Origin of the sequence: Pedobacter polaris (assembly GCF_005116505.1) — a bacterium.
Classification (GTDB): Bacteria; Bacteroidota; Bacteroidia; order Sphingobacteriales; family Sphingobacteriaceae; genus Pedobacter; species Pedobacter polaris.
Genome location: NZ_SWBR01000001.1, coordinates 865,070 through 922,740, shown reverse-complemented (window position 1 = coordinate 922,740; position 57,671 = coordinate 865,070). Strand labels below are relative to the sequence as shown.

Sequence of the window (57,671 nt, the reverse complement as noted above, 5' to 3'; positions counted from 1 at the left end):
TTTTGGCCAAGAAGGGGATAATCCGCCCAAAATTAGTGTAGATGGTTGAGCCTCCGCCATGAATTAAAACCAATGGACTACCTGTACCATGAATTTCATAATACATTTTTAAGCCATTTACGGTTGCATATTTTCCTGTGTCTTGTGCCTGAGCTAAATGATTTGCCATAACCATAAGTAAGATAACTAATTTAATCGCTTTCATAAGAGTAATGAATGTACCACACAAATTTGCTGAATAAGGAGTAATTAACCAACCGTTAAAGCGACATTATAAGGGGGTATTTGAGACAAGCTTAGGCGATTGCGAAGGGTGGGTATTTATCGCATGGTCTTCGACAGGCTCAGACTGACAAGGGGTGCTAAACATAAAATGCTTTAAGGGTCTTCGACAGGCTCAGGCTGACAAGGGTGGTGAAACATACAAAGCTGTAAGGGTCTTCGACAGGCTCAGACTGACAAAGGGTGTTGAAAGGTATGAGCTAGTGTTTAGTCTACATAAATGTTTTACATGGTCTTCGACAGGCATGGCAACTGAAGAACTAGCTCTAAACGCTCTTTGCCGCGAGGCAACCTGTTTTTCACGTTCTTATATTTTAGGGGTGTTCAAGAATGCGTTGCATTTTGAGGCGCAAAGAAGGCAAACCCTTCGGCTTCTCCTAGGCAACCTTGCGCTCTAGTCCTCTCACAAATCTGGCAAACACAGGCTACGGTTTTGCTGAAGGGCAAAACAGCTATGCCTTTTCCCTCCCTCAAGCCCTCATTTGCCAGTTTTTCTTCCGTTGCTGGATAAGCCCTGCCTGCTATCAACGTTGGAAAGAAGGTAGAGTTGCTGCAATAAACAGTAGCCTATATGTTTTCCCATAACTTGCCGAAGGAGCAAGGCATGGTTTCTAACCAAAAGCACCCATTCTTCCTATTTCCCACTGTCCCAAAGAGCGCAAGGATGAAAGAACGGCGGGCCATGCGATAGCCTTGCGGGCGGAAGCATCGTTCTTTCTTGATCTTTTGTTTCTTTTCTATCAAGAGAAAAGAAAGAGCCTCTCGGCGGCGGCGAGCCGAGGCAGGCCTATGCGTTGACGCTAACTAAAGATACTTCGACAGGCTCAGCTTGACACCTAAATAACTAACTCTAAACGCTCTTTGCCGCGAGGCAACCTGTTTTTCACGTGCGTATATTTTAGGGGTGTTCAAGAATGCCTTGCATTTTGAAGGGCAAAGAAGGCAAACCCTTTCGGCTTCTCCTAGGCAACCTTGCGCTCTAGCCCTTCACAAAACTGGCAAACACAGGCTACGGTTTTGCTGAAGGGCAAAACAGCTATGCCTTTTCCCTCCCTCAAGCCCTCATTTGCCAGTTTTTCTTCCGTTGCTGGATAAGCCCTGCCTGCTATCAATGTTGGAAAGAAGGGAGAGTTGCTGCAATAAACGGTAGCCTACATGTTTTCCCATAACTTGTCGAAGGAGCAAGGCATGGTTTCTAACCAAAAGTACCCATTCTTCCTATTCCCCACTGTCCCAAAGAGCGCAAGGATGAAAGAACGGCGGGCCATGCGTAAGCTTGTGGGCAGAAGCATCGTTCTTTCTTGATTGTTTGCTTCTTTATCATCAAGGAGATATTGCGCAGCAATCTTGAACACCCCTAAAATGATAACCGTGAAAAACGAAGGAGCCTCTCGGTGGCGATGAGCCGAGGCAAGGTTGTGCGCTTGCACTTAATAAAAGGTGCTTGGACAGGCTCATGACAGGGGCTATCGTTTCATCGTCATTTGGTGCTTTCTCCGTTATACCAAGCTATTACCAAAGTCGTACCTGCGTCGTATCTGGTTCGTCTTTTCTTCGGTGAAATGTCGAATCTGGGCCTACTGCCTACAACAAAAGCAAACGTTGGGCAGCAGCAAATACGAACTAGGTACGACTTTGTATGGGACTAGTATAGGAGCAGACACGAACACAAGTCGCGGTAAGGTCGCCGTAATGTCGCCTTAAGGTCGCGGTAAGCATCATGAAAAAATTTGGAAAGTCGACAGAAACGTCTTAAATTGTATAATCAAAATAAATATACGTTTTTTATGGCAAAGGCACGTTCAATTGTTAAATTAAGTGGTACCCTAGGCGATGTCACTTTTGTAGATAGCAAAGCTTATGGTTTTCATAGCAGAGGAAAAAGAACAGTTTGGGAAAAATCTGATGGCATGATTGCGAGTTCTTCCAATCAGACTGAAGCCAATTTAATGGCGAAAATTATATTTGATGCAGTAAATGAACTTGCACCTAATTTTAAAGATGGCAAATTCTGGAGCAGGTTGGTTTCTGTTTTCCGCCAGCAGAAAAAAGCTGGAATAGCCTACAATTACGAAGGTTTTAACCACTTTGACATGAGGATTGATTACCCCGCTTCGGCGCATGGTCGCTTTAGTGTTTCTACCACTAACACAGCAGACAAGCCTAGTCCTGACGTGATGCTGAATTACTATTTAAATAAAAACATGGATTATAAGTTGAGTATCCTGCGGATTGCCGCAGATGCTACTTTATTAAATGCTTACCCATCAGAGGTTATTGAAATTGCAATAGCGGGCGAAAAAACGGGAGAGGTTAGCTATGGTTTTTCGGCCTTACCAGCAGATACAAAAGCGCTGTATGTATTGAAATGCGAACAAAGTGTAAATGGCAAAGTTACTGGTTTATTGAAAGGACAAAGTGTTCAGTTTTTAAAAGATACCTCCATCATTAGCGCAACAGCTTAACGTTCTTTTCGTAATTTATCTCTGTGCATGGTACCCCAATTTGCTAAGGCTTGTAATACCTCACTCAAGGTATCGGCATAGGGTGTAATCTGATATTCTACCACTACCGGAGTTTGCGTATGGTGCACAATTCTTTTTACAAAGCCATTCAATTCTAACTCCTTCAATTCTGCAGAAAGTACCCGGGCAGAGATCCCATCAATGGTTCGTTGAATTTCGTTGAACCGTTTACAGCCTTCCTTTAAAGCTACAATTACCCTCAATTTCCATTTACCCCCTATTACATAAAGTGCATCACCAATTGGGCTAAGCACTGCATTACATTCTTCTGAAATTTTGGCGTCTTTTGTCATAACTAATTGATATATAGTAAACTAAACTAAAGGTTACCACTAACCTTTTGTATACTACTAATATTTTATAACCAAATGTAAATAGATTTGTCCACATAAATATTAAAGCAATGAAAAAGATATTACATATTATTTCGAGTCCAAGGGGCGATGCCTCATACAGCATCAAATTGGGCAATGGCATTATCGCAAAAATAAAAGAGGCTTATCCCGATAGTACGGTAAAAGAAAGCAATTTGGTACAAAAGCAGTTTCCGCATTTAGAAGAGGCCCATTTAACTGCTTTTTTTACACCTGCCGAAGCCAGAACACCTGAAAGTGTTTTAGCGGTACAACATTCTGATGAGGCTATTGCCGAAATGATGGAGGCAGATATTATTGTAATTGGTGCGCCATTGTATAATTTCGGCATCCACTCTACGCTTAAGGCCTGGATTGATCACATTTCGAGAAACAACCATACGTTTAAAGTTACAGAGAATGGCCCAGAGGGATTGATCAAAAACAAGAAGGTTTACATTGCCCTATCTTCTGGCTGGATCTACTCTGAAGGCGCCATGCAGGCAATGGATTTTGTAGCGCCTTATCTTAAAGCAATTTTAGGCTTTTTAGGGATGACCGATGTTACCGTAATTCGGGTAGAGGGAACGGCTATGCCGGAAGTACAAGAGCATGCTTTGGCAAAGGCTATGGACAGCATTACAATTGAATAAGGCAGTTCAGTTGTAAATAAGGGCACGGTTGGGTTTAGCTTAACCGTGTTCTTATTTTTCTAGTAACCAGGCGATGGCTTGTTTCCTAGTTTCATCCTGACCAGCAACTTCTTTTACCAATACTTCAGGATAAATTCGGTCTACGTATTTCTTGCCATTTTTATCTGCGCTATAACTAGAAGCTAGCAGTAATTTCGCACCATCTGATAAAGCATACATGCCATTTGCGGTTACATAACCTGCAGTTGCCTGACCAAATAGCTTTGTATTTTTATTCCCAATAAATGTAATCGCCGTCATTTCGCCACTACTTCCTGTTCTTGGGCCTACCAATACGGCTATTTTAGGTTCTGGCTTTTTTAGGGCATAAGGTTCCTTTACATTAACAGAAGATTTCCATTCATTTTTGTCTTTCCCTTTCACAAAATAACCTAAAGTTCCGTTTCCAATTAAGGGTTTAAGGCCGGCTATCATTGGGTACATGTTTCCTCCCCCATTTCTTCTTAAATCTACCACCCAACCCTTAATATCCTGTTGCGTATCTAACTGTTTAATTAGGGTTTGGATCTTTTGCGCAAAGGCTTCGCTTACTTCTTTATTTACAGAGCCGAATGCAGGTACCACAATGTAACCTATATTATTGTCTACTAGTTTAGCGCTTACGGTATCGGCAACAGTATTGCCGCTGGCATAGCTTTGTGCCCTTTCTTTGTTTTGGTAAAAGGAGTGGTTATCTCCTGCCTTTCTTAATTGCTGCAACACATAACCAGTTAATACTTGGGCATCTTCTACCGTTTTTAAGCCTTTACCTAATGCCGCTAAGTCAGCTTCAATGGCTGGCCAATTTAAGGAGTCTGTATAAATAGAATGCTTTTTAACAATTGCATTAAACTCTTTGCTGTATTTGAGTACTGCTGCAGTAGCAGGTGTTTCGTTTCCTTCAAATTCTTCAATGGCAAAGTTATCTGCCCAAGTAACTCCTGCCCCCATAGAATAAAGGCCAAAGAAAAGCTTTTTTATGCTTGGGTTAACGGTTAGGGTTAGGGTATATTTTTTCCAGTCGGTTGTGCCTTTAATTACTTGGCCCTGCATTCCTAAATTCTCGAAACCTACTTGTTTGTTCTCTGCATTCCACAATTGGCACCATAGGGCTACGCTGCCTGTTATAGCTGCTGTTTTAATATAAGCCGTTAATTTAATGCGCTTCAGTTCCTTCACCTCAATGGCTACAGTTTGTGAGATACTTAAAAATTGGCTTACATTTTCCTGCCCAGTAATTTGCATGGCCTGCGTCCCGCTATATTTAGTGTCGCTCACTAAAGTTGCGGAATAACCTTGCACTGGAACAACATTCCAATCTGCCGGCAATGTGCTTTCTGGGCTTTTTTTAAGCTCAAAATCTGGGTTTTTAATTTGTGCGGTAGTGATTTGTGCAGTTAGTGTGAGCACTACAAATAGAAAAGCATTTTTCATAACAATGGGCGATTGGAATACCCTCCAAGATAACTATTTTTTCGTTTTAAGGGGTATAGATTTAGGCGAAAAATTGGAAGATAAATATTTCTTTGCTTGGTTAAGGCTGATTAACTAAATGGAATAGCTACCTTTGCGATAGACCTTCGGTGCGGCTGTGCTGAACCTGAAGAAGAAAAAATCTATTGACCGCTATTGTGGTAAGGCGAGAAAGCAATTTCATAGGCCAGATTTAATCGAGCATTTTCATGCGTCTTTTTTTAACTGATAACTACACAAACAATTACATTATATGATGACCGCAATAAACTTATACTATCCGCTTTGGAAGAAATACCTTCCTGTATTTTCTATACAACTTAAAAAGGCCCTAACTGAAGAACAAGAAATTAACTTTACAAAGTCTGATTTGCACAGTTTAGGTAACCGAAATAAAGCTGATTATAGCTTTAGCTTAGAGATTGCGAATGGTAAAGTAAAAAACAACATTTCTGGCTCTGCTGTGGCTAGAGATTTATATGATGTTTTAATGAGCAGTCCGAAAGTGAAAGAGTTGTTGCAAGAAAACCATTTTAAGTTTAGCTTGGGCAAGGCTTATATTTTAAAGATTACTTCTTTAAAGGAAGCTAGCGTAGCTACTGAAGTGGAGGATAGCGTGGCTACTGAAGTGCTTATTTCTGAATAAATAAATTTTATATATTTGCAGCATTTGGTAAAGAGTTCCTAAAATCTTTATCCTAATGGTCCCGTAGTTCAACGGATAGAATAGAAGTTTCCTAAACTTTAGATATGAGTTCGATTCTCGTCGGGACCACTTAAAGCCTCAAATAATGTTTGGGGCTTTTAATTGAGCTAATTATTTTCATTACAAGCGGGACGCTTGCGCTAGATAGGGAAGACTTCTACAACAGGTTTGTATCTAAATCTTATAACTTAACAATCGACCAATTTAGGGAAGCGCTAAAGATCGATGACCAGATGTCATTTACTGGCGAATTGAAAAAGAGATATTCGATATCGAAAAAAGATGGAAACAGGTTGTTTTTATCGCTAAAGAAATATTTTGATCCATCATCTCTTTTTAGCTAGTTAGTCTTTCTACAGATAAACAGCAATTCCCCACTCGCGATTTCGGCCTGCGAAACGCCATTACTCTTTCCCAAGCATGTTCCCGTTTTCGCTCCTAAGAAGTGAGAATTTGATGATGATGAGGATTTAGTGAGATTTGGGATTGAGGGATGGGCCACCAATAAGCATTAATGGGATTGTTTTTAGCTTTTGGAGTAGCTTTACCCTACCGAATTACGATAAATTAGATATCCAAAACACGAGATATATTAATGAACTAATAATGAAAAACAATTCTTACTAAATTATTTTTATATGATATATTGATATTATTTGCACAAAATTTGCAAATTTAATTTTTATTTCATATTTTTGTATATTAATTAAATTATTATGTTAGTATCCTTTGCAGTAACAAACTTTAGGTCAATCCGTGAAAGGATTGAACTTAATATGATTAAGTCCGGCTTAAAAGGGTTAAACTCTAACTTTTTTAAGGCTCCTAACAAAAAACAGCTCCTGAAATCGGCAGTGATATTTGGTCCGAATGCCTCTGGTAAATCAGCTTTCTTAATGGGAATTAAAGCTTTAGAATATCTGGTACTTGAATCTTCTGGATGGAAACCGGACGAAACGATCGACCCTTATGAGCCTCATAGATTAGAAAGAAAATATGCCAGTAATCCAGTAAGGTTTGAAATTAGTTTCATAGCTAACAAGCTACAGTATGATTACCGTGTTTCGTTTACTTCACAAAGGATCGAAATGGAAGAGCTTTTCTACTATCCAAACAGTTCCAAAACCTTGCTTTATTCTAGATTGGCAGGAAAAGACATAAAGTTCGGTGATTATTACAAAGGAGCAAGGAAAACCCTTGAGAAATTGCTTTTGCCAAACCAGTTATTTCTTTCAAAGGCTGCCGAGAACAATGTCGATGTGTTGTTGGAGGCATACCGATTTTTTACCAAGGGTATTTCTGTATATCCAATAATGGGTGATTTCTATGAAAACAACTTGGCTAGGTTGTATGCGAGAAAGCTTGCAGAAGACAAGGGCTCAACATTTTCGAGAAGATTTAATGCGCTAATCTGCGCCTTGGATACAGGAATTACTTCTGTTTCTGTAGAAGAGGTGGATTGGAAGAACTATAATTTTCCAGGGAACATGCCAGAGGACATCAAAAAGAAGTTTCAGGAAGACTATAAATATGATATCAAGACCAGCCATCCAGTCTTTGATGGAGAAAATGCTGTTGATAATGCCTACTTCGACGTGCAAGACGAATCTGCAGGAACAAAAAGCCTTTTTGCAATAGGTGGTGTAATTATAGAGACGCTCGATACAGGAGGTGTGCTTGTTGTGGATGAATTTGAAAAGAGCCTACACCCAAGTATTACCAAGTTCTTAATCCAATTGTTCCATAACGACACCATAAATCAAAACAACGCTCAACTTCTCTTTGCGACCCATGATATTACTCAGCTGTCTAACGACAATTTTAGAAGAGATCAGGTATGGTTCGCTGAAAAAAGTGAGTTTGGCGCGACTAAGCTATTTCGTTGCTCGGACATTTTGGGTATCCGTCTAAATACACCTTTGGATAAATGGTATGAGTCGGGAAGATTCGGAGCGACACCAATAATCAATGATGTAGACTTTTTAATCGAGATGCAACAATAAAAAGATGAAAGTTAACCAGCGGATATTGATATTATGTGAGGGGCTGACCGAGTATTATTATGCTCGGGCACTTCATAGCGAACTGCCTCGTGCAGTACAGCGGTCGGTATCCGTTGAAGTTGATTATTCTCAAAAGAATGACCCAAAACATCTAGCTAATGAAGCAGTACGAAGAGCAAAAAAGGCAAAAAAGGATCGAAATGCCTATGATGCAATCTGGCTTTTCTTCGACCATGACAATAGCCCTCATCTTGAAGTTGCCTTCGATATTATCGAAAGTCACGGGATGAAATCTGCGTTTTGTGCAATCTGCATCGAACATTGGTTCATTCTTCATTATGAAGATTGTGGAAAGGCATTTGCCAATGGTGCTGAGGCAATAGAACACCTAAAAAGCTTATGGCCAGAATACCATAAAACCAAGTCCAAGCCATATGAGAAATTGAAGGCGAATCTAGAAAATGCAAAAAAAAGAGCAGGGATTTTAATGAAGAACCAAGAGAAGGGACTGCCGCTATCGAAGCGCAATCCCTATTTTTCTGTATGCGACCTAATAGAGTTTTTTGAAGATTTACGTAAGCAATAACATTTAATTTCAAATTTAAACATTATAAATGAATAGTACTTAGAAGATTAAAATGGAGATGGTAAATGAAGGGCCGGAATGTTAGCGCATCCCGGACCTAAAAATTTTACTCATCTGTGCCGAAAGAAAACAATAGGGTTAGATGAACATTGTCTAGTAACAAGTGCAAAAATATAAAAACTTCGCATAATCAAGAATCATTTTATATTTTTCTAACATAACCCCCTTCCTTCCGACCCATGGGCGGATCTGAACTATGCCTCACCAGTCAGATCATTTTACTGTAACCACTTGCATCAGTTAAACTTGATAGCAGGCAATTTTTTACCATTTATACAATAAAAAAATGACAAAGAGATTTAGTCAGAACTCGCTTTTTTTGAACGAGTCAAATAGTAAACACCGATTGAAGGTCAAAAGTTTGATGACTTTAGTTGAAAAGCATCCTTATAGGGAAAATATTGAAAAGACTTTCGGAACGGAAGAAATAGGAGATGAATTCATCCTAATTGACCACATCGATACAGTCTATAGCCGCCTTACAAAAATCCTTAAGGAAAACAGCCGCTTTAATATCCAGGCAGCCAGAAAGAATATTTCCCTAGTGGAGCAGATAATCGAAGTCGAGGGCATTGCTGGTACTCCTATAAAATTTGTTTTCGACGAGTGCTTAAATGAAAATGGAGAAATCATCAATGACCTAGAGGCTTTTGCCATTTATGATGCAAAGAATATGTTCCTGAACCAATATGAGATGGCCAAGTATGCTAATCATTTGTACAAGGGAAAACAGTTTGAACTCGTGAGGTACAACATCGAATATTTTAAGAGCCAGGCGGCTGAAGCAAGGGTCCCAGGCAAACCCAGAAGTTATCGTTTGATAGAGAATGATGGGGAACTTTTTGTGAGAGGAATCACTTCTGTTAATCAGTACAACGAATATGGAGTTGATTTTGCGTTTGTTGTCGCTATGCTAACATTCCATCAGATGATGAAGGATTTTCCAGGGGATAATTATGCCATTTCGAGCGCTGCTTTGAGCGCATCTAAGCTTGAGGTGATTGTAGAAAGTAAAATACTGAAAGAAGCTGAAGGCTTTGGAAAAGTAAGTTCGTCTACGGTAGTATCGACAAATGACCTTGGGAATGCCTCATTCAAGTTCCTTAACATAGTTAAGGTAGGAATCCAAGAATCGAGGGGATTCTACATTTTCCCAGATTCAAAATCGGATTACAAAAATGAACTGGTCATACCGCATAATACAAAAGCAGACAGGGTGCTTGCAATGGTGAAGGACTCCAAAGATGTCATCCATAGTACAGATGACTTCATTGATGAGCTAAAGAAGGTAAAGGGTATCACAACTCCTGACGAACTTAGGGTGCAGATTCTACTCAGGCTCGAAAACAGTAAAACTGAACTCAAGAGTATGAAAAATGTGAAAGACCTTTTCAATAAGAGCATCAGCAATACAATAGAGAACTTTGCCAAGTTATTGGAAATGTGCAGAAAGGCAGAAGAACTGGATATAGATTATGACTTGAAGGACAAACTGCGTTACATCATTTCTGAGATTATCCTAAATAAAAAATCAAAGTCATGATAAAGATTAAACTTGTGACTTTTCAGCAGGCATTAACAGAGTCCGGGAAATTTGCTTCCCGGCACCTGTTGCTGGGAAATGGTTTTAGCATCGCCTGTATACCAAGCATATTTACCTATACCTCCCTTTATGGCCGTGCTGATTTCTCCGAAATTCCAGAAGTAAAGCTTCTTTTTGAAAGATTAGGAACAATGGATTTTGAGTTGGTAATTAGGTCTCTGGAAAATGCAAGCGTTGCTTTGCCAATATATCTTGATGGGCATGAAGACGTCGCGCAAAAGATGCGTGAGGATGCAATTAAGTTGAAGGAGCTATTGATTCGAACGGTGGCGGAGAACCACCCTGCATTTCCTTCGGAAATAGAAGAAAACAAGTATTTGCACTGCATCAATTTTTTGAAGAACTTTATGGACCATAAAGGCAAGGTTTATACTTTTAACTACGATCTGTTGCTCTACTGGACGGTAATGTATGGGATGGAGAATAAGCTTATAGAGCAGAAGCCATTGGATGGTTTTGGCAGAGATACAGATTTCCAAAATGGAGAGTTCAACGTTTCTGAATACCTGACTTGGCAAGGTGAATCTACTGCCCACCACCAGAACATTCACTATCTTCATGGTGCGCTACACCTTTACGACAATGGTGCTTTTCTCGAGAAATTTACTTGGAACGATAAGAATGTTTCATTAATTGACCAGGCAAGAAAGGCGCTGTCCGAAGGCCGGTTTCCATTATTTGTTTCAGAAGGAGAATGTGAAAAAAAGCTAGAAAAGATTACCCATTGCGGGTATCTCTACCACTCTTATAAAAGTTTCAGTAAGACGATGGAAGTGGTTACAAAAGGAGGAGGCAATTGCCTATTTACCTTTGGAGTTTCATTTACAGATAATGATGATCATGTCCTTAAAAAAATCGCTTCTGGAAAGGTTAAATGTGTTTACGTAAGTATCTACGGCAACCCAGACACATCGGATAATCAGCGTATTATTGCAGTAGCTGAAGCATTAAAAGGAAGGAGAAGCACGAGTGATCTTGAAGTTTACTATTATGATGCCCTATCAGCGAAGGTATGGGGCTAAAACTTATTAAACGGTTAAAAACTTGTTATAATCACCGAAATTTGGCGCTTAACATTTGATTTCACATAATATATATTTTTATTACTACTTAAATTAATAATCTCAACATGGAAATATTGATAAATGAACTTTATGAACTCATAAAAGACCACAGAGAAGACGAAGGCTTTATGACTGTTGCAAGAGTCAAGGCCTGGATCACTCAATTCAATGAGGATGATCGAGAATTTGTTCTCATCGAGACTATCCACATTTTAAAGAAGCGTTATTTATCCAAGGAAGGTGGCAGAACTTATGTAAAATATATGATTGAATACTTAACGGAGATGCATAAATGTGGTTCGGTTAAAGAATTTATGGCCGACTCATATTTTATTAACAATCAACCCCAAGGGAAAAGCCAACCTATGTTATTGGAGTTTCTAAACGAGGTTTTAAAGAAAGAATACTCCACAAGTTTGGACGAGTGTAATGCCAAATCCCCTAAATACATAATTTATCTAGATGATGTATTGTGTACAGGTGAAACTATTGTAAAAGGCTTAACAGACCAAAAAACAGGCTGGTTCAACCAAACTAACGAAAATGGTAGAACAAATTATGAAGAATATATTAAAAATGATGCTCATCTCGTTTTTGCATACCTTGCGACGCATACAAGAAGCAGTAACAAGCTCGCTAACAGATTGTATTTTACAATGGGTAAAAAGGACATCAAAAACGTGCACTACGTTTGGAATACAAATTTTGTTGTTAACAATATCTATGATGAGCCAAATTCCAATTTAAATTTATTATTTCCAATTCAAAGTGATTCGGAATCCATAAAAAGTTGCAAAGAACAAATAGAGAAGAAAATTAATGATCGTGGATATAATTTGAACAAAATTACTTTTCGTTCTCTAGATAAGCCAGTAGACGAGGAGTTATTTAGTTCCGCAGAAAATAGAAATAGATATGAATTAATAGTTCTTGAAAAAAGCATCGAATGTTATAACTTTATCCCAAATGACAATGTTAGAGCTAGACCTCTCGGTTATGGTCTTTATGATGATGTAAGTTTTGGATTTGGAACAATGATATTTACTTGGAGAAACGTTCCATTTAATACTCCGCTTTTATTCTGGTATCCTCATAATGGTTGGCAACCTTTATTTAAACGCGAATTTACTTAACGTTTTTTGTTTTTAACATGAAATATATTATTAAGGATACGGATTTAAGAGTTTACAAATTATCTGAAAGTTGCATTTTCAAAAAAAATAATGAAAGGCATGGTCAGTTGTCAAATATGGCTTCTGGTTTTCCAATTAAAGTTAACAATGTCTCAATTAAAACTACTGAAGCACTCTATCAGGCGTGCCGTTTCCCACACAGACCAGACATTCAGGCTAAATTAATAAATGAAATCAGTCCAATGCATGTTAAAATGCTTAGTAATTCTCATAAAATAGATAGTAGGCCAGATTGGGAGGATGTTCGTATAAAGGTGATGAAATGGTGTGTCAACTTAAAACTTGCTCAAAATATACTATCATTTGGCGAGGTATTAAATAGTACAGGATCGAAGTATTTAGTTGAAAATTCAAGTAAGGATAATTTTTGGGGCGCCATACCGGACAGTAACAACGAACATTATACTGGTCAGAATGCCTTGGGTAGACTATTAATGGACTTGAGACAAAAATTTCAAGGATCACAATGGCTGGATTTACTTTACGTCGAACCACCAGAGATAAGTAATTTTCTATTATATAATGATGAGATTAAAATAATTGATGAACGATTAAATTACATTAAGTCGCTAGTAAAATATTGGAAGATTGAACATAAAATAATTCTAAAACATTTCGATGAGGCCGACAATAAATTCTATAACTTGGGTTTAAAAATAAACGGTCAAAAAGGGTTATTTTAGCGTGCCCCCTTTAGTTGCAAAGGAGCTACAATATCATATAATCTTTAAGAACACCTTGTTTATTTTTGCGCTTTTCGTATATTTACATAGAAGCAAAAACAGTCAGATTATACGTCAGGGCAATGGGGAATTCGTTGAGTCGCCAAAAAAACCGTCCGTAAAACGTTGATATATAATGGTATTATCGGGAGAGTTCGATTACCGTCGGGACCACCACACTGGACAAGTCAGATAATTCTGAACTTGTCAAGTTTTTTTTGGTTCTAAATTTTATTAATGAACAGAATGCCTTGGACAATATCACTCGGCCTTATGGTTCGATGTGAAACCCGTCAAACATCAGCTGGTATTCAAGGATAATGTAGCGATTATAAACCCCAAAATCGAGCGTAGACTATTATGGGTTGCGGCTCAGCTAAATAATCATAAGTTAACATAAAATTAACCTTTCATTATCAGCTTAAAACTATTTTTGCATTGATTAAAGCTGGTTAGATAATGGCATTTAAAGATTTACCGGATAGTGTGTTACTGCAAAGATGGAAAGATGGGGAAGAACAGGTATTTAATACATTGTTTGACCGTCATTTCAATAAGCTTTTGCAATATACCGCCAACCGTATAGCTGATACAGAACTTGCCGAAGAAATTGTAATGGATATTATGATGCGCTTATGGCAAAAACATACCATGCTACAAGTAGACAGTTCATTATCACCCTGGTTGTTCCGGGCCATAAAAAATTCCATTATTGATCATAAGCGAAAAAAAGCCCTGCAAACTATTGCAATTGAGGAAACTGATTTTGAGCATCCCAGCACCGCAAGCCTTGAAGATCAGTACAATACTTTAGAACTACAGCAGATTTATGATAAAAGCCTGAAACTGTTAAGCCCACAGCGCCGGAAAGTATTTGAACTTAGCCGCCAACAAGGGAAAACTATCAAAGAGATTTCGGAAGAAACAAATCTTTCGGTGAGTACCGTAAAGCAACATATTGGGGCATCTCTGCATACGCTTCGCTACACCATGCAACCCCATACCGACCTGGTTTATGGTTTCATAGCTGTTTTTTCTTTGTTTTTATAACAATTTATTTTCCCTCCTCCTGTTAAGAATTCGCTTGCAGTTATCGCATTCATTTTTCTACAACACCCTTCTTTTCAATTTATTTCAAAATAATTTCATTTTGCATTAGTACCTGATTGCGAATCTTACGTTTTCATAAGTAGAGGGGCTTGTTAATGGCCACCATCGCAAATGAAAGAACTGTTAGAAAAGTATATCCAGGATCGCTGTACCCCGGAAGAGTTGAAGAAAGTTTTGCCCTATATCGATACTCCGCTGGGTCGCAAGGAACTGGAAGAATTGCTGATGGCAGACTGGGAGGATTTTGCTCCCGAAAAAGCAGAGGATGGTGTAGCAGCCGAATGGCAAGATCGTTTAACAAAGCAGGGCGGAAAAAAGCCTGGTAAGTTAGCTATGCTTCGCCAATCATGGATCGGTTATGCCGCAGCGGTGATACTGGTTACAAGTTTTGGATTTTATTTCTTAAATCGGGAAAAGCGCAGCAAAGTGGAAGTTCAGCAGGTTGCTATGATCGAAAAATTTAATCCGAGTGGTAAGCGGACTATCCTTACGCTTTCAGACAGCAGTGTGGTATATCTCGGGGCGGAAAGCCGGATACGATATCCTGAACGTTTTGTGGGCACAAAAAGGGAAATCTCTTTGGAGGGAGAAGCTTTTTTTGAAATCAGTCACAACCCGGAAAAACCTTTCATAGTCCAAACCGGCAAAGTACAGACCCAGGTTCTGGGTACCTCTTTTAAAATCGAGGCTTTTAAGGGTCAGCTGTTAACTGTTTCTGTAGCCACAGGCAGGGTAAGCGTTGGGCGTAAAGAAAACAGCACATTAACCTCACTTGCTATGCTCACACCTGGGAAAATGGTTAGCTGGAACCCTTCAGATAACAGTACGGAAACCTCGGCTATACCTATTGAGGAGGTGAGAAACTTAAAAAATGGAACCCTGGCCTTTACAGACGCACGCCTGGATAAAATAGCGCGAGACTTGGGGAGATGGTACAATATTAAGATCGTTATCACCAACCCCAAATTAACCGCCTACCAGCTAAGCATTACGATCAATGGCAAAGCATCAATAAACGGAGCACTAGATGCCATTACAGCAGCTACCGGCTTAAAATACAAGATCAGTAAAGATCAGATTATAATAGGACAACGATGAACACACAGAGAAAAGGAGGCCTGAATGCCTAAATAGCTCAAATATAAAAAAATCTGCTCCCGGAAGCCGGGAACAGACCTGATTAGATTAACCTTAAGCCAAAGTTTTCGACGACAGCTGGCTTAAAGCAGTCTTCCCGCAAGGATAACCTTACGGGCAATTAACTTAATATGCCATACAGACAAAAAAGTCAATGTTCAAATTTATACAAAAAACAGCAGAACCCGGTTCTGCCCATGAATTTATCTTAAAACAGTATTATGCCTCATATCTATTATTCACAGCTACATCCGGCATTTTTCATCAGGGGCTTTGGAATAAATTTATCTTCCTGATGAAATGCTCATTTATAATGCTTGTTATTCAGGTCACCTTCGCAGGTGTGCTGGTTGCAGGTACAGCAAAAAGCCAGAATATAAATGAAGTAAAAGTTGGCCTGAACCTAAAAGGGGCAAGCGTTAAAGAAAGCCTGATCCAGTTACAGACTAAAAGCGGTTTCAAATTTACCTTGTTTAACCAGTTGTTTGATGGAGAACACAAAAAGGTAACGCTGGCAACAGCGCAAATGTCCGTCAGAGATGCCCTTGTCAATATCCTTTCGGGCACCAATCTTCGCTATAAATTGGTAAATGAATTTATAGTGATTGAGGCCAAACCAGTCCCACCAAAGCCCGGCAGGATCTCTGGTAAAATACTGGATGAAAAGGGCGAAGCGTTGCCCGGGGCATCCGTTAGGGTTGTAGAAACCGGTGCTGGTGCACAGTCTGGTGTTGATGGTAGTTATATTCTTAATACTCAACCCGGAACGTATACCTTAGAAATTACCTATATTTCCTTTCAAACGCAAAGGATCACGGGAGTTGTAGTAACGGAAGATAAGCATACACCACTGAACATTTCGATGAAACCTGATGCTAGAGGGCTGAAGGAAGTGGTGGTAACTTCTGGCTATAAAAAAGCTACTACCGCAGGCCTTTTAGCTAAACAGAAAAATGCTTCTGAGATTAGCAACGGTATAAGCGCCGATCAGCTATCTAGAACCCCCGACAAAAACATTGGCGAAAGTTTAAAACGCATCAGCGGGGTAAGTACTGTTGATAATAAATTTGTATTGGTACGTGGTATTGGCGAACGCTATAACGCCGCTCAATTGGATGGAATAGCACTACCTAGTACCGAAGGACAAACCCGTAATTTTTCTTTTGACCTGATTCCTACCAACATGGTAGACAACATAGTGGTAAGCAAAACCGTAACTCCGGATATGAATGCAAATTTTGGCGGGGGTTTAATTCAAATCAGCACCAAAGATATCCCGGCAGAAGATTTTATGAGCTTTACGGCAGGTACCTCATACAATGATCAAAGTACCGGCAAAGATTTTTTTAGCAAACAAAGAGGGAAGTATGACTACCTAGGGTTTGATGATGGGCGACGGGATTTCCCAACAAACCTGGAACATACTGGCCGTACTACCGCCCCCAATACTACTTTAAGCAATGAACAATATCAAGCCAAATTGGACGCCCTAAGTAAAAAATTTACGGTAGATAATTTTACAGTATACAAATATAAAACAGCGCCATCGCAAAATTACCAGTTTACCATAGGGCGTTTGTTTGGATTAGATACCGCAAAGAAAATTAAGCTTGGGTTTACCGCTTCGCTTAGTTATCGCAACACACAAGCTATCAATAATTTTGATCAATACCGATCTGGTTGGGCTCCTAAAGCTAATAATTATGGCTCGTCATATCGTTTTAATACAACTTTGGGTGGCTTGTTAAATGTTGGTTTGCAGGTTGGTCAGCACCGTTTTAGTTTACGGAATACTTACACCCACCTTTATGACAATGCCCTCACCAGAACAACAGGCTATAGCGAAGAGGATGGGAATGACTTTTTAAGTAAGGGCTTAATGCCCGATAGAATACAAGAAGTTGACGACCCCACTTTTACTAATCTTTTACAGAATAAAATTAGCGGCCAGCACCAATTGGATAAAGTAAAATTGGAATGGAACGTTAGCAGAACAAGAGTAGACAGGAAAGAAAAAGACATAGGTATAGCCGAGCAGAGAGCAAAACTGTTTGGAAAAGAGTATGCCTACTTTTACATTACAGATCAAATTAATCAAGGTTATATCAAACCTTCGTCTCGCCATAATTACGATAACCAGGAAACCCATTATTCTGGAGGGCTAGACGCATCGCTGCCATTTAATATAGGCCCGCTACGAAATAGTATTAAAACAGGATATTTCGGCATCCATAAAAAAGGAAGCTTTAACTGGCAGATCGCGACATTAGGTAATCACATCAATATATCTGACAGCTTAACTTACCTGCCGATCAGTGAGAAATTAAAGCCTGAAAATATGGGCGCACATGGTTATAATTATACTATAAATCAATGGTTTATAGATATGTATGAAGGTAAAAGTATTAGTCATGCCGGCTACCTGATGTTAGATAACCGCCTAGCCGAAAAACTGAGGTTGGTTTGGGGCCTTAGGGGCGAGTATTACAGCTATACAGAAATAAAAAACGGAACTAATCAAAAAAAGGGTAATCTGCCATTTTCTTTACCTCAAGAAAAGAAGTGGCAATGGATACCTTCGGCAAATTTAACCTACAGCCCAATAAGCGAGTTAAATATCAGGCTTGCTGCATCCCGTAGCGTGGTACGGCCAGAATTGCTTGATAACAGTCAGTTTTTTAGATATAACGCCCCGCTTAACGCCAATTTTGGAAACCTAGGCCTTGCAAGCACCAAAATAAAAAGTTACGATTTTAAAACAGAGTGGTTTCCGGGAGTAGGTGAAATTATTTCTGCGGGTGCATTTTATAAACATTTTGATAAGCCAACCGAATTGGTAACCCTAACGCTTGACGGGGATATTTATTTAAGCAATTCAGACCACGCCAAGGTGTATGGACTTGAATTTGAAATGCGCAAAAATTTAGGCTTTCTTACAGCTAATCAATTGATCAAAAACCTTACGGTATATGGAAACTTAACCTTACAAAGATCAAGCGTTGTTGGCTACTACAAAACAAAAAATCCTGATCCTAAGCTTGGAGATATTTTGGTAAAAACTAAACAAAGCCGATCAATGTATGGGCAGGCACCATACCTTATCAATGCAGGGTTGCAATACACGTCAAACCATTTTGGTTTTAATGTAGCCTATAATAAATCCGGACGTAAAACATACATCGTAGGGCTAAATCAGGATGAAATTGAATATGAAAAGCCGAGAGCACAGATAGATGCACAGGTAAGCTACAGGTTTTTAAAAAGCAGGTTTGAAGTGAAACTGAACGCCGCCAACTTACTTAACAAGGCATCTACTTATTATATCAACAGAGGTAGCTATGAAAAGAACCCGGATTTTGTTGCCGGAAGTGGTGACTATACTAATGCTAAACAATTAAAACCGGGTTTTACCGATAATTTTGAAGATGGAGATCAACTCAGATTTAATCAAAAATTTGGCCGTACCTACAGCCTTTCATTAAACTATAATTTTTAATATCATGAAACATAAAATATTTATGCTAGTCTTTCTTAGCGCTTTTGTAGCGCTGACTATCTCTTGTAGTAAAAAAGAGCTCGCTCAGCCCGATCCGGATAAAGTTATTAAGTTGCAAATCCGGGGAAGCTCATACGTTGATTTGGAATATGTTTATAAAGACAGTGTTATCGCTACCAGTTTAACCACCTCGGGTAATAATATAACAATTGATACCCGGCTTTTAATAAAAGAGGAGGGGGCAACATTTCAGATCAGAAAAAAAGGAAGTTCAGAAATATTGCAAACTAAACAACTTTCATCCAGCCCCTTTATTCAAAATTTTACCGTGTTTTATGATGGCGTAAAAGTATATGATCAGGCCATTTCTTTACTTATAAAGGGGTATGCCTTAACCGGAGAGCTTGAATTTTTATTGGATGGAAATATCATCCTTTCTAAAAGCGGAGCAGTAGATAGCCGATCTTCTATTTTAATAGATAAAGGCACTTCTAGAGAAATCCAGATTCGAAAAAAAGGTGAAAGTACCGTTTTATTAAAAAAAACAATAGTATCTGACATTCAACAACAGAATCTCAACTTCTTTTTCGATGGAATAAAGATCGTTGATAATGTAAAGCTAGATCCTCCAGCAAATCCGGCCAACATGATGATCAGTGCTAAATTCGAAACCCAGTTTCCGGCAAATTTCAAAGGCGTGGACATTGATATGGTATTTTATACAAAGATGCCATCCAGTAACGCAGCGGCAGTAAAAACCAGTCCAGAAATAAGGTTTACCCTGGCTAAAGATGGTACATTTAACTCCATTGAACTTCCACCAATACCCGCTGGCTATAGCTATAGTTACGATATCTTCGAAAAAGGCACCACTCAGGTACCCTATGTTAACTTGGTGTTGACAAATGGGTTTCCGCTTACACCTAACCTGGGACGATTTGGCAATCTTAATTTTGAAGCCGGCAAATCAAAGCTTTTAGTACTGCGTGACAGCAGAACATTAATAACAAGCCCGGCCAGAGGTACAGTTTTATCAGGCGGTTTTACTGATCTGTCTCAATACTTTCAATAACAATGCAGGCCATTAGCAAAAAGAGGCATGAGCGTTTAAGGGATGCTTTGCTGCAAATGAAAGGGTTGTTGAGTGACGGGCAAAAAGAATGCAGTTGTTTACAGCAGGCAGAAGATTATAATAGGGAACTGGAAACGATGTATCGGAACTATGATTGCCTGTTGAAAGAGCTTTCAAGACAGATCACTGCCTATGAGATTTTGTACAACGAGGTGAAGGTGCGGTTCCTGGGCAAGAAGCTGAAAGAATTGAAAAAGGAAATCCAGACTGAGAAGCCTGCTTTTGTAACGCTCCAGGCAAGCATCAAGCTTGCCTACGAAACTTGACTTTGATATAGTCACTATTGGGCAGGCCGCTTAAAGGCCTGCCCTTTTTATTTTTTGTGCGGAATCAGTATTAATTTATAAGTCTAAATCAGCGATCTAACGCAAATCGGCCAAGAAGTGGTTCTAGATTTCCAAAATGTCCACCACCACATACTTAACTAGTAGCTAGACATAACTGCTGGTTTTTTTGTCTCTTATTTTGAGAAACCTATTGTTTGTTTTACAGCGGATTCTTAACTTTATATATGCTAGAATTACAAGATTTATTATTTACTCCACCAAAAGGTAAAACTGGTAAAATCATTTATAGATTATTTCTGACTTCATTAGTGCTAGGAGGGATAGGCTGGGTTGCATGGCAAATAGTCCTTATCTTACAGAGGCCAATTTAAGATAGCATTTGATCATCATTTTCTTATGGTCGGTGTTATCATCGTACCATTACAAGTGTGATAAAAAAAATATGGCAATTCTATTCGATCATCAATCCTGCTTTAGCCCTTCAGAATTTGAACAAGATCATCATTGATGTAATATACCTCTTTTCCGTCTTTAGCTGGGCTCAAGATTTTAGCAGAAACGAGTTCGCCAAAGTATTTGGTTAATGTGGTTCTAGAGGTAATGCCCAAGATTTCTCCGATAAATTTTGGTTTGATGTAAGGTTGGCTGAAGATCGTCTCGTTTACCTCCTTGTTGTACCATTTGATAGTTGTTTTGCCATGGGCAAGTGTCGCTTCCATTTGGTTAAGAATACTTGTGATCAATTGATTGGTCAACTCTGCTGTTTTTTCCACAGCATCTAACATGTACATGACCCATGGCTTCCACGATTCCCTTTGGGTAACTCCGCTCAAATGATGATAATAGTCGTCCTTGTTGATCATGATGTACTTGGAAAGATATAGTACCGGCTGTCTCAACAGTCCTTTGTTCACTAGATATAAAAGGTTTAATATTCTGCCTGTTCTGCCGTTTCCATCAGAAAATGGATGTATGGCCTCAAACTGGTAATGAGCGATGCACATTTTGATCATTGGGTCTGTCGGATACTTCTCATCGTCATTGAGGTACTCGATTAGGTTTTCCATTTTAACTTCTATGATGCCCGCTCCCCTTGGAGGAGTGTATACCACCTCACCCGATCTGAATTCGCTTTGCCCTCGTCTAATTACGGTAAGTGTCTGTGGTGGCCTAATTCCGGCCGTAGAGTTCTTGATCTGTCTAAAGGTGCTAATGATGCTTTCCATATCCATCTTCCCTTTCTCTTGGGTGATGTGGTATCCCTCCCATAATGCCTCCCGATAGCGGAGTACCTCCTTTGTAGCTGGTTTTATATTTTCTTCCCGAATAGTTTCTGAAACCGCCTTGTAAAGTTCGTCTTCTGTAGTGAATATGTTCTCGATTGCCGTAGAGGTTTGCGCTTCTTGAAGTGCAATGGTATTGATGAGCATGGTAGGGTTTGGAAGCCTATGGATACTGGAATTTGTAGTTGCGAGAGCACGGGAAGCAGCAACGAGTTTCTTCATCACTTCAACATCTTCTTCCATGTTTTTAAGTGGAGGTAGAAATGGAAGATCGTTAAAAGGCTGTGTTCTATCGTACGGCATATGTTCAGTTTTTCGATAATATTGGAATTATAAACAAATATACACATAGCAGGTGGACATATAAGCACAACGTGTTCATTTTTTTAAAAAAAATGAACACGTTGTGGAAAAGGATAAAATAAATGAACATAAAATCATCATCTGTTCATTTATTTCGTAAAATTGGACATATAGATATAAACGGACACGCTAGAATACAAAAGAGCTTGAAACCGGTGTCTTTTTTAAGATCGCAATCTTTTCCCCTATGGTCGGTGTTCTCACGGTACCATAAAAGTAGTTAGTAGAGTAGTTTGGTGATAACACCAACACAAAAGAAAAATGCGTTAGACATTCTGACTCGAAAGCTTATGATATTGGCGCACGATGAGGTAAGCAATAAAGTTAAATACGAAGAATATCAAAAGCAAGTAGATATTATTAGATGCCATTTCATAAACAAAGGCATTCTGTACACTGCCAGGAATAAAGTCTCTTTGTGATGATGCTATTAGAATGATTAACTTTTCAATTGACTGAATTCCAATCAAAAAAAGGCCCATAGCTAACCTAGCATATCTCATGCTCCGCAATTTCCTTATCCATAATAGCTGGGTGCATAGCAGTGGAATAAGGAACATCAACCAAAATTCTAACCAGTAAGGACCAAATCCTCTATTTGCAAGTGCAAATTGTTCATATTCGCTTGCAGAGAAGAAACCATTTAATAGCGTAAAGACTATTTGTAGTATGAACAATATGCCAACAATACGTGTGATGAAAGTAACAACAATATCAAACCGGTTAACAAAACTGTTACCAATTCGTATACAGTAATAAATACACCACAAGCCAAATCCTATTAGCTGTGCTGAAATTAGAAGGTTAAGTAGCTTTTGTATCATAATAAGGTTTTGAATACATCCCACATTGTAAACCAACCATGAGTGGAGGGCTAAGGTTAGGAATGCTATTCAAATGTATGAAATTCCTATAGGTAGTGAGTGGGCTTGGTGATAACACCAACCACAATGAAAAAGGATACTTGTCTTCATTCCTCCCCCTGCCCCCTCCAGAGGGGGACATGCAGAGCTGATATAGCAAGTTTCATAGCTATTATCTCCGGAGTTTAAAAGTAGTAGTATGGTTTGGTGGTCACACCAAAAACAAAAAGAAATGCTAATTTGGCAAAGCGCTAAGCTATGGCGGTCAAAGATGGCGGATAAGAAACGCCTGATTTTCATTCCGGATGAGCCAAGGACTGACGATTGCGGTACTATTTACGATTTATTTACAAAGTTTACATTTTTATTTACAATCTAAATTACGCAGTCAGAAAATATCAAACTAGATTCGTTGAACCAATTTGAAAGGATATGAAAAATAAAAGAACTGTCAGCTATGCGCTGATTTTATCGCTGGTTGTGGTGAGCGGACTAGTATTCGCTAATCGTGAAATTAAAAATGAAACTAAGCCATCCACAAAGCCCTTGTCTACTGCTGAAAGGAAAGCCCGTATAGTAGAGGACAAGAAAAAATGGGAAGCTTCTCCTGATGGTATAAAGTACAAAAAATGGGCGGTTTCTGCTGAAGGTAAAAAAGTGCATGCCAGTCATGATAAAATAAGGAAGTACATGGACGCTTTCAGCAATATGGAGGCCGTAGTAACCTCTGTTACTTTTCAGCGCAACGGGAAATCATCAGGAATAAAATGGCTGATAGTCAAAATCAATGGCGAAGAGTACATGATGCAATTTAGTCCGAAGGATTTTAAGCAGTTAAATAGCCTGAAAGTTAACGATAAAATAATTGTTAGAAGCCGCAGCGCAGGGTATTCGCCTAATCATCCATATTTGATTGTATCGGGCGACTATATTGAGTGGAATGGTAAGACGCTTTTTAAACGTGACTTTAGCAAAAATAACCGTTGCTGAGGATTAGCTGCCGAAACACTAGCAAGTGTTTAAAAGAATCTCGGGACTACACAAAAGCCACCAATTAGGTGGCTTTTTATTTGTAAGATACTTAGCGTTTATCACAAGCGGGCTGGTTGATCTAGATAGGCCGGCAATCAACTCCATTTCCAATCTAACTTTATGATATGCTGTAAGTTAAAATTGCTGATCATTGCAAGCACTTCTTCATTCAAGGCAGGATTAGATTTTGGGATCACAATACTAGGCCCTGTACTCAGTTTTAAGAAGTAATGTGATTTAATTTCATTTACCAAGGTAATTTCAGAAATTTTTATTTTTGTATTGCTTACCCTATCTATTACCTTAATCTGGTCATCATTGATTTCAATTTCGACAATTTCCTCAGGTAAGTCTTTTAGTTTGTTTTTAACATGTTTGATATAATGTTTTTTATGTCGCCAACCGAGGTAAGTATTCCCAAAACAGATTACAAGAATTGAGCAGAAAACACCATAATACATTAAAAAACTATCTTCTTTCTGATAACCAAGAATAATAACAAATAAACCTAAGGCTAGAAAAATGAAGAAAGATCTTTTTCTCGACTTCCTTTTTTCGGAATTAGTGGAAGCCTCATACAACTGAAATGTAATATGATCGTTTTCTGAGAGTGTTAATGAATACATATTTTTTGTTAAAAACGGGTAAGTATGCTATCTCCAAATATATAGATATGTTAGAAATTAACGATGAGATTGAAAATATTAAGGTTAGTAGTAGAGCATATTTCTTTTACTAGGGTAGGTCGTCTTCATTCCTCCCCCTACCCTCCCGATGAATCGGGACAAACTCTCCAGAGGGGGACATGCAGGGTTGATATAGTAAGTTTCATAGTTATCCTCTTATGGTCGGTGTTTTTACAATACCATTGAAATTAGTGGCTAGAGGATAACACCAACAAAAAGAATAACTTGTTAAATCAGCATTAGGAAAGCAATAGCGCATATTTCTTTTAAAAGCTTGGCTTCGCCAGTTTTTTTGTTAGAAAATAGGCTACGGTTAAATTAGGTATCCAGCACCACCAAGCTACAACAATATAAGCCGTTTCAAAATTACCGAATAATGTGCTTAAAATGGGTATCCAAAGCCTTAAGGTAACTGCTGCAAAGCAGGAAGCATAGCTATAAATCATCATTTTTTGATGTTGCAACAAGTTCCCTTTCTTAATGCTGAGGTATGCCATTAACGTTGTATAAAACCAAATTATACTTAAGCTTATGAAACCTAAAGCTGCCACAATACCTCCCATTGCATAAAAAGCAATATAAAACCCAGTAATTGCACTCAATAAAACAGCAATTACGTATATCTTACCAATTTGCTTGTGCAGGGTTATATACTTATTCCTAATTTTTTGGTTGAACTGTATCCAGCCAATAAGTAAGGCAAGTCCTCCTAAGGTAATATGTATATAAAAAGCGCTATGCCAGACGAAGTCTGAAACAAGCTCGCTGGGTTTGATTTTTAATAAACCAAATCTCTTTTCCATAAAGTACAATCCGGGATAAAGCCCTACAACTATAGACAGTGCTGCCAATAGAATCCATAATGTTTTTTTCATGGTTACAAAGAAAACTGCTATTTATCTTTTAAAGGTTCCAAAAGGTAAGATGGTCTCTTTTGCTTAGGATTGGTTGCCTAGCTGTATTTTCTCTTGTTGGCAAAATGCCTTTGGAGAGAGGCCAGTTGCCTTTTTGAAATTTCTATGGAATGAAGTCTTAGAATTAAATCCGGCCTCGAAAGCAATGGAAAGGAGGGTAAACCTTTTGTTTTCGGGCAAGATTACCGTCTGCTTAAATTCGGCTATACGGAGGTTGTTGATGTAATCGTAAAAGTTTCTTCCTTCCATCGAATTAATTACCTGCGATAATGTATTGCTACTAACGCCTAAGCGCTTGGCCAGTTCATCCAGACTTAATTCGGGGTCTTTATAGAGTTTCTCGCCTTGCATCAGCAGCTTTAATTGAAGATGAATGTTTAGCAATTGTTCATCTCCTAACGCAGTTTTCTCATACTTGGTTTTTTCATTGCTGATGATTAAGGGGCTAGAGTCATTGGCTTCTTCGTGATTTTTGAGTGCACCACTAGTAATAGCGACCAGTGGCTCATCAGTAATTTGGTTAGCAAAAATACCAACCTGTTTGATGCCGAAATAGCCAATAAAAAGAATAAATAAATCGACCAGAATAAAGGTTGAAATGTCGTTCCCTAAAATAATAGATAGCCAAATGATCCCCATTCCAATGGTGAGATAGACAAGCCAGTTCAGGTTAATTTTCTCTACATAAGAAAACTGTCCTGAGATATTTTTGCGGTGCTTTTTTAATAAAATTAGGGATAAGACTACGTAAATTAAACCTGAGGGCACAATGGGAAAGCGTATAATGGAGAGAAGGCTTTCAAATCCGATCCCATTATTTTGATAAACAATGATCTTCTGGCTGAAAGATAAGGTATAAAAACCTAATAACAAGAGGTAGGCTACAACTGCAGGGATAAAATGGATCAACCAAGGCAGTCTATTTCTTTGGTTGGTTAAAGTAGCAATATATAAATACAAAAAAGGGCCGTGAATAAGTGGGATTGGAATTTCAAATCCTAGAAAATAAGGGAATTCTATAAAAAAATCAGAAATCAATATATAATACGCCAATAGATGAAAAGCTGTCAGGGTTAACCAGGGGGCTAAGATAAAATCGGCTGTTGATTTGCCCTTTTTCGTAAAAAGAAGCAAAGCAAGAAATAAGGAGATGATTATTCCTGCAATGTGGAGCATCTATTTTTTAAAATTTATTGGTATAAAATTACGTGCCCAAATTAAAAAACAAAACTGATAATTGTCTCACCAAGTTTGGGTAGCTTTTATTTTCTCTTATGGTCGGTGTGATCACTGGGGCATTAAAAACAACACCAATCACAGTGAGAAAAACTACTTGTCTTCATTCCTCCCCCTACCCCCTCCAGAGGGGGACATGCAGGGTTGATATAGCTAGTTTCATAACTATTTTCTTATGGTCAGTGTTTTCACCGTACCATTGAAGGTAAATCATCCACTAGGAGAAATACTTTTTAAATAAAAGATTTCCTTCGACAAGCTCAGGATGACAATCTTTTATGGATATAAAGACCCTGAAGATGAGAGCTTACCATTTCTCCCAATGGTCGGTGTTGTCACCGTATCATAAAAGTTGTTAGGTCATTATTCATATAAGTAGTTGAGTGGTTTGGTGATAACACCACCACAATGAGACCCTTCGACAGGCTCAGGATGACAATCTTTTATAATTACTCGTCTTCTAATTCCTTGCCCTCCCGATGAATCGGGATAAACTCTCCAGAGGGGGACATGCAGGGTTGATATAGCTAGATTTCATAACTACCAATGAGGGTATGGATTGGTGTAGATGTTTTGTTATATTTGGCTTCAATAATTAGCATTTTTATGGGTCTCATTAGTCTCTTTACGGTTTTTTATATCTTATTAGTCGTAGGTTTAGTCTATCTGTTTTTTAAAATCATAGATGGGATACGTAAATCCAATAATGAACGTAACGAAATACTTAGGGAGATAGCTGAAGAGCTTAAACGTCAAAATGCAGCTAAAAGTTAGTTCTCCCATGTCGTAGCTCGGGCCTACTGAAAGAACCAATTCAATTATGATGCTTATTTATATATTATTATTCTTATTGGCGGCTAAGCCATTAGCTATATATGGTAAGGAGATTTCCCTTGCATTTAAGGCTCGTGATTACTCAAAGTTAAAAGCTAATTTATTTTTCTTTCTAATTACTATTGCTATTGTGGTCGGATTAATCATTGCTATTATTAAGCTTTAAGTATATTTTCCTATGGTCGGTGTTTATGCCTTGAAGCTAAAAAATATCGAAAAACAGTTTTAACAAATAATGAAAATAGAGACCCTAAAACCGTTTAACGGACAACATTGTGAGACAACAGCTACAGGAACGTTGTTAAATCAACTTGATATTGAACTTTCTGAACCCATGCTTTTTGGTTTAGGTGAAGGACTAGGATTTATATTTTGGAAAATGAAATCAATGGATTTCCCATTCGTTGGCGGGCGAATAAAACCAGACCTTTTAACTCAAAACATTGCAAAGAACCTGAACCTTGAATTGACCATAAAAGAAACCGCCTCACCTCAAAAGGCTTGGGACAGTGTAAAAGAACTTATTGACAAAGGACAAGCTGTGGGCTTAAAACTAGATTGTTTTCATTTGCAATATTTTTCAAAACCATTTCATTTCGCTGGTCATTATGCTGCAATTTATGGCTACGATAAGGATAATGCTTTTTTGGTAGACACCGAACAACAGGGTGGACAGGTAAAAACTAGTTTAAATAGTTTAGCATTGGCGAGAGCAGAAAAAGGTCCAATGACATCTAAGAATTTGTATTATACGCTGAATAAAACAGGCCATGAATTTGATTTGAAAACTGCAATTCTTACAGCAATTAGAAATAATGCTACTGATTATATAAATCCACCAATTACAAATATTGGTTATAAAGGAATTTTGAAAACAAGCACGGAAATAATTGAGTGGTTTAAAACCAGTAAAGACATTGAAAACGACTTTAAAACTTCTGCAATGCTCATGGAAAAAGCAGGAACTGGTGGAGCGTTATTCAGAAACTTGTATAGAGACTTCTTAAACGAAAGCCATCAACTGCTTAAAATAGACAAACTAAAAGCAGGACACGAAGCTTTTACTGAAATTGCAGCTCTTTGGACTGCTGTTTCTCAACTTTTTGAGATGGCAAGCGAAACAAAGGACATCAAATATATTCATCAGGCATCAGAGATTTTGAAAACGATATCAGACAAAGAGAAAAAGACAATGGAGATGTTGGCGACAATATAGTTGGAAGCTATTTTTTTAGGGTCTCCTATCAACTTTATAAATGGTGGACAGCCCCGTTCGACCAGGCCTTTAAACAAGTATCACAACATTAACAAACGATGAAAAAAGTATTATATATCCTAATCCTAATAATTTCTATCAGTGAGTTTGGATGTCAGTCGATTACAGTAAGAGATTTAATAGTAGTAGATTTTGTCACAACGTCCGATCAGAACCTAGAAATTGGAAAGGCTAACTATAAGGATATATTCAATATAACCGTAGTGGATTTTAAAACTGTAAGAATGTTTATTGTTCCATTCCACAATGAACGGAGTAGTACAACTTTGCTTTCTAATGGAGATGTTGAGGAAGGGCGAACAACCTATGATACAACGTTTGTTTACTGTTTATTTGAAAAAGGAAGTAAGGTAGGCTTGAGGTATGATTCTTTGACCAGTGTTTTACCTCAAAAATTTCCAGTTGATTCATTATTGAATAGAATTAATATTTCAAATGGACATCTAAAGGCGAATTCAATAGCAGCGGGCAAGTTGGATTATTCGCTCCGAGAGGATATAACAGGCAAATTATTGGAAGAGAAATTTGTTTGGAGAAAGATGGAATTGTTGATTCGACTTATAGATATTTCAATCCATCAATGAAAGGTATTGATTTCACAATCGCTCCTTCAATTGATGAAAAATACAATTCCAAGTTGATTAAAATTGTTAACATAACTATCAAGGATAAAACAAGGAATGTGCTTATAACAGAAATTAAAGAGGGAGAATTGAAAGATCCAGTTCCAATTATTAAGCTTATCGAACGATTTAAAAATGATAAGCAAGTTAAGCTTAAATAAAATAGAATGCCACTCAATTGAGTGGCATTCTATTTTATTATGGTCGGTGTTATCACCGTACCATTGAAGTAGTTATTATTATAAGTAGTAGAGTGGTTTGGTGATACACCAACCAAAAGGAGATCTTTCGACAGGCTCAGGATGACAATCTTTTTTCAACCAAGTATAAAAGATTTAGAAGATTAAACACTCCTCCTTTTGCTAGCTGCGGCTTATCATTTAACATTTATCCAGCTGTTAAGCGTATTGTTAGCTCCTTCGACTACTACTTTGTAAAATTTAGAAGGATAGTTTTTGAGATCGGCTACATAGTGCTGCTGAGTTACATCAACTTCGGCCAATAGCTGATAAACATCTTTTTTTCCGACTTTAAATTCGTTACTAGTGGTCAGCCAGATTTTAACCTTTCCTGTCTTTTCCAATGCTTTCCATGAAATGTCAAGATGGCCTTGGATGTAATTTGTTTTGAGTGCGGCTATAGATACGGGCCCTATAAAAGATGTACCGTCTATTTCTTGTGCTACATCTTTTGTGAGGTTAATGCGAAGGTACTGAGCTATGGAAGGCATGATATCTACCACACCAATATCAAAATACTGAGCATAAGCATTAAGGTCTTTATAATTGCTCACCATCCAGGTTGAGCGTTGACGGTCTGATTGACCTCCATGCCCACGACCTGTTTTTTCATCACGACCATGATCGGTTGTGATTACGATTAGCCAGTCTTCCTTAAATTTTTGCTTGCGATAGTTAATCGCATTCCAAATCTGACCAATTTGTTGATCTAACATTTGAATAGCGGTATAAAATTCAGGACTGTCGCCATAGCGGTGCCCCATATCGTCAGTATACTCTAGGTAAACCCAAGAGAGATCTGGCGCTTTATCATGGATGGTAGTTGCAGCTTGCTTAACCACTTCCTCATCAATTAGGTGCATATAGGCAGAATTTTTATCATGCTTAAAGCGGATGGTATCCAGTTCATAACCGTCTGCCACAAAATCGGGCTTAAAGTTTCCCGTTTCTGCAAGACCCTCTCCAAGTAGCTTGGTACGGTTGTCTGTCCAGCTAGAGAAAATTGCTGTTTTTTTATCAGGGTACTGGTTTTTAAAAAGCCTAAAAATATGCTGATAGTTGTAATTAGGCGCCTTAATGGCATTATCAGGCACATTATGTTTATTTACCCAAGTGCCGGTAAGTAAACTGTTATAACCAACAGCTGATATTGTTGGCGATTCGTTATAGCTACCTCGGTCACCACCTACATGCATACGCGAATAGGATCCTGCAGAAATAATCTTTTTAAAATTTGGCAAATCTAACCGTTCCATTACATCCGCAGGGATACCATCTGCAATTACATACACCACTTTACGCGGGCGGCTTTGGGCCGATGTTGAGATAGATAGCGAAACAAAGCAAGCGAAAATAATTGTCCTTAATAACATGGTGCTGTTGGATTAAAAAGTGTGTGGTAGATATTCGTTTTCAACGGTTCCGTCTTCGTATAATTTAAGCAAGGCATATCCTGGTGGGGTTTCTAGGTAATAACCGGGGCCAGCTGATTCTGAATCGCCCTTGCCCCACCAAAAACCGCTCATGGCTCCATTGCAGCAATAGTGAACACCATTATAAACCGTTTGATCTGAAAGATGGTTATGCCCACTAAGGCAGATTTTTACCTTATCGCGGTGTTTGTAAAACAGGTCTTTAAGTTTTTTACAGTCTGAATGCCCACCACCTACCAACACCTGGGTAGTGCCTAAGATTGGATAGTGCGACATGATGAGCGTAGGTGTAGCAGCGGGAAGGTTTTTTAGTTCTTGCTCAAGCCACTGATACTGCTCATCATCTAGCGATATCTTGCTGTTGTTCCCATCGAGAATAATAAAATGCCAGTTCTTTTTTTGGAAACTATAATAACGGTTAGGGATTTTCAATCGTTTTACAACGTAATCCTTACCATACATTTCATCGGTTTTTGCAGGCGCTTTCCACCAAGGGTCATGATTGCCAATACAACTGTGTATTTCGTACTTGTCGATTACCTTCATGCATTCATCCCAAACGCTCCATTGTTCTGTTACCTGATTGCGAACTACATTATCATAAGAGGCATCATTAATTGAATCGCCACCATTCAAGAAGAAATCAACTTTATGCTTACCAATAATCTGTTTTAAACAGGATTTAAACCTTTCGGGTGCATTTTCGCTCGAACGGATGTGTACATCGGTAATATGTGCAACAGTAAGTACTGGCTTTTTTCCTGCTTTTTCGGAAACCGCACTGGATGCCAATGCGGGTAAGGTACCTGTTAATGCAGCACCAGCTGATAAGCCTATTGCCTTTAATAACGATCGTCTCTTCATTTCTTTCATCATTTACCAGCCAAAAATTTGTTTCAATTTAGGGTTTAAGATTACCTGTTGTTGCGGGATGGGGCGGTAATAGAACTTTGGCTCTTCAAAGGTTCTTGTTACATTTTCTGTTACAATATTGCCTCCTGTGTTGCCATTCTTTAAATAAACTGTTGCATCACTTCCAATCAATCCTGCACGGTAATAGATAAGTTTTACGCCAAGAGAATTTTTTTCTTTCTGGTCTTCACCCGGAATGGTTGATGTTCTGTCGATCAGAATGATATCATCAACACCATCGCCAGTAAGGTCGTATTTACCTAAACCTCCAAAATACATGCCTTCTGGACTTTTAGTTAAGAGTTTACCAACCTTCCAACGCATCAGATCGTCATAACGCATGTTTTCAAAAGCATATTCAACCCTACGTTCTCTTCTGATCTCTAATATCAGACCTACATTGGCGGTTACGTTCGGATATTGCAACTGCAGTGCCGGATCTGGATTTGCATTGGCTCCGAGGTTAAGATCTGGGAGGCCAGCCCTTTTACGGAGTAGGTTTATTGATGCATCCAATTGGCCTTGCGTTAATGTACCGAGTTCGGCAAGGGCTTCAGCATAGGTTAGTAATACTTCGGCGTAACGGTATACTGGAAAGTCGACACCGTTTAAGGTTGCGTTATCTGTACTGTTTACATAGCCTTTTAGCTGATGGTATCCTGTAAAGTTTTTATTTAAGCGCTGGATATATGGTGTGGGATCTGGTACCCTAACCCATCCTGGATAAACCATAGTCTGTGACATTCTTGGATCACGATTTTTAAATTCTGCCACAAAACCAAGTTGGCTATAGCCCGATACATCGGTAAACCTGCTTCCATCTCTCATCAAGTAGGTTTGCAAAAGGTCTTTGGCAGGTGCCTGCTCGTAATCTCCAAATACTGTTGAATTCACATTCTGGCTTTTGCTCTTGCTCAGGTCAAAGATGTTAACTAAAATCACCTCACTGTTACCTGTTAAATCCTGACTAGAAAACAGGGTTCCATAATCTTGATCAGGTTTACCAGTATTATAGATGGAGAATTTTTTAGCTGCAATAATGTCTCCTGAAATTCTCGCTGCAGTTTCTAAAAAAGCATTTGCAGAAGTGCTTAGGTTCAGCTCGTTATGGTATTTACGGTAAGTACCCTCATAAAGTGCTGCTCTTGCGTACAGGGTTGCAACGGCCCATTTGCCTGGTGTGCCAACCGGAACGCTTTCTCTAACATTTTTGTAGGCAAAATCAAGATCGGCCATTATGCTATCTGCAATTAATGTTCGAGGGTCTCTTGGGTTGTAAAGCTCTTCGTCTCCCGGCTCTAATGTGCCAGAATACCAAGGGACATCAGAAAAACGTTTCATTTTATCGAGATAGAATTCTGCACGGTAATACCTCGCTAGCCCTGCATAATGATTTTTAACGGTTGCGGCTACCTGTGCTTTCCCATAGTTTTCGAGAAAATAGTTGATATTTCTTAGTCTAGTCCAGCTCCAGCCTGTGGTAATGTTTTGCGCATTTGTATTGCCCCCCATAACGTTCTTTACTTCTACTGCTGCGGTAGTAGCTACGTTATCTGTACTTTGATCATTGAGATAGGTATTACGGTCTGGTTGCGAAATTAGGCCGTTTACATAAAGCGAAAGATCACTTTCGGTATTAAAGAACAAGGTTGGAGAGATAGAAGTTTGCGGGAAACGATCTAATTCTCCTTTTTTACAGGCTCCGAACATGCCTACAGTTACAATAAATACGATATATATATACTTTTTCATTTGAAAATGATTTGAATGTGATAAAGTCTTGCGTTAAAAATCGAGGTTTAAACCGAATGCGTACCTGCGTTGGTAAGGATATGCCCAAGCACTCGGACCTTGGTTAACTGCTTCTGGATCGATGAATTTCTTGATCGAAGAGAATTCATATAGGTTCTCTCCAGTAGCAAAAATCCGCAAACGCCTTACATTAAACCTTTTGGTAATCTTGGCCGGTATGGTGTAGCCCAACGATACATTTTTAATCCTTAGGTAAGCACCATTAAGCAAGTATTTGGTTTGGGGAATATCCAATCCCGCACCGTAGTTGGCATCAGCAAGCCATGATTGAAGCACAGGGTACTGTGAGTCGGTGTTGGCATCAGCAAGGCCCGCAGCGATATAGGAAGCCGAGTGTTTCTCCCTTTGTGTTGGCGAATCTGCCGTACCACGATAATAATCAAGGTTCCAAGGGTAAACATTAGCATAAGGTTGTTGATATGGGCCCCAGAAAAGATAGTGATGGGGATAAAAATCTCTTTTTAGTACGCCTTGTAAAAATACAGAAAGATCAAATCCTCCCCAATCCATATTTAAATTGGCGCCAACGGTATAACGGTCAGAACTGTTTCCAATAATTTTGAGATCCTTAGGATCATTGGCACTTAAGCCTCTTTCTATTTTCTTGTTGCCATCAAGATCCATATATTTTGGCCATCCCTCCACAATTGAAAGTGCACCCCATGGAATAATTGCCGATTGGTCTAGTGCTGCAATTTCTGCTTTACTGCGAAAAACACCATCATTCTCTAACCCCCATATCTCTCCAAGAACTTGTCCTTCACGGTAAAGATTTGAAAATAGGTTCTGGTCATTTCTATATTTGGTAATTTTAGCTTTAGAATCGGCCAAGAATATTTTAGCATCAAAACTGAAGGGTTTCGAAGCCAGCTCAAACCTGTCTCTATAGGTAATGGCAAGCTCCCATCCCTTGGTGCGCAAGTCGGCAGCGTTTTGGCGTGGAACGCCCGTTCCCAATACGCTCGGTAAATCCTGTGGTGGCCCCAACATGCCTTTAGTATCACGTATGTAGTAATCAAAAGCAAAGGAAAGTTTATCGTTCAATAATCCGATATCAGTACCCATATTTAAGGTTGATACCCTTTCCCAGGTATAAGTTTGAGGATCGACAGGTAGCCCAGGGGCGCCATTAATTACCTGGTTTTGCCCATTACCACCAATTAAATAACCTGAAGTGCCGGGTACAAGAGACTGGATATAACCAAAATCGCCCACATTCTGGTTTCCAAGATCACCATAAGAAGCACGCAGTTTAAATGTAGATACTGCTGGTGATAGTGGTTTAAAGAAATCCTCAGCACTTGCTATCCATGCAACAGAGGCAGAAGGAAAAAAGCCCCAACGTCTTTCTACCGGGAATCTTGATGAACCATCATATCTTCCAGTCGTTTCGAGAATGTACCTATTTTTGTAAGTATAATTCAATCTTGAAAATACACTGTTGGTGGCATAGGCCGAGTAGCCTGCACTGGCAGCCGCTGTACCGCTTGTAAGCGACATGAAAGGCAATGAAGAAGAAATCAACATGTTTTTACTGGCATTTACAGTAGAATAACTGTAATCTTCACTGTTGAAACCCACCATTGCACTAAAGAAATCGTCGCCAATTGTCTTTTTATAAGTAGCGTATACATTAAATGCGTTATTAAATAGATAGCCATTGTTTTCGGTTACAGAGCCGTCCCCACCTTCCTCACGGATATCGTTGGGGCCATAGCCGATTTTGTATTTTTTGCTGTCGTTGTGTGTTTTCCAGAGTTCCCGCTTAAATGATGCATCTCCGTTTACTTGAAGGTCGCCTTTTAAAAACAAGGCCGTAGCACTGGTAATGTTATGAAAACCGAACATATTCTGGAGGTTGTTACCGCCATCAACAAGCTTAGCGGCTAATTTACCTGCAGCAGTATTTGCCCAAGTACCATCAGGGTTTTTGGCCACATCAGTTGGCATCAGGTAATACAGGTCGGTAATATTTCCATTGGGAAGTGCCCGTTTAGTTTGGTATATATTGATGTTGTTATCGATCTTTAGCCATGACAATGGAGAAAAGCCCACCTTTGATCTTAGTCCATAACGATCCCAATAATCAGCTGTAAGTTTGTTTAGTCCATTATCCTTTGTATAATCTGCAGAAAGGTAATAGGTAAGCGGTTTTTCATTTACTGTTGCACCACCAGAAAAGGTAAGGGTGTGGCTCTTAGATAAACTTGAGTTATTGAAAAAATAGTCATACCAATCATTGCTACCCATATATGCCCATTTGGTGGGATCGGTTGGGTTAAGGCGGGTATCGGCAATAGATGGATTATCAGATCTTTCTTTTGCCCAACGGTAATATTCATCCGTATAATTTACATAGTCCCAAGGTGTATTATCGGTAGACGTTTCTAAAACCCTTGAAAAAATATAGGGGTCTGTTACCGGTTTAGGGAGTAGGGTTGGTTTAGCGAATGACTGGAAAGTATTGTAGCTGATTACATTATTACCTGCCATACCCTGTTTAGTGGTAACCAAAATTACACCAAATGCCGCACGAGCACCATAAATTGCTGCAGATGCTGCATCACGCAATACGGTGAAAGAAGTGATATCGGAAGGGGTTAAGCGCAATAAGTCATCAGTACTAGTTGCAGGAATATTATCAATTACGATTAAAGGAGAGCCACCATTTATAGAAGTATAACCCCTGATGTTGATATTGGGTAAGCTTCCTGGAGCACCGCCTGCATAAGTGATATTCAATCCAGGACTAATCCCTTGTAAACCCTGCAGTACATTTGTAACTGGCCTTGATTCGAGCTGCTTACCCGAAATCTGATCGATTGCTCCGGCAACGTTAATTTTTCGCTTAGTTCCGAAACCGACTACCATAACTTCGTCAAGTTCTGCATAATCTGCATGCAGTGCAACGTCAATTGTGGTCCTGCCTCCAACAGAGATTTCCTGTTGCTTGTAACCGATGTAGGAAAAAATCAATACCGCATCTGGCTTTGCATTCGTAATCGAATAGATACCGTTGCCGTTGGTAGCGATGTGCTGGCTTGTTCCTTTAACTGTGATATTTACCGCAGGAATTGTCTCCCCGGTCTTCGCATCAGAGACGACACCCTTAATGGCGATCCCCTGCGCAAAAACAGTTGTGGACATGGTCAATAGTGTGAATACCCATAGTAGCTTTTTTTTCATTTTGCTTGATAATTAGTTGTCTGATTTGGAATTTTAGTTGTTTCAGCGGCACAAAAATGGATATATCATATTAAGAGCAAGTTAAGACCAGATTATTTTATTAATTGAACGTTCATTCAATCTATTAATAAAAATAATTTGCGAAATACACTTGCTTTGTTTAGTTTGCCTTATTAAACCAGTAATACAATGGGACGTAAAAGCCTAAAAGAGGCGAGAAGACAAGAAATTATCAAGGTGTTTTATCAAGTTGCCAAAAAAGAGGGCTACGAAAATACCTCTATAGCCAAGATTGCTAAAGTAATGGATATTAATCCTAGCCTAATTATACATTATTTTGCAACTAAAGAGGGACTGACCTATGAGTTAATTGACCATATTTTAGATAGATACCTATTGATATATACAATTAAACATAAGGGTGAAGCCACATTGGAGGACTTGCAGGGAACAATTGAAATGTTGTTTTCGAAAAAGTGGAATCTCCTTTTTGATGATGGACTTTTTTATACTTTTTATGCCCTTGCTTTTAGGGAAAAAAAGATAAAGCTCAAATATAAGCTCATTTTGGACGCACTGCGTAATGGTCTTGCTACGATGATTGAACAATGCAATAAGCAAGGAGTTACAGATGTAAAAAGCCCTCAGGTAATGGCCGATTATATTTTTGTATTGGTAGATGGAGCGTACTTCTATCTTTCTATGGAAAGTGATAAGACGGCCTATTCTGAACGCTTAGACTATTATAAACAAAAAGCCTATGAAGCACTTTCAATTCCGCCTGTTAAGGTTGTTTCTTCTGCCGCTTGCTAAATTGCCTGCTCAGGGCGTATAAGCCAATCGACATCCATAGTACATTTGCGGCGGCATTAGGAAGATCATGCGTATCTAGTGCAGTTAATGCCAGGCACAAACCGCCCACTATGTTGAGCGCCTGGAAAGCAAAAGAATTTGCACGGATTTTTCTCATGCTCAATAAAAGATATCCAAGCGTACAAAAAACTACTCCAGACCATCCTATAATCGACATTATCATTTCCATATCATATTAGTGTTCGCTGTATACTGATAAATTAAGAACCGGTAAAAATTTGGCAATTTACCAGCTATTAAAACGCTGGTTAAATATGGTAAAAATATCAGTAAATAGTTTAATTGAGGCGCAATAATTGAACTCATTCTCTTATGGTCGGTGTTATCACCGTATCATTGAAAGTAGATTATTAACTACGTAGTGGTTTGGTGATAAACTCAGCCACACTGAAAAGATTATTCGCCTTCTAGTCCTCCCCCTACCCCCTCCAGAGGGGGACATACATGTCTGATTATTCATATAATTAGCGAGTGGCCAGATGGCAACACAAACCAAAGTGAGCACCAATTTAATTAATCTGGATATAAAAGATATTTTGTGCGTATAGCCTTAAACTTTGATAATCCAGGTTCCCAGCTTTTTCTGATTTCTGCTTCAGATACACCGGCTATAATCTGCTTTCTCAATTGATCTGTACCTATACGCAAGTCAAATGGAGATACGCCTGTATTGGCTCTTTCCTGCCCAAAGAAATGTGCTTTATCAGGATATGCCTTATAGAGTTCGATTAACCATTTTAGATTGAGCTGACGGCTCTTGCGTAAATTGCTGATATCATAGTTGCGAAGGTCGAGACCATAACAAACAGAGTCTTTGTGGTTAGGTCGCTCGCTCATTCCGGGAATACCTACCGGTTTATATGAAAATGAATACTTGCCTTTTAATGCAGGTGCTCCCAAAATAGTAAATGGCATATAAGTTCCCCTGCCTTCATTAATAGCTGTTCCCTCGAACATACATAAACTCGGAAAAAGCATCACCGCTTGTTGGGTATTTAAATTCGGCGATGGATTTATCGGCAGTTCGTAAGGCATGTTATGATCGTAATTGGCCACTTTTATAATCTTTAATTTGCATTGCTCTTTTAGGTATCCTTCGCCGTTAAGGTATTGTGCAAATTCTCCTATGGTCATACCATGCGTCATAGGGGTATAATGTATCCCGATGACCGATTTAAATTTATCATCAGTCATTACAGGTCCATCTACTACATAAGCATTGGGATTAGGCCTATCAAGAATAAGCAGTTCTTTGTTGTTTTCTGCGCATGCTTCCATCACATACTCTAGCGTATTGATATTGGTATAGTAGCGGCAGCCTACATCCTGAATATCAAAAACCATTAGGTCGATGTCTGCTAGTTGTGCTTTTGTTGGTTTCTCGTTTTTGCCATATAAGGAGATAATTGGAATGCCAGTTTTAAGATCTTTCTCATCGCTTACCACAGCTCCATTACTGGCATTGCCCCTAAAACCATGCTCAGGCCCGAACACTTTTACAATATTAATTCCAAGGCTCACCAAACTGTCTACACTGCTTTTCTTGCCAATAAGGGAGCTCTGATTGGCAACCAAGCCAATTCGTTTTCCTTTTAGGTAAGACAAATATTTTTCTGTCTGGTCGGCACCCGTAATAATTCTCCCCTTATTAGATGTGCTTTGCTTTGACGATGCCATTTGTGCGGTACAATTAATGTTGCTGATCGCCAGGATTGTTAAAAAAAATATAGCAGTAAATCTCATCATTTTTAGCAGGGTTATCATTTCTCTTTTGTTAGTAGCGCTAAGCAGAATACCTGAAAGCCACAAGAGCTAAATTAGTAATTTTGGCTAAAGTATCATACATATATCAACTTCGCTCAGCACAAACTGGTTCAGGATGACCATATTTGGGCATACAGAATTGGATGATTTATTGGACCTTACTATTTACTCAGAATTTCTTCGAATGGTAGGTGCTCTCACCATATCATTAAAAAACCAGGAAAAATGATTTCTGTACTAGCTAAGACAGTCTATTTTTGCGATTTCCCAACATTTATTACAGCCAACCTGGTATAAATTTCTAACAACCGCTTGATCTATTAGCAATTTTTTCAAATGCTTACCAGCAAGCCTTGTCCGTCTTTTTCTTGTTCCAAAATGGCGGGTGTAACCTAAACTTTTGAAACAATTCCAACCCAACCCCCACCTGTGGTAAGCTTAATATTTAACTTGGTATTTTTGGTTACCTTAATGGTTTCCATTTTAAAATCTTTAGCATTACGATCTGCGTTAATTCCATCTTTCCATACCTTTACTGTATAGTCCCCCTCCCCTAAGAACGAAAAATCAATCGTCATTTCTCTAGCCGTCCAATTGGTCATAGCTCCGATGTACCAGTTTTGGTCTACCCCTTGACGAGCAATGGCCACATATTCGCCAACTGAAGCCGCTAAAGGAATACTTTGTTGCCAAACTGCAGGAACGGCTGCAATGAACTGCATGCATTCAGGTTCGCGTAAATAATGAGAGGGCATGTCGCACAACATTTGCAGTGGACTTTCATATACCACATACATTGCCATTTGGTTACAACGCGTCCCTAAAGTCATGGGCTCTGAAGGAATATCTGCAAAGGCATTTTTCTGCACGTTAAGCATGCCACCAGGAGTAAAGTCCATTGGTCCTGCAGCCATTCTAATAAATGGCAAAGTAGCCGTATGTTCTGGATTAATCGAGCCCGCAAACTTGCTAATTTCATTTCCTAGCACTCCTTCGGAGGTCATCACATTGGGGTAAGTTCTACTCCAACCTGTTGGTTTGTAGGCACCGTGGAAATCAACTAAAAGCTTTCTTTTCGCGGTGGCAATAGAGATCTTCTCATAATAATTAACCATATCTTGATCATCGCGCTGCATAAAATCTACTTTAATCCCTTTAATGCCCCACTTCTGGAAAATATCCAATGCTTCATCCAATTGTTTATCCAATACTAACCAGCTGGCCCACAGAATAAGGTCTACCTTTTTACTTTTCGCATAGTTAGCCAATTCTTCTACATTAATATCCTTAGCCTGTTTCATTAAATCTCTGGTATCGCACCAACCTTCATCAAGCAACACATACTCAATGCCATATTTCGCTGCAAAATCAATGTAGTATTTATAGGTGTCGTTGTTAATTCCTGCTCTAAAGTCTACCCCATAAATATTATTGTAGTGCCACCAATCCCATTGTACTTTACCTGCTTTTACCCAGCTAAAATCACCCGTTGCTGGTCTCCCTAAAATGTAGGGCAATTGATTTGTTAATAAATCGGCATCGGTTTTGGCAATCATTAAAATGCGCCAAGGGAAGTCTTGTTTCCCTTCAATTTTCGCAATAAAGGATTCTCGTTCCTTCACTTGCTCATCGCGGTCACTGGTTACTTTTTTAACTTTTGGATAATGCGGGAAAACCGCTTGAACTCCGCCTTTGCCATTTCCAGTAACCCACATGCCTGCGTAGTTAAAGAGATTAGATTCTGTAAGGAGCACTTTGGTTTGTGCAACATCAAACAATACGGGTAAACTTGCCATTTTTTTAGCGGTGATGTCACTCACCGTATATTTCTTGTAAACTCTTTCATTGTGTGAAAAGAAACTTTCCTCTTCTGGATACCAAGATTTTGTGGCATTTGGAAAATTGATACTTGCCTTCTCTTCTAATACCTGATAAGGCCTGGTGCTTTTATTAATCCACCGCCAAGCTAAGCCATTGTTGTAGGCTCGCCATTCTAAAGCTAATCCGTTTGCAAAATCTAGGCGAAGCTGACTGTAGTTGTCTTCAACTTGCTTGCTTTTTTGCCATACTACTGGAGTTAAAGTTTGATTACTTTTGCTCGGTGTGGCTTTGCTCACTTTCCATCCCGCAGCTTGTTGGTCTGTTTTAAAAGAGACGACAGAGTTGGTGACTAATGATTTTACACTTTGTGAAATTTCATAGTAAATGCTATCAGCCACATTAATTGTGGCACTAATGCTTTGATCTGGTGAGGTTAAAGTATATTTCTTTTGCGCCCGTGCAGAGATTCCGCAAATCAGCACAACAAATAGTAAGGTAATTTTCTTGGTATTCATTAATTGTAGGTTCATTTGTTTATTTATAGTGCCTTGTGTTGGAGGCTAATGGTGTTCATATTTATTCAATTACAATGAGTGAGGCTTTTCATTAAAGGTTTTCCATAAGAATTCTCCAAAAACAGTGTTGCTCCAATCTTGATCTTTTTTTAAGGTTTTCCATTCCAATTTAAAGTTTGTTTTTGTTTCAGTAACAAAGTTTTTAACTGATTGTAATTAACTTCTTGTACGGCCGTTCTGTTATCAATAGCTAATGAGGCGGCTGTAGCGGCTGATTCTCCCAATATCATAAACACTGGTTCCATTCTCACCGAACCATAAGCAATATGAGAAGAGGAAATGCAAATTGGCACCAAAAGATTTTTACATTCCGTAATTTTCGGCACAATAGCATTGTAAGAAATTCCATAAGGTTTGGGTGCTTTTACGCCAATATCTCCTTCGTTTTGTACGTAACCCTCGGGGGTAACATAGCGTTGTGTATGATGCGAATCAAGGGAGTAAGAACCCATTCCAATCGGTTTAGGGACTTCCTTTTTACCAAGCACTTCATTTTCGCTCATCACAAAAGCTCCAATCATCCGCCTAGCTTCTCGTACATAAATTTGGTGTGGCCAATTGCCATTGTCTTTAAATTCGTCTTTCGCTAAGCCCCAGGTATTGAGTTGCTGCTGCAAATCTTTTGGAATACGAGGATCAGTTGCCATGAAATACATCAATCCTTTTTGATAATTTTCGTGGGCTGCGATAATCTCTTTTCTCCTTTGGTAAGAGGCTTCTGGATAATCGTAATTCATCCCAATATAATCCGTACTAAATGGACCATGGTTATTTGTATCCGTTTTACGATTTGGCAGTGGGTCATATTTATTAAAAAGTGCTTTCCATCCGCTATTGAAAACACGAACCAGCAATTCATAATCCAAAAGATTATATCGATCTGGTTTCGGAAAAGCCACTCTGTTTTCTGGCACATTGGTTAAACACATTCTAAAGCAATAGGCCTGAAGTTTATCATCTGCAGTTCCATTTGGACTCGGTGTTTCATTTGAAATTCCAGCAAGAAGACCGCTCTTTTTGTCACCAGGAATTTTATAGGGATCTATTTTTGTAGCAAAATGATGTTGGTGCTGAAAAACCAGTGTTTGTACACCATTCCAGTTTTCTCCATAGGTGGTATTGGCTTCTCGGCCTACATGATAGCTTACTTTTGCAGCAGCCATCAAATCACCTTCGTAAGTGGTATCAATAAAAACTTTTCCAATAAATTTCTTCCCGCTTAAAGTAGTGATAGCCAAGATATTTCCATTTTTCATTAGCACACCACTTTCCCTATTTAATAGCTCATCCCGATAGATTTTGAGCGTATTTTCCTTCACAAAATCTTCCATAATCTGTTCTGCAACATGCGGTTCAAAAATCCACATCGTTCGGTCTGTACCATCAATTGCAGGGGTTCCCTGACCTTTATTGCCATATTCAGTTTGCTGCTGCCAAGGCCATGATTGTTTATCTTGATAATGAAGATAAACACGATGGTAAAATTCTCTGGCTAAACCTCCAATTACCCCTTTATTGCCGGTATCTGTAAAGCCTAGGCCAGAAGCTGATAATCCACCCAAATGGCGATCTGGGGAAACGATGATTACTGTTTTTTTCATTCGAGTGGCTTGAACAGCAGCTGTAATTGCTGCTGAGGTACCTCCATAGATGATGATATCGGCTTTAAATTCTTGCGGTTTCATTGGCTCAACTGCGGAAATAGAGAGCTGAAAAAACAGCAAAGAAATGAAAATGGCGGTCAGTTGTTTCTTCATCATTAAGCGATTAGTTTTTTTAAATAAGCAGGATAACTATCTCGATCTATACTTCCATCGCCCTTGGTAATGCTATCTCCAAAGCAAACGATTTGATTTTTGGGTAGTTTTGCTGATACAAGATAATCATATACTGATAGGGCAATAAACCGATAGCCATTTGCGGTTGGGTGTATGCCGTCTTTTTTATTAGAATTGGCTTCGTTTTGGAGGAGTGAATCACGGTCTAAATCTATTTTTCCAATAACTTCGAAACGATGTCCTAAATCTAAGAAATGAAGCTTATGTTGATCGGCAATTTTCTGGATAACTTCATTTACCTGCTTTCTCCTCCCCTGAACACCTTCGGGTTCATAAAACTTTGCGGGATGCCTGGTGAGTAAATAAGGTTCGTAAATAGGTAATATACTCATGATTAAGAGTTTGCTCCCAATTGCTTTTATTTTCCGAACAATTGAAATTAGATTCTGCTCATATGTAGCCAAAGGAATGTATTTCACACTATTCATGTCATTCGTACCCACCATAAGTATCGTTAACTTAGGTTTGTAGTGCAAGCAATCTTGCTCAATTCGAGCTAAAAGATCAGCCGTGTTATTGCCACCAACACCTGCATTAACAATGTTAACCGTTGTTTGATCCTGCTTGACAAAGAAAGTATGACTATAAGAAGGCGAAAGTTTATTCGCTAACGTAAGTCCAAGCAAAGCAGCACTCCCATTTATCATTTTCCTCCTAGTTAATTTCATATCGCGTAACCATTGATTGATTGATTATTTTAATTGTAAAGCAAATGCACTCCACAATACAGGTGCTTGCCCATGCATATCTCCAGTAATTCGTTTTCTATCCAAATAATACTGTCGGCTGTTTTCTTTATTGGTGCCTTGGCAAACTTCTCTTACATCACCATTTTGATCGATGTAATTTACAATGGCTAGCCAAGCTTTTCGAGCAATTGGACCATATTCTTCTTCATTAAGCCATCCATTTTTAACGCCCGTAATCATGGCAAAAGCAAACATCGCCGTTCCTGAGGTTTCTGGCCAACTTTCTTTATCGTCTATCAATTGCAACCACATGCCTTCTGGTGTTTGGTGTTTTTTTAAACTAGCCATCATGGTTTGATAACCTTTTAAAATCTTTGGTCGGTTTACATTGTCTTTTGGTAAGGAGGTAAGCAATTCGGCCATTCCTGCTGCCATCCAACCATTTCCTCTGCCCCAAAAAAACGGCACATCTGGTGCGTGGTAGAACAAGCCATTTGGTCGTTGGATAGAATCGAGGTAAAAAGCCATTTCATGCGCTGCTCTATTGATGTATTTAACATCGCCTGTGGCACGATAAGCTTGTGATTGGATATTGGTAATCATGTACATGTCGTCAATCCAGATCCTGGTTTGCCAAGTTAGGCCTTTTGACAAGAGTGCTTTATAACTGGCATTTTCCTTAGCAGGCATGGCCCACTGCTGATCGGCGAACCATTTTCCCATATCCAAATAAACCGGATTTTGATATTGCATAGCTAACTCCAAGGGAATTGATCCAAAAATATTCGGGTCTACATGATCTGGTCGAGGCTGCAGGTTTTTCTTTTCAAATAATAAGGGCCGGAAACGCAACTCCAATTGATCGGTTATAGGCTTATTGCCAGTTACGCGGCCAAATCTTAAGGCACCATACCAAGCGCAAACTTCTGAATAGGTGATGGAGCTGGGTGGCGTAGTGAATCCAAAATTGGTATGTGGCGTGGCAATAAATCGTTTGCTTAATTTGGTGCCAATTTCTAAAGGAGAGGCTCCTTTTGGCCAATTTTTAAAGTATTTCACTTGTGCGTTTGCACTCAGGTGTGGAAGTAAAAAAAGACCACCACATGCTATTCCAATGCAAGCAGTGCTGCTTCTCCAAATTCGTTTTAAAGCTTTCATCAATTCTTTAAGGTTTAACTTTAATATTTTCACTAAAAGTGATATCGGTGATATTCATCTCTTTCAAACTTTGAGCTGCTTGGGTTTGATTGGGCATCACCACATTTTTAAAAGTGAGGTCACAAATGGAGTTAACTTCGTTTATCCCTTTTATTTTAACTGGAGATCTACCCGCATCTCGAACTTTGATATTGCGCACCAGTATATCGCTAATTGGACCACTTCCTAATTTATCTCCATTTTGCATAAAGAATATTGCCCAAGTGCGGTGGTCATCGTTCTGATAGCTTAATCGCTCAATATCAATCCCATCGAATACCACATTTTTCACGTAGGAAGCTCCCCATTTGTGGTGGATTCCAATACCTACCGCAGCATCATAGACTACACAGTTTTTAAATTTAATAGCGGTTTGTGGCTGCATTATCCCTTGGCCAATTTTAAAGCCATAGCAATAGGTCCACGAAATACAATCTTCAAATGCCACATTTTTTTGAGGGAGCGGCTTACCGGGCCAGTTTCTGCACAGATCTGTATCCTGTTTCCAAGTCTTTGTAGAAAATGGATCATCAAGGGCAATGCCGATGGCGTGTTTCACCAATACATTTTCTGATTCGATCACATCTACCCCATCGTTCTCGCCCATATCAAAGCGATTAAAGAGTTTAAAATTGAGCAGCTTTACATTTTGCGAGCGAATTGGAAGCACTGCCCACGCCCCTGAGTTTCTAATAATCAAACCGTCCATCACAAAGTTTTCCGTACCCATGATGGCTAAAATGTGGTTACCTATGTTGCCTTTTTCTGTGGCAATTTTCCCATTTCCATCTAAGGTACCAGCGCCATAGAGATTGATGTTTTTCGCGCCTGCTTTGGTGTAAATCCACCAGGTAATATTTCGGTTTTGCGATGCTTTTCTGGCATGCGCGGTATAGTCTTCCGCCCTACCGGAAAATAGAAATACCGCACCCGGTTCAAAATAGACTGAAATATTACTTTTAAGTTCGAGGTTACCGATGAGATATACACCGGCAGGAACATATATTGTACCGTTAATAAATGTTGCAGCTGCATCAATTGCTTTTTGGATAGCGCTTGTAGTTAACGTTTTGCCAGTTTTATCGGCTTTAAAATTAATATCTACATTAAAAATGCCTTTCCCAACTGGTTTTGGCAACGAGATTGCTTGTTGATCTATAGCAATGACCAGTTCCCGCTTATTATTAATTTTAACAATCAGATAAGCTGCACCATTTAAATCAAAAGTAAGTTGATTGCCCTTTACTTGCCCATTGATACCCAGCTTTTTAGGACTGATGTTATAATTCTTAATCTCTTGATCTGTTAAGGATATAGAAATCTTGAATTGTCCTTTGCTCACTGCAAAATGGGCATAGTCATATTTGTCATTATAGCTTACAATTGGGATTTCAACTACCCCAGCGGCTAAGGTAAACTGTGTAGATTTTTGATAGATTGAAGGCAATGGGTAACTAAATACCTTAGCCTGCTGAATTTTATCCGCATAAACAAATGCGGGCAAGAGCAGGTAAAATAAAATGCATGCTAGTTTCTTCATGATTAATTGGTTAAAGCACCGGCCCTTTTAAGCTCTTCCAATGCTTCAAATAACATGATGGCACTCAACTGCACAGAAGCATCTCCATTCTTCGTAGTTGGCTTGGTAGCCCAATCGTTGCCAAACACATTCTCGGGTGATTTTAAAGCTTTGTTGTATAAACTTTCGCCATTCGTTTTTAAATACTTCACATAAATTTGCTTCGTATAAGGATCAAGTGCATTCTTAAGCACCAACTGGGTCATGTACCTGATGAAAATACCTTTGAATAGCCCTCCATCTCCAGAGTTTTCTCCTTTAAGAACACCATTAGGTGAAAATTTAACCTGATCGTTGATCACGTAATTCGCATTACGAACGGCATCGTCTAAGTAGGGCTTTTCATTGGTGATGGTGTACAGTTCCAGTCCTGCTCCTAGCCATGTACCTTGGTTATAGGTCAGAATCATGCCTTCTGCTGTATTTCCATAACCATCCCAAACCACGCCTCTTGCAGATTCAACCAAGTACGTTCTCATCCAAGTGTAGATTTTTTTCGCCCAAACCAAGTCATCTGGGTTATTATTCAATTTGTACAAGCGAGCTGCAATAATTGCCGCTGGAGCATTCGAACAAGCATTTTTAGAAGATGGAGAGCCTGTTGCCCACATAATACCACCATTATTCACGGTAGTCCATCCCACTTTGATCCAAGTCCACAATTGCTCTGCTACATTTTTATATTCTACATCGCCTGTTGCATCATAAGCTCTTAAACAAGCCAATGCCCACCATTGCATATCATCGTAAAATGTGTTTTTATAGGTATTACCATTTTTCACGAAACAACCATTCAACAAGGCTTTCATTTTAGGTAAATACTTGGCATCTTTTGTTCTATTGTAAGCATCAACTTGCACATCAAGGGCATGGGCATTCCACCAATAGTTAAATCCAACATTCCCGGTATTGTTATGGTTGTAGTAATTTTGGGTTTGATTGTAAAATTCAGCATCAAGTGCTACGTGCGCCATATTTGCCGCTTTCGCAAAATCTACTTTTGGATAGGTAATCTCTGGTTCTGGTGTTGCAACCGATCTGGTTTCTTTTTTACAGGCAAAAAGAGTCGCTGCTAATCCAATTAAGGTAATTAGTCTGGTTTGTTTTATGATAGATTTCATTTGATATAATTTGATAAGTAAGCATGTTTCTTTATTGAAGAAACATGCTTCATAAAGTTATTTATAGGTTATTTTATGCGTATAATCTGCTAATGCCGACATTCTGAATTCCACATCGGCGGTTGCTTCCAATGCAAATTTGAAAGTAAAATCATATTGCGTATTGTCTACTGGTTTCAGCAAATAATAAGTTAATGCTGTGGTAGAAGTTGGTTTCACATTATCTTTAACAGATCCTCCCCAATTTTTAACAGTAACGTTTCCTACAGCATCTTTTTCGGTTACCCTAAACTTATAACGTTCATCTCTTCCCCAGGTTTCAGGTTTCCAGGCAATAGCCGCATTGTTTAGCTTCCACACTCCTTCCGCATCATAATCTAAGGTGTATTTAATGGCATTAAAGCCAGACACCCAAATTCCGACGCTTTGTATTTCTGTAAAGGTTGCTACTCCGGTATTAAAGTCGATATTAATTCGATATACCTTTTTTGTGGTGGTTGGACTGGTAATTTCGGCAGCTTCTTTAACCACTCCAGCATCAATAACTGCAGTTAAAGTGGTGGTAGTTGTGTTATCTATTAACTTATAATTACCTGCATTTAACGAAGTGTAAACTTCAAACACCCCATCACTTAGTCTTTTCAATGGCAATGCTTTTTTTAGATCTGCACCGCCTTCGGTGGCTGTTCCTGTAATAAACAAGGTGGTTGGGTTTTCTGCAATCCCGGTAGGCCTGGTTAATTCCATGGTTGCACTTGCCGACGTGGAAGCAACAACACCGTTAGAGGCTTCAATTCTCCATTTAACTTTACCCGTTTCCAATTGTTTGATGCCAGCAGCATAAGCCACTTTGTTCATCTCCCGATGTGATATGGCTACTTTATTGTCATACCCCAATCTGGTTGAAACTACCGTATAAATGGGTTTAGTGAAATCGCCATTTTCTTTGGCGAAAACCACCTTATAAAATGGAGCGGTATAATTGCCAGTTTTAGATTGGTCCCATTCAAATGTAACTACCGCATTGCTTGATGGATTGATAATGACTGCGGTGTTATTATTAGGTGCTTTAGCAACTGGATCAGTAATCGTAGTTTCTACTAGATTAGTTTCGTCTTTTTTGCATGCCTGCATCAAAATGAGGCAACATATGCTTAATGCAAATAAATACTTTATCGTTATTTTCATTGGAATATAATTGATTTTTAAAGGTGATGAAGCTATCATGAGTTTCAAAGATTCGGAACTCATGATAGTTCATGATTTCATTTTATTTGTTACCACCAAGGATTTCCGACGAGATTTTTATCTCTGTTGAGTTCGCTTTGAAGAATGTTCCACAAGTAATGCTTTTTGGTGAATACACGCGTTTCGAAAACTGTTCTTTTCTGAAAATCAGCGGTTGTGGTTCCATTAGTAGCATTCATTCCATAAAATGGACCATTTTCTACCTGTTCGGCAATCTTCCACCTTCTGGTATCAAAAAACCTGAAATTTTCAAAAGCTAGTTCTACTCTTCTTTCTTGACGAATAGCTGCTCGCATATCCGTAGGTGGAAGAATTTGACCTGCTCCACTGCCGTATTGAGGAATTCCAGCTCTTTCTCTAATCATATTCAGATAAGTAAGTATATCTGGATTGGATGGATCATATTCATTTAATGCTTCTACATAATTCAAGTAAATTTCTGCAAGCCTCATTTTAATTTCAAATCTTGGTGAAATGGTTACTGGACTTAACAAAGAGGTAGATGGACTAGCCAATTTTCGGGTAGAATAACCTGTTTTAGACCAATTAGCACCAGTATAGCCACCACTTGTACCCCCATAAAACATGTTCAAGACTAGCGGATTTGCCTGTGTTCCACCGGCTGCGTTAATCCACTTACTCTGGTTAAAAGAAATAGCCACATAAAAGCGGGGCTCACGGTTCACATACATCATCGATGCACCTGCTGCATAATTAGGGGTAGCAGTTGAAGTAAATCCAATTTCAGTATAACCGGATGCAGGATTGATAATTGGGCTTCCGTCAGTATTGTAACCCGTAACTGGTGGCAAACCATTTGCCATAAAGTACGAGTCCACTGCAGATTGTGTTGGCCCCCATGAAGACCATCCACCAGCTGGCCTTGGCGCCCCATTTTGATCATAAGGGGCAACATCTGATGCCTTAACGAAAATTGATTCAGAATTCCAATTGCTCAAAAACACATTTTTTAATGAAATAGCTGGACTATATACACCGCCTGTATTAGCCAATGGCTCTTTATATAAGGAATAAACATTGAGGTTAATCACTACCTTTGCTGCGTCAGCGGCTTTCTTCCATTTGTTCTGATCATAAGTTTGATTAATCAGGTTTTTACCATCGATGTTTTTGAAATCGGCATAGTCTTTATTTCCATTAAACAATGGGCTTGCTGCATAAAGTAATAGCCTAGATTTAACACCAAGCGCAATCCCTTTATTCATTCGGTTATAATCACCTGTTGGAATATCTTGCTTTGGCTCTTGAAGATCAGGATAGGCTTTATCTATTTCTGAAGCAATATAATTTACACATTCATCGTAACTACTTCTAGACAGGCTAACTTCTTCAATCGTAGCATCGGGTGCAAGAGGTGCTTCAGGCATAATCACAACTGGTCCGTATTGTCTTAAAAGCATAAAATAGAAGTATGCCCTCAGCATACGAGACTCAGCCCTCCATTTGGTTAGCAAGGCTGGATCTGTAATCTTATTATTTTCTGGAACCGCATTTTGTATAAAGTAAGAGGCATTACGAATTGCTTTATAATAAAAATCCCAATAGTTGTAATTGGTTGTTGCCTTGGTCCAATTCGTGTTCATGGTAAACATAGGATAGTTCACATAGGTTACGTCCATTTCATCTGAAAGACCTTCCCATGGCACATTTTCTCCACTATGGTCTGTTTCGCTTCTGATGTTGGAATACACATTTGCTAAAAAAGCCCTTGTTAGATCATCTTTTTGAAAAACATCTTCAATGGCTAATGCATCATCAGGTATTTGGCCCAAAAAATCTTTCTTACAGGCGCTTAAAAAGCTCATCACCATCACCATGGTAACGAATGCTAGATATTTTAAATTTCTTTTCATTTTATATCAGATTAAAAAGATACGTTAAGGCCTAAACTGTATGTTTTGATGTTCGGATAACGGGTTCCGCTACCATCACCCATTTCAGGATCGAACATTTTGTAGGGACTGAACGTTAATAAGTTATAACCAATAAAGTATACCCTCATGTTCTTTACACCAACTTTTGTAAAAGTTGTTTTAGGAAAGGTATAACCGAAATCAAGTGTTTTTAACCTCAAGAATTTACCGTTCATTAGCCAATGGCTACTGGTTGCAGAATAGTTTTGGTTAATATCGGCACCATAAGAAAGACGCGGATAAAAAGCATCCTGACTAGGGTTTTCTGGGGTCCATCGGTCTAAGATATTCTCGTAAACACTACCCCTTGCCGGACCACTTCTAAATGGCATGAAAACATTAGACAAGTACAGGTCTACGTTGCCAATTCCTTGGAAAAACGCGCCTAATGAAAAGCCTTTATAGGCAATGGAAGTTCCGAAGCCATAAACGATCTGTGGTAAAGAGCTGCGTCCAATGGCAGTTTGATCAAACTCACTGATGATGCCATCTCCATTTAAATCCCTAAATTTGATATCTCCAGCTTGTACTGTTCCCCCTGCAGTACGTGCAACAGACGGATTGTCTATTTCTGCCTGGGTATAATATCCCTCAGAGATATAACCAAATCTCTGTCTAATTGGCCAACCCCTACTTTCTTGATAATCGTATTGCTGTAATGGCTGATCATTTTCAATGACCTTATTTTTGTTGTAGGTAAATGTACCTCTAAATTGTACATCGAACTTGCCCATTCTTTTACTGAATTCGCCAGTAATATCTATCCCCTTGCTGTTATTTTCGCCAAGGTTACCCAATAAGTTAGCAGGTAAACCCACGAAATTTGGAACAGAGGCACGTTGTAAGAAGATGTTCTCTCTTCGTCTGTTAAAGAAATCTATCTGTACGTATAAGGCATTGTTAAAGGTTTTAAATTCTAAACCTAAGTTGATATCCTTTTCAGTTTCCCAAGTAACATCAGAAGCAAAACGTGTAATGGCCAATCCGTTTACGGTGTTTGAACCGATAGTTTGTCCGAACGAATAACCTCCCGCGCTCGCCACTTGTGCTAAATAAGTGAAACGATCTCTAGCATCTGGATCGCTAGAGAAGATATTGATTTTGCTATTTCCAACAATACCATAAGATGCTCTCAACTTTAACAATTGGAAGGTTTTTTGGATGTTGCCAAAGAATTTCTCGTTCGAAACAACCCAACCAATGGCGTAAGAAGGAAAATAACCAAAACGTTTAGATGGTGCAAAGTTTTCAGCCCCATTATACCCTAAACTAACTTCAGCAAGGTATTTTTCATTATAAGAGTAAGTTGCTCTCCCTACTAAACCTAAATTACGATAAGGTAAAGATAAGATCAAGGTTGTAGCTGAAGAGATTACCTTATCTGTTTGATTATACAGTAATAAACCACCAATATGATGCTTTCCGAATGTATTGTCGTAGCTAACCGCACCTTCTAAATAGAACTGACGCTCACCGCCATTATCCTTAGAAAAAACCAAGAAATCACTTCCAGATGGTGCGGCAATATCATAGACCAGATTACCATTTGCATCCCTGCTCCGTGCATAATTTGACGCAGGAGCTTTAATTCTCGCTAACCTATTAGTATTTCTGGCATCGAACGCAAACAAAACACGCGTTGATAATCCTTTCACCAGAGAGCTCAAGTCTTGAATAACCCGAATATCTGAATTGATCTGATTGTTATAAGTAGAAACGTACCCTCTATTCGTTAATAATCCATATGGACTGTTCATACCACCACCTGTGGATACAAATGGCTCTTGTCCGTTCGGGTATAGTCCGCTCGGATAAATGGTTGGATAAGTTTCAAATGCCTCTGCAAAAATCTCTGAGGTTCCTGTTCCTGGATAGTTTCCATTTCCGATAAAACCTTTAATACCAAGATCGATAACCGTTGATTTTGTTGCATTGATATTTAACCTAGAAGCAAAATTATAGCGGTCGAAAGATATTTTGGAGTCATATTTCTGAAGATCATCCGTTTTAAAAAGTCCATTTTCGCTATATAAACCTGCAGAAACATAAAAGGTTGCTTTATCAGAACCTCCGCTTACGTTCATGTTTGCTTTTCTGTTGTTTCCGAAGTTGTTGAAGATTTCTTCCATCCAATTCACGTTTGGATAAAGGATGGGATCTTCTTTGGTAAATGTTTTGCGGATAACATCTTCCGAATACCTTGGTGAACCTCCACGTGTGGTATTGGCTTCGTTAGCCATTTGTAAATAAGTTACGCCATCTGCTGCTTTTGGAATAGTGGTAAACTCTGTTACCCCTTGATAATAATCGAAGTTAAATCTTGTTTTCCCTGCCACCCCTTTTTTGGTGGTTACCAAGATTACGCCGTTTGCGCCACGAACACCATAAACCGAAGTAGAAGAAGCATCTTTAAGGATAGTAAAGCCTTCTACATCATTTGGATCAAGGTTAGAAAAACTTCGCTCTACACCATCAACCAAGATAAGTGGGGCATTGTTACTGGTAGTGTTTAAACCACGAATGAAAATATCAGCCCCGTCTAAACCTGGCTCTGCACTGCGTTGTACACCCACTAAGCCAGATACACGACCCGCCAATACGGTAGAAAGGTTGGCCACAGGTTGCTTTAACTCTTGCACATTAAGACTAGATTGCGCACCCAATGTTTCAATCTTTTTCTGTTTTTGTCCGTAAGCAACCACGATAACTTCATTTAACGCGTTGTTAACTGGCTTTAAACTAACGTTAAAGCTTCTTCTTTTTTCAACTGCAACTTCTGTTGTTTCATACCCAACATAAGAAACGATCAGCGTAGCATCTTCCGGCACTTTAATGATGAACTCTCCTTCTGTAGATGTTTGCACCGTTAATTTAGCTCCTTTTAAATTAACAGATGCTCCTGGAATTGGCTGGTTATTCTCGTCCAATATTTTACCTGTAACAGTGATATCAGCTAATACTGGCTTTAACACCACAGGTATTTCCTTTTTGCGAAGGACAATCGTGTTTTGATTAATGGTAAAGGTAAATGGTTGGTTTGCAAAGCACTTCTCTAACACGCTTTCGAGATTCTCATTTACCGCGTTTATAGTAATGGGCTTTGCATTTTTAATTAGGTCATCCTCATAATAGAAGTTAAAGTTACCTTGATTGCGCAGGGCTTTGAACACCTTTTCTATGGGTGCGTTTTTAACATTCAGATTGATTTTCTGAGCATGCGTTTCAGCGCTGAGCTGCAGCGAAAAAGCAAACATTAAGATCAAAATAAATTTCATACAGAAGAGAAATTTAAAAGGCATAGTGGTTGATCCACAACATGCCATTGTGTTAATTTTTTTGTACATTTGGTTAGTAAGTTAAATGATAACTTGTTTGATATAGGTTTATTTGATTTGCATTTGGCTTTGTCCGAGGACCTAAAGTGGCTCAAACACTTTGGGTCTTTTTTTAGCCGTTATTGAGTATAGTTTACTTCATAACGATGATCCTCCTTCCATGGATTTTGAATTTCACTGAACCAGTTAATTCCATTATTTTTAAAACAGCCTCTACCTCTCCAAATCTGGAAATGGTACCACTGTAGTATTGATTGTCAAATTTCCCTTGGTATTCAACCTCTACATCGTACCACCTGGAAATCTTCACCATGATATCATATAAGCTTTCATGGGTAAACAAGAAAAGGCCATTTTTCCAAGCAATCACCTCGTTTGCATCCTCAAGCGTAGAAAGTTTAAGATTTTTGCTCGTTTTAAGGTTAACTACTTGTTCGCCTGGTTTCATTAGCGCTTCTTCTCCACCTTTGTGAACAATAACTTTACCTTCTAGCAAAGTTGTTTTAATCGCCACTTCTTCTGGGTAGGCATTCACATTGAAGTGTGTACCTAAGACTTCAACTTCCTGATTATTGGTTTGAACAATAAATGGTCTTGCTTTATTCTTTGAAACTTCAAAATAGCCTTCTCCATTAAGCTCAACCTGTCGTTTATTACCACTAAAAACCAATGGATATTTTAAGAAAGATGAAGCATTTAACCATACTTTGGTGCCATCTTGTAAAATAACGGTGTACTGACTTCCCCTAGGGGTTTCAATGGTATTATATTGCTTAACGTTGCCTGTAGTGGAAACCGTAGCTAATACTTCGTAAATTAGCTCGCCATTTTTAGTTTTCTTAATTTGAATGCCAGCAGTGCTATCCAAGAATAGCGTTGAAGCATTTTTATCAAGCAATATTTTTCTACCATCAGCCAAAGTTAGAATAGCTCTATCTGTACCAGGTAAGATCTTTTCTTCTGCTAGTTTTGCTGTGATATCTTTTTGATCTTTTCTAGCTAATCCGAAATACAATGTACCACCAACTGCGATTAACAAGGCGGCAGCAATGCTTATTTTTTTATAGAAGTTTAATTTCTTTGTTGACCTGGGTAAAGGAAGTTTTGCCTCAATCCATTGAAGATCGGCTAGGATCTCATGTTCTTTTAGCGGTTCGGGATTTAGAAGATAATCACGATAAGAGTTTTCAACCAAAGCACTTTCTGCTTCAGTACAATTACCTGAAAGATAACGATTTATGAGTTCCTTGATTTGGTTAGGCTGCATGTTTTAAAGGATGGTTAATTATCCTCATCAAACTATAGACGAACAACTTAAAGGTATAGGGTAGAAAAATTTTAGCTTTTAGGTTAAAAAATAAAATGCGAGTAAAATCCTCAGTTTAGGACGCATAATTTTCAGGGCATTTTGGATTTGTTTCCGCACGGTTTGTTCGGAAATAGCAAGCTTTACTGCAATTTCCCGATGCGTAAGATGTTGCATTCTACTCATTTTAAAAACCTCACGCATTTTTCTTGGAAGTGCGGCAATTTCATCCTCTATCATCTGCATCAATTGTTTTTGCCTTATAAGATGATCAGTAACATCATTCTCATGAAAGGTATAATTTTCAACAAACGAGATATAATTGGATTGCAGATTTTTGTGGGCAAAATAATCAAGTACACGATTACGCATAGCAGTATACAAGTAGGAAGAGAGCACCGTCTTAATTGTTGTTTCGCTACGTTTTACCCAAAGGGTTGTTAACAAATCTTGTGTAAAATCTCTAGCAAGTTCTCTTTCGCCCAATTTTTTATAAGCGTGTAAATATAATAAGCGGCTATACCTTTGATAAATTTCCTTATATGCAACATGGCTGTCCTTTTGCAAAAGGGCAAACAATTCCTCATCAGAATGGTGGTGAACAGTGCTCATATTGGTTAGTGTTAAGCAAATATAAATAAATAAACAAGCTATACAAATCTTTCTAAAACGTTTTACTATCAAACTAATAGGTATTAACAATATGCTTGATGAGCTGTCGATCATAGGTAGTCAGCAACAGAAATAAATTTCTGTTGCTGATCTGAAAAAATACAACGAGGAATTAAAATTTGTGTGTTGTTGGGTGATGAGTGCAGAAAAAAAGTCTGATGCAATTTCCACATTTAGAAAGAAGCAAGATACACCAAATCTAGTCTTAATAAGATATTGAAGGGATCTATAAGTCAAAGGGGGGGAATCTTATAAAACAATAGAATCCTTAAAATTAGCCAAATAAATCACCTATTGATTTCCTTGACTTCACTCAACACAAGTTGGCTCAATTCAGTATTCAACAAATATTTATTGTTAAATGTAATAAATTTATTGTTTTTCGATAAATATTTATTTATAATTGCATCATCATTATTTAAACAAAAGAAATTATGGAAATTAAAATTACAACTAAACAGCTTTTGAATGTATTGTATGTTATTGCCTGGATTATATTTATTGGGCTATGCATTGAGGCTGGGGGAATTATTTTCAATACCTGTTATATCATGTTCGTTAATGAATCTACATCAAATTCTTGGTTAGGCTCAGAACTTTCGG

At 38.7% G+C, this 57,671-nt stretch carries 46 protein-coding genes and 1 tRNA gene (2 of these 47 running past the window's edge); 22 read left to right on the top strand and 25 right to left on the bottom strand.

The features are described from left to right. Nucleotides 1–169 carry the beginning of an alpha/beta fold hydrolase gene (locus tag FA048_RS04115; RefSeq protein ID WP_205943417.1) on the bottom strand. 629 nt of this gene lie to the left of the window's left edge, so 169 of the gene's 798 nt are visible here — the first part of the coding sequence; it begins with the start codon at nucleotides 167–169; the stop codon falls past the left edge of the window. Nucleotides 170–2,069: 1,900 nt separating this feature from the next. On the opposite strand from FA048_RS04115, the gene FA048_RS04110 reads away from it, so the two are divergent. Next, nucleotides 2,070–2,747, top strand: coding sequence for a hypothetical protein (locus FA048_RS04110; protein WP_136838933.1), 678 nt, complete (start codon nucleotides 2,070–2,072; stop codon nucleotides 2,745–2,747). Here FA048_RS04110 and FA048_RS04105 read toward each other — a convergent pair. Then, nucleotides 2,744–3,100, bottom strand: a complete 357-nt coding sequence (locus FA048_RS04105; protein WP_136838932.1) for a winged helix-turn-helix transcriptional regulator — start codon at nucleotides 3,098–3,100, stop codon at nucleotides 2,744–2,746. The genes FA048_RS04110 and FA048_RS04105 overlap by 4 nt on opposite strands. Nucleotides 3,101–3,210: 110 nt before the next feature. Between FA048_RS04105 and FA048_RS04100 the strand changes: the two genes are divergently transcribed. Next, nucleotides 3,211–3,813, top strand: coding sequence for an FMN-dependent NADH-azoreductase (locus tag FA048_RS04100; RefSeq protein ID WP_136838931.1), 603 nt, complete (start codon nucleotides 3,211–3,213; stop codon nucleotides 3,811–3,813). A 51-nt stretch (nucleotides 3,814–3,864) separates the two neighbouring features. Here the strand turns inward: FA048_RS04100 and FA048_RS04095 are convergent, their stop codons facing one another. Beyond that, entirely contained in the window at nucleotides 3,865–5,286 is a 1,422-nt protein-coding gene (locus FA048_RS04095; RefSeq protein ID WP_136838930.1) for a S41 family peptidase, read from the bottom strand. A gap of 292 nt (nucleotides 5,287–5,578) precedes the next feature. Between FA048_RS04095 and FA048_RS04090 the strand changes: the two genes are divergently transcribed. From FA048_RS04090 to FA048_RS19805, 14 genes are all read left to right on the top strand, one after another. Further along, nucleotides 5,579–5,971: a hypothetical protein gene (locus FA048_RS04090; RefSeq protein WP_136838929.1), complete on the top strand. Its 393-nt coding sequence runs from the start codon at nucleotides 5,579–5,581 to the stop codon at nucleotides 5,969–5,971. A 57-nt stretch (nucleotides 5,972–6,028) separates the two neighbouring features. After that, nucleotides 6,029–6,100, top strand: a tRNA-Arg gene (locus tag FA048_RS04085). 647 nt (nucleotides 6,101–6,747) lie between these two features. Further along, nucleotides 6,748–8,034, top strand: coding sequence for an AAA family ATPase (locus tag FA048_RS04080; protein ID WP_136838928.1), 1,287 nt, complete (start codon nucleotides 6,748–6,750; stop codon nucleotides 8,032–8,034). A 4-nt stretch (nucleotides 8,035–8,038) separates the two neighbouring features. After that, a complete protein-coding gene (locus FA048_RS04075) occupies nucleotides 8,039–8,620 on the top strand; it encodes an RloB family protein (RefSeq protein ID WP_136838927.1) in 582 nt (193 codons plus the stop codon). Between the two features lie 424 nt (nucleotides 8,621–9,044). Next, nucleotides 9,045–10,223 (top strand): hypothetical protein, encoded by a 1,179-nt coding sequence (locus FA048_RS04070; RefSeq protein WP_136838926.1) that lies wholly within the window; start codon nucleotides 9,045–9,047, stop codon nucleotides 10,221–10,223. Further along, entirely contained in the window at nucleotides 10,220–11,305 is a 1,086-nt protein-coding gene (locus FA048_RS04065) for a DUF4917 family protein (protein WP_205943416.1), read from the top strand. Before FA048_RS04070 ends, FA048_RS04065 begins: the two co-directional genes overlap by 4 nt. A 107-nt stretch (nucleotides 11,306–11,412) precedes the next feature. After that, the gene (locus tag FA048_RS04060) at nucleotides 11,413–12,480 is read left to right on the top strand and encodes a phosphoribosyltransferase-like protein (protein WP_136838925.1); all 1,068 of its coding nucleotides are present in this window, start codon (nucleotides 11,413–11,415) and stop codon (nucleotides 12,478–12,480) included. 17 nt (nucleotides 12,481–12,497) lie between these two features. After that, nucleotides 12,498–13,223, top strand: coding sequence for an NADAR family protein (locus FA048_RS04055; RefSeq protein WP_136838924.1), 726 nt, complete (start codon nucleotides 12,498–12,500; stop codon nucleotides 13,221–13,223). A gap of 498 nt (nucleotides 13,224–13,721) precedes the next feature. Continuing rightward, nucleotides 13,722–14,312 (top strand): RNA polymerase sigma factor, encoded by a 591-nt coding sequence (locus FA048_RS04050; RefSeq protein ID WP_136838923.1) that lies wholly within the window; start codon nucleotides 13,722–13,724, stop codon nucleotides 14,310–14,312. A 171-nt stretch (nucleotides 14,313–14,483) separates the two neighbouring features. Beyond that, nucleotides 14,484–15,470 (top strand): FecR family protein, encoded by a 987-nt coding sequence (locus FA048_RS04045; RefSeq protein ID WP_136838922.1) that lies wholly within the window; start codon nucleotides 14,484–14,486, stop codon nucleotides 15,468–15,470. Between the two features lie 193 nt (nucleotides 15,471–15,663). Continuing rightward, nucleotides 15,664–19,005, top strand: coding sequence for a TonB-dependent receptor (locus FA048_RS04040; protein WP_136838921.1), 3,342 nt, complete (start codon nucleotides 15,664–15,666; stop codon nucleotides 19,003–19,005). A gap of 4 nt (nucleotides 19,006–19,009) precedes the next feature. Then, nucleotides 19,010–20,077 (top strand): hypothetical protein, encoded by a 1,068-nt coding sequence (locus FA048_RS04035; protein ID WP_136838920.1) that lies wholly within the window; start codon nucleotides 19,010–19,012, stop codon nucleotides 20,075–20,077. Nucleotides 20,078–20,079: 2 nt separating this feature from the next. Then, nucleotides 20,080–20,403, top strand: coding sequence for a hypothetical protein (locus FA048_RS04030; protein ID WP_136838919.1), 324 nt, complete (start codon nucleotides 20,080–20,082; stop codon nucleotides 20,401–20,403). 245 nt (nucleotides 20,404–20,648) lie between these two features. After that, entirely contained in the window at nucleotides 20,649–20,795 is a 147-nt protein-coding gene (locus FA048_RS19805) for a hypothetical protein (RefSeq protein ID WP_205943415.1), read from the top strand. Between the two features lie 102 nt (nucleotides 20,796–20,897). On the opposite strand, the gene FA048_RS04025 is transcribed toward FA048_RS19805, so the two are convergent. After that, nucleotides 20,898–21,950 (bottom strand): Fic family protein, encoded by a 1,053-nt coding sequence (locus FA048_RS04025; protein WP_136838918.1) that lies wholly within the window; start codon nucleotides 21,948–21,950, stop codon nucleotides 20,898–20,900. Nucleotides 21,951–22,336: 386 nt separating this feature from the next. Continuing rightward, nucleotides 22,337–22,894: a hypothetical protein gene (locus FA048_RS04020; RefSeq protein WP_136838917.1), complete on the bottom strand. Its 558-nt coding sequence runs from the start codon at nucleotides 22,892–22,894 to the stop codon at nucleotides 22,337–22,339. 471 nt (nucleotides 22,895–23,365) lie between these two features. On the opposite strand from FA048_RS04020, the gene FA048_RS04015 reads away from it, so the two are divergent. Continuing rightward, nucleotides 23,366–23,923, top strand: coding sequence for a hypothetical protein (locus tag FA048_RS04015; RefSeq protein WP_136838916.1), 558 nt, complete (start codon nucleotides 23,366–23,368; stop codon nucleotides 23,921–23,923). Nucleotides 23,924–24,060: 137 nt separating this feature from the next. Here FA048_RS04015 and FA048_RS04010 read toward each other — a convergent pair whose 3' ends face one another. The 3 genes from FA048_RS04010 to FA048_RS04000 all read right to left on the bottom strand — a co-directional run bounded on the left by FA048_RS04010 (nucleotide 24,061) and on the right by FA048_RS04000 (nucleotide 26,525). Next, nucleotides 24,061–24,591, bottom strand: a complete 531-nt coding sequence (locus FA048_RS04010) for a YcxB family protein (RefSeq protein ID WP_136838915.1) — start codon at nucleotides 24,589–24,591, stop codon at nucleotides 24,061–24,063. A 326-nt stretch (nucleotides 24,592–24,917) separates the two neighbouring features. Beyond that, nucleotides 24,918–25,526, bottom strand: coding sequence for a DUF2306 domain-containing protein (locus FA048_RS04005; RefSeq protein ID WP_136838914.1), 609 nt, complete (start codon nucleotides 25,524–25,526; stop codon nucleotides 24,918–24,920). A gap of 63 nt (nucleotides 25,527–25,589) precedes the next feature. Beyond that, nucleotides 25,590–26,525 (bottom strand): helix-turn-helix domain-containing protein, encoded by a 936-nt coding sequence (locus FA048_RS04000; protein ID WP_205943414.1) that lies wholly within the window; start codon nucleotides 26,523–26,525, stop codon nucleotides 25,590–25,592. Nucleotides 26,526–27,870: 1,345 nt separating this feature from the next. Here FA048_RS04000 and FA048_RS03995 point away from each other — a divergent pair. From FA048_RS03995 to FA048_RS03985, 3 genes are all read left to right on the top strand, one after another. Beyond that, nucleotides 27,871–28,851, top strand: coding sequence for a BtrH N-terminal domain-containing protein (locus FA048_RS03995; RefSeq protein WP_136838912.1), 981 nt, complete (start codon nucleotides 27,871–27,873; stop codon nucleotides 28,849–28,851). A 98-nt stretch (nucleotides 28,852–28,949) separates the two neighbouring features. Then, nucleotides 28,950–29,495: a hypothetical protein gene (locus tag FA048_RS03990; RefSeq protein ID WP_136838911.1), complete on the top strand. Its 546-nt coding sequence runs from the start codon at nucleotides 28,950–28,952 to the stop codon at nucleotides 29,493–29,495. Then, entirely contained in the window at nucleotides 29,492–29,695 is a 204-nt protein-coding gene (locus FA048_RS03985) for a hypothetical protein (protein WP_136838910.1), read from the top strand. The genes FA048_RS03990 and FA048_RS03985 overlap by 4 nt, the downstream gene beginning before the upstream one ends. A gap of 215 nt (nucleotides 29,696–29,910) precedes the next feature. Here FA048_RS03985 and FA048_RS03980 read toward each other — a convergent pair whose 3' ends face one another. The 4 genes from FA048_RS03980 to FA048_RS03965 are packed head-to-tail and all read right to left on the bottom strand — an operon-like array spanning nucleotide 29,911 to nucleotide 37,116. Next, entirely contained in the window at nucleotides 29,911–31,146 is a 1,236-nt protein-coding gene (locus FA048_RS03980) for an alkaline phosphatase family protein (protein ID WP_136838909.1), read from the bottom strand. Between the two features lie 12 nt (nucleotides 31,147–31,158). Beyond that, a complete protein-coding gene (locus FA048_RS03975; protein WP_136838908.1) occupies nucleotides 31,159–32,070 on the bottom strand; it encodes a metallophosphoesterase family protein in 912 nt (303 codons plus the stop codon). A 12-nt stretch (nucleotides 32,071–32,082) separates the two neighbouring features. Beyond that, nucleotides 32,083–33,870, bottom strand: a complete 1,788-nt coding sequence (locus FA048_RS03970) for a RagB/SusD family nutrient uptake outer membrane protein (RefSeq protein WP_136838907.1) — start codon at nucleotides 33,868–33,870, stop codon at nucleotides 32,083–32,085. 33 nt (nucleotides 33,871–33,903) lie between these two features. Next, on the bottom strand, nucleotides 33,904–37,116 hold the full coding sequence (locus FA048_RS03965) for a SusC/RagA family TonB-linked outer membrane protein (protein WP_136838906.1): 3,213 nt from the start codon (nucleotides 37,114–37,116) through the stop codon (nucleotides 33,904–33,906). Nucleotides 37,117–37,305: 189 nt separating this feature from the next. Between FA048_RS03965 and FA048_RS03960 the strand changes: the two genes are divergently transcribed. Continuing rightward, a complete protein-coding gene (locus FA048_RS03960) occupies nucleotides 37,306–37,929 on the top strand; it encodes a TetR family transcriptional regulator (protein ID WP_136838905.1) in 624 nt (207 codons plus the stop codon). Here the strand turns inward: FA048_RS03960 and FA048_RS20180 are convergent. From FA048_RS20180 to FA048_RS03900, 13 genes are all read right to left on the bottom strand, one after another. After that, nucleotides 37,901–38,146, bottom strand: a complete 246-nt coding sequence (locus tag FA048_RS20180; protein ID WP_449421250.1) for a CBU_0592 family membrane protein — start codon at nucleotides 38,144–38,146, stop codon at nucleotides 37,901–37,903. The two genes, FA048_RS03960 and FA048_RS20180, sit on opposite strands and share 29 nt — an antisense overlap. A 356-nt stretch (nucleotides 38,147–38,502) precedes the next feature. Next, on the bottom strand, nucleotides 38,503–39,753 hold the full coding sequence (locus FA048_RS03955; RefSeq protein ID WP_225872470.1) for an exo-beta-N-acetylmuramidase NamZ family protein: 1,251 nt from the start codon (nucleotides 39,751–39,753) through the stop codon (nucleotides 38,503–38,505). 392 nt (nucleotides 39,754–40,145) lie between these two features. Next, a complete protein-coding gene (locus FA048_RS03950; protein WP_205943413.1) occupies nucleotides 40,146–42,104 on the bottom strand; it encodes a glycoside hydrolase family 97 protein in 1,959 nt (652 codons plus the stop codon). A gap of 134 nt (nucleotides 42,105–42,238) precedes the next feature. After that, nucleotides 42,239–43,909 carry an FAD-dependent oxidoreductase gene (locus FA048_RS03945; RefSeq protein ID WP_225872469.1) on the bottom strand — a complete coding sequence of 557 codons (1,671 nt, stop codon included), beginning with the start codon at nucleotides 43,907–43,909 and terminating at the stop codon, nucleotides 42,239–42,241. Continuing rightward, entirely contained in the window at nucleotides 43,909–44,655 is a 747-nt protein-coding gene (locus FA048_RS03940) for an SGNH/GDSL hydrolase family protein (protein WP_136838904.1), read from the bottom strand. The genes FA048_RS03945 and FA048_RS03940 overlap by 1 nt, the downstream gene beginning before the upstream one ends. Nucleotides 44,656–44,679: 24 nt before the next feature. Then, the gene (locus tag FA048_RS03935; RefSeq protein ID WP_136838903.1) at nucleotides 44,680–45,834 is read right to left on the bottom strand and encodes a glycoside hydrolase family 88/105 protein; all 1,155 of its coding nucleotides are present in this window, start codon (nucleotides 45,832–45,834) and stop codon (nucleotides 44,680–44,682) included. A gap of 7 nt (nucleotides 45,835–45,841) precedes the next feature. Then, nucleotides 45,842–47,413: a glycosyl hydrolase family 28 protein gene (locus FA048_RS03930; RefSeq protein WP_136838902.1), complete on the bottom strand. Its 1,572-nt coding sequence runs from the start codon at nucleotides 47,411–47,413 to the stop codon at nucleotides 45,842–45,844. Between the two features lie 2 nt (nucleotides 47,414–47,415). Continuing rightward, the gene (locus tag FA048_RS03925) at nucleotides 47,416–48,573 is read right to left on the bottom strand and encodes a glycoside hydrolase family 76 protein (RefSeq protein ID WP_136838901.1); all 1,158 of its coding nucleotides are present in this window, start codon (nucleotides 48,571–48,573) and stop codon (nucleotides 47,416–47,418) included. Nucleotides 48,574–48,630: 57 nt separating this feature from the next. Then, nucleotides 48,631–49,761 carry a SusE domain-containing protein gene (locus FA048_RS03920; protein WP_169306809.1) on the bottom strand — a complete coding sequence of 377 codons (1,131 nt, stop codon included), beginning with the start codon at nucleotides 49,759–49,761 and terminating at the stop codon, nucleotides 48,631–48,633. Between the two features lie 89 nt (nucleotides 49,762–49,850). Then, nucleotides 49,851–51,695, bottom strand: coding sequence for a RagB/SusD family nutrient uptake outer membrane protein (locus FA048_RS03915; protein ID WP_136838899.1), 1,845 nt, complete (start codon nucleotides 51,693–51,695; stop codon nucleotides 49,851–49,853). Between the two features lie 11 nt (nucleotides 51,696–51,706). Next, nucleotides 51,707–55,030, bottom strand: a complete 3,324-nt coding sequence (locus FA048_RS03910) for a TonB-dependent receptor (RefSeq protein ID WP_169306808.1) — start codon at nucleotides 55,028–55,030, stop codon at nucleotides 51,707–51,709. A gap of 193 nt (nucleotides 55,031–55,223) precedes the next feature. After that, nucleotides 55,224–56,357, bottom strand: coding sequence for a FecR family protein (locus FA048_RS03905; protein ID WP_136838897.1), 1,134 nt, complete (start codon nucleotides 56,355–56,357; stop codon nucleotides 55,224–55,226). 78 nt (nucleotides 56,358–56,435) lie between these two features. Beyond that, nucleotides 56,436–57,008 (bottom strand): RNA polymerase sigma-70 factor, encoded by a 573-nt coding sequence (locus tag FA048_RS03900; protein WP_136838896.1) that lies wholly within the window; start codon nucleotides 57,006–57,008, stop codon nucleotides 56,436–56,438. Nucleotides 57,009–57,502: 494 nt separating this feature from the next. On the opposite strand from FA048_RS03900, the gene FA048_RS03895 reads away from it, so the two are divergent. Continuing rightward, nucleotides 57,503–57,671 carry the start of a DUF2975 domain-containing protein gene (locus tag FA048_RS03895; protein ID WP_136838895.1) on the top strand. Its footprint extends 383 nt past the window's final position, so 169 of the gene's 552 nt are visible here — the first part of the coding sequence; the start codon lies at nucleotides 57,503–57,505; its stop codon lies beyond the right edge, outside the window.

Excerpts from the sequence above, each read along its gene's own strand:
- FA048_RS04040 (WP_136838921.1), top strand. The coding sequence starts at position 15,664 with ATGTTCAAATTTATACAAAAAACAGCAGAACCCGGTTCTGCCCATGAA.
- FA048_RS04015 (WP_136838916.1), top strand. The coding sequence starts at position 23,366 with ATGAAAAATAAAAGAACTGTCAGCTATGCGCTGATTTTATCGCTGGTT.
- FA048_RS20180 (WP_449421250.1), bottom strand. The coding sequence starts at position 38,146 with ATGTCGATTATAGGATGGTCTGGAGTAGTTTTTTGTACGCTTGGATAT.
- FA048_RS03975 (WP_136838908.1), bottom strand. The coding sequence starts at position 32,070 with ATGAAGAGACGATCGTTATTAAAGGCAATAGGCTTATCAGCTGGTGCT.
- FA048_RS03920 (WP_169306809.1), bottom strand. The coding sequence starts at position 49,761 with ATGAAAATAACGATAAAGTATTTATTTGCATTAAGCATATGTTGCCTC.
- FA048_RS04070 (WP_136838926.1), top strand. The coding sequence starts at position 9,045 with ATGACTTTAGTTGAAAAGCATCCTTATAGGGAAAATATTGAAAAGACT.
- FA048_RS03940 (WP_136838904.1), bottom strand. The coding sequence starts at position 44,655 with ATGAAATTAACTAGGAGGAAAATGATAAATGGGAGTGCTGCTTTGCTT.
- FA048_RS03910 (WP_169306808.1), bottom strand. The coding sequence starts at position 55,030 with ATGAAATTTATTTTGATCTTAATGTTTGCTTTTTCGCTGCAGCTCAGC.
- FA048_RS03925 (WP_136838901.1), bottom strand. The coding sequence starts at position 48,573 with ATGAAATCTATCATAAAACAAACCAGACTAATTACCTTAATTGGATTA.
- FA048_RS04075 (WP_136838927.1), top strand. The coding sequence starts at position 8,039 with ATGAAAGTTAACCAGCGGATATTGATATTATGTGAGGGGCTGACCGAG.
- FA048_RS04090 (WP_136838929.1), top strand. The coding sequence starts at position 5,579 with ATGATGACCGCAATAAACTTATACTATCCGCTTTGGAAGAAATACCTT.
- FA048_RS04110 (WP_136838933.1), top strand. The coding sequence starts at position 2,070 with ATGGCAAAGGCACGTTCAATTGTTAAATTAAGTGGTACCCTAGGCGAT.
- FA048_RS04095 (WP_136838930.1), bottom strand. The coding sequence starts at position 5,286 with ATGAAAAATGCTTTTCTATTTGTAGTGCTCACACTAACTGCACAAATC.
- FA048_RS04035 (WP_136838920.1), top strand. The coding sequence starts at position 19,010 with ATGAAACATAAAATATTTATGCTAGTCTTTCTTAGCGCTTTTGTAGCG.
- FA048_RS03955 (WP_225872470.1), bottom strand. The coding sequence starts at position 39,753 with ATGATAACCCTGCTAAAAATGATGAGATTTACTGCTATATTTTTTTTA.
- FA048_RS03900 (WP_136838896.1), bottom strand. The coding sequence starts at position 57,008 with ATGAGCACTGTTCACCACCATTCTGATGAGGAATTGTTTGCCCTTTTG.
- FA048_RS04065 (WP_205943416.1), top strand. The coding sequence starts at position 10,220 with ATGATAAAGATTAAACTTGTGACTTTTCAGCAGGCATTAACAGAGTCC.
- FA048_RS03935 (WP_136838903.1), bottom strand. The coding sequence starts at position 45,834 with ATGAAAGCTTTAAAACGAATTTGGAGAAGCAGCACTGCTTGCATTGGA.
- FA048_RS04010 (WP_136838915.1), bottom strand. The coding sequence starts at position 24,591 with ATGTATTCATTAACACTCTCAGAAAACGATCATATTACATTTCAGTTG.
- FA048_RS03950 (WP_205943413.1), bottom strand. The coding sequence starts at position 42,104 with ATGAACCTACAATTAATGAATACCAAGAAAATTACCTTACTATTTGTT.
- FA048_RS03905 (WP_136838897.1), bottom strand. The coding sequence starts at position 56,357 with ATGCAGCCTAACCAAATCAAGGAACTCATAAATCGTTATCTTTCAGGT.
- FA048_RS03960 (WP_136838905.1), top strand. The coding sequence starts at position 37,306 with ATGGGACGTAAAAGCCTAAAAGAGGCGAGAAGACAAGAAATTATCAAG.
- FA048_RS03970 (WP_136838907.1), bottom strand. The coding sequence starts at position 33,870 with ATGAAAAAGTATATATATATCGTATTTATTGTAACTGTAGGCATGTTC.
- FA048_RS04105 (WP_136838932.1), bottom strand. The coding sequence starts at position 3,100 with ATGACAAAAGACGCCAAAATTTCAGAAGAATGTAATGCAGTGCTTAGC.
- FA048_RS04025 (WP_136838918.1), bottom strand. The coding sequence starts at position 21,950 with ATGGAAGAAGATGTTGAAGTGATGAAGAAACTCGTTGCTGCTTCCCGT.
- FA048_RS04020 (WP_136838917.1), bottom strand. The coding sequence starts at position 22,894 with ATGATACAAAAGCTACTTAACCTTCTAATTTCAGCACAGCTAATAGGA.
- FA048_RS04080 (WP_136838928.1), top strand. The coding sequence starts at position 6,748 with ATGTTAGTATCCTTTGCAGTAACAAACTTTAGGTCAATCCGTGAAAGG.
- FA048_RS04050 (WP_136838923.1), top strand. The coding sequence starts at position 13,722 with ATGGCATTTAAAGATTTACCGGATAGTGTGTTACTGCAAAGATGGAAA.
- FA048_RS19805 (WP_205943415.1), top strand. The coding sequence starts at position 20,649 with ATGCTAGAATTACAAGATTTATTATTTACTCCACCAAAAGGTAAAACT.
- FA048_RS03990 (WP_136838911.1), top strand. The coding sequence starts at position 28,950 with ATGAAAAAAGTATTATATATCCTAATCCTAATAATTTCTATCAGTGAG.
- FA048_RS03995 (WP_136838912.1), top strand. The coding sequence starts at position 27,871 with ATGAAAATAGAGACCCTAAAACCGTTTAACGGACAACATTGTGAGACA.
- FA048_RS04060 (WP_136838925.1), top strand. The coding sequence starts at position 11,413 with ATGGAAATATTGATAAATGAACTTTATGAACTCATAAAAGACCACAGA.
- FA048_RS04100 (WP_136838931.1), top strand. The coding sequence starts at position 3,211 with ATGAAAAAGATATTACATATTATTTCGAGTCCAAGGGGCGATGCCTCA.
- FA048_RS03930 (WP_136838902.1), bottom strand. The coding sequence starts at position 47,413 with ATGAAGAAACTAGCATGCATTTTATTTTACCTGCTCTTGCCCGCATTT.
- FA048_RS03980 (WP_136838909.1), bottom strand. The coding sequence starts at position 31,146 with ATGTTATTAAGGACAATTATTTTCGCTTGCTTTGTTTCGCTATCTATC.
- FA048_RS03945 (WP_225872469.1), bottom strand. The coding sequence starts at position 43,909 with ATGATGAAGAAACAACTGACCGCCATTTTCATTTCTTTGCTGTTTTTT.
- FA048_RS03915 (WP_136838899.1), bottom strand. The coding sequence starts at position 51,695 with ATGAAAAGAAATTTAAAATATCTAGCATTCGTTACCATGGTGATGGTG.
- FA048_RS04045 (WP_136838922.1), top strand. The coding sequence starts at position 14,484 with ATGAAAGAACTGTTAGAAAAGTATATCCAGGATCGCTGTACCCCGGAA.
- FA048_RS03965 (WP_136838906.1), bottom strand. The coding sequence starts at position 37,116 with ATGAAAAAAAAGCTACTATGGGTATTCACACTATTGACCATGTCCACA.
- FA048_RS03985 (WP_136838910.1), top strand. The coding sequence starts at position 29,492 with ATGAAAGGTATTGATTTCACAATCGCTCCTTCAATTGATGAAAAATAC.
- FA048_RS04030 (WP_136838919.1), top strand. The coding sequence starts at position 20,080 with ATGCAGGCCATTAGCAAAAAGAGGCATGAGCGTTTAAGGGATGCTTTG.
- FA048_RS04055 (WP_136838924.1), top strand. The coding sequence starts at position 12,498 with ATGAAATATATTATTAAGGATACGGATTTAAGAGTTTACAAATTATCT.
- FA048_RS04005 (WP_136838914.1), bottom strand. The coding sequence starts at position 25,526 with ATGAAAAAAACATTATGGATTCTATTGGCAGCACTGTCTATAGTTGTA.